51 protein-coding genes and 3 pseudogenes (2 of these 54 running past the window's edge) are annotated in these 57,671 nt (G+C 35.7%); 45 read left to right on the top strand and 9 right to left on the bottom strand.

The window, feature by feature from the left end; genetic code table 11:
* The 28 genes and pseudogenes from ACLCEG_RS06710 to ACLCEG_RS06575 form a co-directional block, all read left to right on the top strand.
* Window positions 1–1,041, top strand: the 3' portion of a protein-coding gene (locus ACLCEG_RS06710; RefSeq protein WP_410566766.1) for a ShlB/FhaC/HecB family hemolysin secretion/activation protein. 717 nt of this gene lie to the left of the window's left edge; 1,041 of the gene's 1,758 nt are visible here — the last part of the coding sequence; its start codon lies beyond the left edge, outside the window; it ends in the stop codon at window positions 1,039–1,041.
* Window positions 1,042–1,104: 63 nt separating this feature from the next.
* The gene (locus ACLCEG_RS06705; protein WP_410566764.1) at window positions 1,105–12,969 is read left to right on the top strand and encodes a hemagglutinin repeat-containing protein; all 11,865 of its coding nucleotides are present in this window, start codon (window positions 1,105–1,107) and stop codon (window positions 12,967–12,969) included.
* A gap of 11 nt (window positions 12,970–12,980) precedes the next feature.
* A complete protein-coding gene (locus tag ACLCEG_RS06700) occupies window positions 12,981–13,367 on the top strand; it encodes a hypothetical protein (RefSeq protein WP_410566762.1) in 387 nt (128 codons plus the stop codon).
* A 21-nt stretch (window positions 13,368–13,388) separates the two neighbouring features.
* A pseudogene (locus ACLCEG_RS06695) lies at window positions 13,389–13,719 on the top strand (hypothetical protein); the annotation flags it as partial.
* Window positions 13,720–14,393: 674 nt separating this feature from the next.
* Window positions 14,394–14,606: a hypothetical protein gene (locus ACLCEG_RS06690; protein WP_410566760.1), complete on the top strand. Its 213-nt coding sequence runs from the start codon at window positions 14,394–14,396 to the stop codon at window positions 14,604–14,606.
* Window positions 14,607–14,750: 144 nt separating this feature from the next.
* Window positions 14,751–15,086, top strand: coding sequence for a hypothetical protein (locus ACLCEG_RS06685; RefSeq protein WP_410566758.1), 336 nt, complete (start codon window positions 14,751–14,753; stop codon window positions 15,084–15,086).
* 248 nt (window positions 15,087–15,334) lie between these two features.
* Entirely contained in the window at window positions 15,335–15,670 is a 336-nt protein-coding gene (locus ACLCEG_RS06680; RefSeq protein WP_151750066.1) for a hypothetical protein, read from the top strand.
* A gap of 74 nt (window positions 15,671–15,744) precedes the next feature.
* Window positions 15,745–15,867, top strand: a complete 123-nt coding sequence (locus ACLCEG_RS06675; protein ID WP_410566756.1) for an HNH endonuclease — start codon at window positions 15,745–15,747, stop codon at window positions 15,865–15,867.
* Window position 15,868: 1 nt separating this feature from the next.
* The gene (locus tag ACLCEG_RS06670) at window positions 15,869–16,255 is read left to right on the top strand and encodes a hypothetical protein (protein ID WP_410566754.1); all 387 of its coding nucleotides are present in this window, start codon (window positions 15,869–15,871) and stop codon (window positions 16,253–16,255) included.
* 264 nt (window positions 16,256–16,519) lie between these two features.
* On the top strand, window positions 16,520–16,873 hold the full coding sequence (locus ACLCEG_RS06665) for a hypothetical protein (RefSeq protein WP_410566752.1): 354 nt from the start codon (window positions 16,520–16,522) through the stop codon (window positions 16,871–16,873).
* A gap of 264 nt (window positions 16,874–17,137) precedes the next feature.
* Window positions 17,138–18,514 (top strand): annotated as a pseudogene (locus tag ACLCEG_RS06660) (VENN motif pre-toxin domain-containing protein); the annotation flags it as partial.
* Window position 18,515: 1 nt separating this feature from the next.
* Window positions 18,516–18,995 (top strand): contact-dependent growth inhibition system immunity protein, encoded by a 480-nt coding sequence (locus ACLCEG_RS06655; RefSeq protein ID WP_039254793.1) that lies wholly within the window; start codon window positions 18,516–18,518, stop codon window positions 18,993–18,995.
* A gap of 211 nt (window positions 18,996–19,206) precedes the next feature.
* Complete coding sequence (locus ACLCEG_RS06650) at window positions 19,207–19,761, top strand: hypothetical protein (RefSeq protein ID WP_410566750.1); 555 nt, start codon at window positions 19,207–19,209, stop codon at window positions 19,759–19,761.
* Between the two features lie 137 nt (window positions 19,762–19,898).
* Window positions 19,899–20,222, top strand: coding sequence for a hypothetical protein (locus tag ACLCEG_RS06645; protein WP_410567283.1), 324 nt, complete (start codon window positions 19,899–19,901; stop codon window positions 20,220–20,222).
* A 251-nt stretch (window positions 20,223–20,473) separates the two neighbouring features.
* Window positions 20,474–21,382: a hypothetical protein gene (locus ACLCEG_RS06640; protein WP_410566748.1), complete on the top strand. Its 909-nt coding sequence runs from the start codon at window positions 20,474–20,476 to the stop codon at window positions 21,380–21,382.
* A 339-nt stretch (window positions 21,383–21,721) separates the two neighbouring features.
* On the top strand, window positions 21,722–22,051 hold the full coding sequence (locus tag ACLCEG_RS06635; RefSeq protein WP_191011896.1) for a hypothetical protein: 330 nt from the start codon (window positions 21,722–21,724) through the stop codon (window positions 22,049–22,051).
* A gap of 133 nt (window positions 22,052–22,184) precedes the next feature.
* Window positions 22,185–22,871 (top strand): hypothetical protein, encoded by a 687-nt coding sequence (locus ACLCEG_RS06630; protein ID WP_191107691.1) that lies wholly within the window; start codon window positions 22,185–22,187, stop codon window positions 22,869–22,871.
* A 133-nt stretch (window positions 22,872–23,004) separates the two neighbouring features.
* The gene (locus ACLCEG_RS06625) at window positions 23,005–23,526 is read left to right on the top strand and encodes a hypothetical protein (protein WP_410566746.1); all 522 of its coding nucleotides are present in this window, start codon (window positions 23,005–23,007) and stop codon (window positions 23,524–23,526) included.
* A gap of 79 nt (window positions 23,527–23,605) precedes the next feature.
* Window positions 23,606–24,376, top strand: a pseudogene (locus tag ACLCEG_RS06620) (VENN motif pre-toxin domain-containing protein); the annotation flags it as partial.
* Window positions 24,377–24,544: 168 nt separating this feature from the next.
* Window positions 24,545–24,970: a hypothetical protein gene (locus ACLCEG_RS06615; protein WP_410566744.1), complete on the top strand. Its 426-nt coding sequence runs from the start codon at window positions 24,545–24,547 to the stop codon at window positions 24,968–24,970.
* Between the two features lies 1 nt (window position 24,971).
* Entirely contained in the window at window positions 24,972–25,238 is a 267-nt protein-coding gene (locus ACLCEG_RS06610) for a hypothetical protein (RefSeq protein ID WP_100290705.1), read from the top strand.
* Between the two features lie 908 nt (window positions 25,239–26,146).
* Window positions 26,147–26,539, top strand: coding sequence for a hypothetical protein (locus tag ACLCEG_RS06605; protein ID WP_002049260.1), 393 nt, complete (start codon window positions 26,147–26,149; stop codon window positions 26,537–26,539).
* A gap of 117 nt (window positions 26,540–26,656) precedes the next feature.
* Complete coding sequence (locus ACLCEG_RS06600; protein ID WP_410566742.1) at window positions 26,657–27,079, top strand: hypothetical protein; 423 nt, start codon at window positions 26,657–26,659, stop codon at window positions 27,077–27,079.
* Between the two features lie 223 nt (window positions 27,080–27,302).
* Entirely contained in the window at window positions 27,303–27,722 is a 420-nt protein-coding gene (locus ACLCEG_RS06595) for a hypothetical protein (protein WP_410566740.1), read from the top strand.
* Window positions 27,723–27,849: 127 nt separating this feature from the next.
* Window positions 27,850–28,182: a hypothetical protein gene (locus ACLCEG_RS06590; RefSeq protein WP_410566738.1), complete on the top strand. Its 333-nt coding sequence runs from the start codon at window positions 27,850–27,852 to the stop codon at window positions 28,180–28,182.
* A gap of 121 nt (window positions 28,183–28,303) precedes the next feature.
* Window positions 28,304–28,708, top strand: a complete 405-nt coding sequence (locus ACLCEG_RS06585) for a hypothetical protein (protein ID WP_410566736.1) — start codon at window positions 28,304–28,306, stop codon at window positions 28,706–28,708.
* Between the two features lie 76 nt (window positions 28,709–28,784).
* Window positions 28,785–29,168, top strand: coding sequence for a hypothetical protein (locus ACLCEG_RS06580; RefSeq protein WP_410566734.1), 384 nt, complete (start codon window positions 28,785–28,787; stop codon window positions 29,166–29,168).
* A 776-nt stretch (window positions 29,169–29,944) separates the two neighbouring features.
* On the top strand, window positions 29,945–30,505 hold the full coding sequence (locus ACLCEG_RS06575; RefSeq protein ID WP_410566732.1) for a TetR/AcrR family transcriptional regulator: 561 nt from the start codon (window positions 29,945–29,947) through the stop codon (window positions 30,503–30,505).
* Window positions 30,506–30,560: 55 nt separating this feature from the next.
* On the opposite strand, the gene ACLCEG_RS06570 is transcribed toward ACLCEG_RS06575, so the two are convergent.
* Both ACLCEG_RS06570 and ACLCEG_RS06565 read right to left on the bottom strand, forming a co-directional pair.
* Window positions 30,561–31,682: a hypothetical protein gene (locus ACLCEG_RS06570; protein ID WP_151762359.1), complete on the bottom strand. Its 1,122-nt coding sequence runs from the start codon at window positions 31,680–31,682 to the stop codon at window positions 30,561–30,563.
* A 245-nt stretch (window positions 31,683–31,927) separates the two neighbouring features.
* A complete protein-coding gene (locus tag ACLCEG_RS06565) occupies window positions 31,928–32,845 on the bottom strand; it encodes a LysR family transcriptional regulator (protein ID WP_191017042.1) in 918 nt (305 codons plus the stop codon).
* 97 nt (window positions 32,846–32,942) lie between these two features.
* On the opposite strand from ACLCEG_RS06565, the gene ACLCEG_RS06560 reads away from it, so the two are divergent.
* The 3 genes from ACLCEG_RS06560 to ACLCEG_RS06550 all read left to right on the top strand — a co-directional run bounded on the left by ACLCEG_RS06560 (window position 32,943) and on the right by ACLCEG_RS06550 (window position 37,502).
* Window positions 32,943–34,325 carry an aspartate aminotransferase family protein gene (locus ACLCEG_RS06560; protein WP_410566730.1) on the top strand — a complete coding sequence of 461 codons (1,383 nt, stop codon included), beginning with the start codon at window positions 32,943–32,945 and terminating at the stop codon, window positions 34,323–34,325.
* 108 nt (window positions 34,326–34,433) lie between these two features.
* Window positions 34,434–36,002 (top strand): CoA-acylating methylmalonate-semialdehyde dehydrogenase, encoded by a 1,569-nt coding sequence (locus ACLCEG_RS06555; protein ID WP_240061474.1) that lies wholly within the window; start codon window positions 34,434–34,436, stop codon window positions 36,000–36,002.
* A 102-nt stretch (window positions 36,003–36,104) separates the two neighbouring features.
* Window positions 36,105–37,502 (top strand): amino acid permease, encoded by a 1,398-nt coding sequence (locus tag ACLCEG_RS06550; protein WP_410566727.1) that lies wholly within the window; start codon window positions 36,105–36,107, stop codon window positions 37,500–37,502.
* A 146-nt stretch (window positions 37,503–37,648) separates the two neighbouring features.
* On the opposite strand, the gene ACLCEG_RS06545 is transcribed toward ACLCEG_RS06550, so the two are convergent.
* Window positions 37,649–37,882: a DUF2171 domain-containing protein gene (locus ACLCEG_RS06545; protein WP_049066400.1), complete on the bottom strand. Its 234-nt coding sequence runs from the start codon at window positions 37,880–37,882 to the stop codon at window positions 37,649–37,651.
* 299 nt (window positions 37,883–38,181) lie between these two features.
* On the opposite strand from ACLCEG_RS06545, the gene ACLCEG_RS06540 reads away from it, so the two are divergent.
* From ACLCEG_RS06540 to ACLCEG_RS06520, 5 genes are all read left to right on the top strand, one after another.
* Entirely contained in the window at window positions 38,182–39,156 is a 975-nt protein-coding gene (locus ACLCEG_RS06540; protein ID WP_410566725.1) for an acyl-CoA dehydrogenase, read from the top strand.
* Window positions 39,144–39,938: a PIG-L deacetylase family protein gene (locus tag ACLCEG_RS06535; protein ID WP_410566724.1), complete on the top strand. Its 795-nt coding sequence runs from the start codon at window positions 39,144–39,146 to the stop codon at window positions 39,936–39,938. The genes ACLCEG_RS06540 and ACLCEG_RS06535 overlap by 13 nt, the downstream gene beginning before the upstream one ends.
* Window positions 39,913–40,512, top strand: a complete 600-nt coding sequence (locus tag ACLCEG_RS06530; protein ID WP_086497440.1) for a class I SAM-dependent methyltransferase — start codon at window positions 39,913–39,915, stop codon at window positions 40,510–40,512. Before ACLCEG_RS06535 ends, ACLCEG_RS06530 begins: the two co-directional genes overlap by 26 nt.
* Window positions 40,509–41,153, top strand: a complete 645-nt coding sequence (locus ACLCEG_RS06525) for a glycosyltransferase (RefSeq protein WP_410566723.1) — start codon at window positions 40,509–40,511, stop codon at window positions 41,151–41,153. Before ACLCEG_RS06530 ends, ACLCEG_RS06525 begins: the two co-directional genes overlap by 4 nt.
* 390 nt (window positions 41,154–41,543) lie before the next feature.
* On the top strand, window positions 41,544–42,014 hold the full coding sequence (locus ACLCEG_RS06520) for an AnBLUF65 family BLUF photoreceptors (protein ID WP_004700647.1): 471 nt from the start codon (window positions 41,544–41,546) through the stop codon (window positions 42,012–42,014).
* Here the strand turns inward: ACLCEG_RS06520 and ACLCEG_RS06515 are convergent.
* Together ACLCEG_RS06515 and ACLCEG_RS06510 are read right to left on the bottom strand one after the other, a co-directional pair.
* Window positions 42,011–42,337, bottom strand: coding sequence for a hypothetical protein (locus tag ACLCEG_RS06515; protein WP_004700649.1), 327 nt, complete (start codon window positions 42,335–42,337; stop codon window positions 42,011–42,013). The two genes, ACLCEG_RS06520 and ACLCEG_RS06515, sit on opposite strands and share 4 nt — an antisense overlap.
* Window positions 42,338–43,053: 716 nt before the next feature.
* Window positions 43,054–44,205 (bottom strand): alpha/beta fold hydrolase, encoded by a 1,152-nt coding sequence (locus tag ACLCEG_RS06510; RefSeq protein ID WP_004700651.1) that lies wholly within the window; start codon window positions 44,203–44,205, stop codon window positions 43,054–43,056.
* 360 nt (window positions 44,206–44,565) lie between these two features.
* Here ACLCEG_RS06510 and gltS point away from each other — a divergent pair, with 360 nt between their 5' ends.
* Together gltS and ACLCEG_RS06500 are read left to right on the top strand one after the other, a co-directional pair.
* Entirely contained in the window at window positions 44,566–45,801 is a 1,236-nt protein-coding gene (gltS, locus tag ACLCEG_RS06505) for a sodium/glutamate symporter (RefSeq protein WP_077165294.1), read from the top strand.
* Between the two features lie 115 nt (window positions 45,802–45,916).
* Window positions 45,917–47,752, top strand: coding sequence for a monovalent cation:proton antiporter-2 (CPA2) family protein (locus ACLCEG_RS06500; protein ID WP_049065650.1), 1,836 nt, complete (start codon window positions 45,917–45,919; stop codon window positions 47,750–47,752).
* A gap of 144 nt (window positions 47,753–47,896) precedes the next feature.
* Here the strand turns inward: ACLCEG_RS06500 and ACLCEG_RS06495 are convergent, their stop codons facing one another.
* The 3 genes from ACLCEG_RS06495 to ACLCEG_RS06485 form a co-directional block, all read right to left on the bottom strand.
* Window positions 47,897–48,730: an SDR family NAD(P)-dependent oxidoreductase gene (locus ACLCEG_RS06495; protein ID WP_410566722.1), complete on the bottom strand. Its 834-nt coding sequence runs from the start codon at window positions 48,728–48,730 to the stop codon at window positions 47,897–47,899.
* Window positions 48,731–48,765: 35 nt separating this feature from the next.
* Window positions 48,766–49,167: a DoxX-like family protein gene (locus ACLCEG_RS06490; protein WP_086497523.1), complete on the bottom strand. Its 402-nt coding sequence runs from the start codon at window positions 49,165–49,167 to the stop codon at window positions 48,766–48,768.
* Window positions 49,168–49,373: 206 nt separating this feature from the next.
* Window positions 49,374–50,012, bottom strand: coding sequence for a TetR/AcrR family transcriptional regulator (locus ACLCEG_RS06485; RefSeq protein ID WP_004700660.1), 639 nt, complete (start codon window positions 50,010–50,012; stop codon window positions 49,374–49,376).
* A 584-nt stretch (window positions 50,013–50,596) separates the two neighbouring features.
* On the opposite strand from ACLCEG_RS06485, the gene csuAB reads away from it, so the two are divergent.
* The 6 genes from csuAB to csuE all read left to right on the top strand — a co-directional run bounded on the left by csuAB (window position 50,597) and on the right by csuE (window position 56,614).
* Window positions 50,597–51,133, top strand: coding sequence for a Csu fimbrial major subunit CsuAB (gene csuAB / locus ACLCEG_RS06480; protein WP_004700661.1), 537 nt, complete (start codon window positions 50,597–50,599; stop codon window positions 51,131–51,133).
* 74 nt (window positions 51,134–51,207) lie between these two features.
* Window positions 51,208–51,756, top strand: coding sequence for a spore coat protein U domain-containing protein (locus ACLCEG_RS06475; protein WP_004700663.1), 549 nt, complete (start codon window positions 51,208–51,210; stop codon window positions 51,754–51,756).
* Between the two features lie 4 nt (window positions 51,757–51,760).
* Window positions 51,761–52,276, top strand: a complete 516-nt coding sequence (locus ACLCEG_RS06470) for a spore coat U domain-containing protein (RefSeq protein ID WP_004700666.1) — start codon at window positions 51,761–51,763, stop codon at window positions 52,274–52,276.
* A complete protein-coding gene (gene csuC, locus ACLCEG_RS06465) occupies window positions 52,270–53,103 on the top strand; it encodes a Csu fimbrial biogenesis chaperone CsuC (RefSeq protein ID WP_410566719.1) in 834 nt (277 codons plus the stop codon). Before ACLCEG_RS06470 ends, csuC begins: the two co-directional genes overlap by 7 nt.
* Window positions 53,100–55,598 carry a Csu fimbrial usher CsuD gene (csuD, locus tag ACLCEG_RS06460; protein ID WP_410566717.1) on the top strand — a complete coding sequence of 833 codons (2,499 nt, stop codon included), beginning with the start codon at window positions 53,100–53,102 and terminating at the stop codon, window positions 55,596–55,598. Before csuC ends, csuD begins: the two co-directional genes overlap by 4 nt.
* Window positions 55,595–56,614 (top strand): Csu fimbrial tip adhesin CsuE, encoded by a 1,020-nt coding sequence (gene csuE / locus ACLCEG_RS06455; protein ID WP_019458407.1) that lies wholly within the window; start codon window positions 55,595–55,597, stop codon window positions 56,612–56,614. Before csuD ends, csuE begins: the two co-directional genes overlap by 4 nt.
* 76 nt (window positions 56,615–56,690) lie before the next feature.
* Here the strand turns inward: csuE and ACLCEG_RS06450 are convergent, their stop codons facing one another.
* Window positions 56,691–56,924 (bottom strand): hypothetical protein, encoded by a 234-nt coding sequence (locus tag ACLCEG_RS06450; RefSeq protein ID WP_025469101.1) that lies wholly within the window; start codon window positions 56,922–56,924, stop codon window positions 56,691–56,693.
* Window positions 56,925–57,374: 450 nt separating this feature from the next.
* Here ACLCEG_RS06450 and ACLCEG_RS06445 point away from each other — a divergent pair, with 450 nt between their 5' ends.
* Window positions 57,375–57,671, top strand: partial view of a hypothetical protein gene (locus ACLCEG_RS06445; RefSeq protein ID WP_151685474.1) — the 5' portion only. Its footprint extends 159 nt past the window's final position; 297 of the gene's 456 nt are visible here — the first part of the coding sequence; the start codon lies at window positions 57,375–57,377; the stop codon falls past the right edge of the window.

Genomic DNA, 57,671 nt, shown 5'->3' with positions numbered 1-57,671 from the left:
GCTAAACCTTATCGTTTACACCTCGGAATTGATGATTCAGGGAGTGAGGCGACTGGAAAATATCAAGGCACAGCAACTTTATCGCTTGATCATCTGCTGACCTTAAATGATCTATTTTATATCAGCTATAACCATGATTTAGGCGGTGGAAACTCTGGTAAACATGGGACAGATGGTTTTTATGCAAGTTATACCATTCCATTTGATTACTGGTTATTTTCAACTAGTTATAGTCGCTCTAATTACCTGCAAACAGTGGCTGGAAGTAGTGAAACTTATCAATATAGCGGTGAAAGCGAACTCATTAATGCAGATTTATCTCGAGTGATTTATCGAGATGCACATCGTAAAACAGCCTTAGGTTTTGGTGGGTGGTACCGTGAATCACAAAACTATATTAATGATATAGAAATTGAAGTACAGCGCCGTAAAACTGCAGGTTGGAAAGCCACTTTTGATCATACTGAATATTTTTCTAATGCCACTTTAAGCGGCAATGTGACTTACAAACGAGGTACAGGCTGGTTGAATGCAATGAGAGCGCCAGAAGAAGACTTTGGCGAGGCTTATACGCATGTCGGGATTCTACAAGCCAATGCCAGTTTACAAGTTCCTTTTAAAGTGGGTCAGCAAAATCTGCAATATTTAGCTGAATGGCGTACTCAACACAGCAATCAACCTTTAACTCCTCAAGACAGATTTTCAATTGGAAACCGTTATACCGTAAGAGGTTTTGATGGTGAGCAAACTTTATTAGCTGATAATGGTTTTTTAGTTCGCAATGAACTAAGTGGCTCAATCATGAATAAACCATACTCTTGGTATGCAGGTATTGATTACGGAGAGGTTGGTGGAAAAACTGCACATTATCCGAATCCTTTACCAGGCACGAGTTTATTAGGTGCAGTTATTGGGTTGCGTGGACAAATTGCTCCCTTACGTTTGAATTATGACGCTTTTGTGGGTGCACCTTTGAAAAAGCCAGATCACTTTGAAACAGATGATTACACGACTGGATTTAGCGTGAATTGGACCTATTAATTCAAGTTTAAAGGTCCAGAACTTAATCAACTTTATTAAAAAAAGATTTAGTGAGATTTTAGAATGAATAAGAACCGTTATCGTATTATTTTTAGCCATGCTCGCGGTATGTTTATTGCTGTTGCTGAAATTGTAAAAAGTAAAACCAAACAAGCAGGGCAAAGTCAGGGGCAAATCGGAACAGATTCGACCATAGATTCGGTTCTACCTATTCATTATAAAAAACTAAATCCACTTAATTTTGCTGTAATTGGTTGTTTGGGCGCATTGGTGATTAGCTTGCCAATGAGCAGTGTGGCTGAAACTCAGATTATTGCCGATAAAGGTGCACCTACATCGCAGCAACCGACCATTTTAAATAGTGCAAATGGAACAACTCAGGTCAATATTCAGACACCAAGTGCGGGTGGTGTGTCACGGAATACTTATACTCAGTTTGATGTTGGGCAAGAAGGTGCTATTTTAAATAACTCTCGTAATAACACCCAAACCCAATTAGGGGGCTGGGTACAAGGTAACCCATGGCTGGCAAAAGGCGAAGCCAAAGTTATTTTGAATGAAGTGAATAGTAATAATCCAAGTCAACTCAAAGGCTATATTGAGGTTGCCGGAAAACAAGCACAAGTTGTTATTGCGAATCCATCTGGTTTGATCTGTGATGGCTGTGGTGTGATTAACGCAGACCGTTTTACTTTAACTACAGGTCAAGCGGTGATGAATCAAGGTTATCTTGAATCATTCCGCGTCCGCGAGGGGCAGGTCACGATTGAAGGTAAAGGTTTAAATGGAAGTTTAACCCCTTATACAGATATTTATGCGCGTGCTTTAAAAGTGAATGCAGGCTTATATGCAAATGAGCTTAATATGGTACTTGGACAAAATGATATTCAAGTCAAAGACCAAGTAGCTCCTCAAATCACGGCAACGACAGCAGCTACTACCACACCTTCGCCAAACTTTGCTTTAGATGTAGGCCAACTGGGCGGCATGTATGCTGGAAAAATCTTTTTGGTGGGAACAGAGCAAGGGCTAGGTGTACGTAACGCAGGTACGATAAATAGTAACCAAAGTACGCTTACACTGAATGCAAATGGTGATTTGGTCAATAATGGTAACTTGATTGCGAACAAAGATCAGGTACAGCTAAAAGCTCAAAATATTCAAAATACGGGTAATGTCAGTAGCGCAACTTCACAAATTTTAGTTGAGAGTCAAAGTCTAGATAACTCTGGTTTAATCAGTAGTGCAGATGAGTTACATCTTAATCAACAGAATAGTTTAAGTAATAGTGGCACATTGAATGCAGCTCGTGTTGTTATTGATGCGGGAAGTTTAAAAAATAGTGGCTCTATCGAACAAACAGGTTTGCAAGGGTTGGATTTAAAGTCAGGTTCAATGACAAACCTTGGTGGTAAAATCGGAATTGCCAAAAGTACTACAGGTGGTGGTACAGGTGGGTCGACAGGTGGCAGTGTTCCGACAGTTCCAACTGATCCATCAAAAGATGGCGGAAGTTTAGAAGTTGCCACTCCAATAGATACCACTCCAAAAACTTATGACCAAGGTTATATCCATGTTAAGGAACAACTGAATAATGACCAAGGGTCAATCATTGCCAATGGTGGTGTAGATTTAGACAGCCAAAATGGGTTAGATAACCAAGGCGGTCAACTTAATTTGGGTGCTATTCATATTAAAGGGAATAGCTTTAATAACAACCAAGGTGAGCTCACGGTTAAAAGTGCTGATATCCAAACCTCAAGTTTTAGTAACCAGCAAGGATTACTGCAATCGCTCACTTCTTTAGATGTAAATAGCCAGTCGATTGATAATCAGGGCGGTAAAATTAATGCCTTAAATAATATTAGTATGATCTCGAGCGGAAACATTCTAAATCAAGCGGGGCAGATCGCGAGTTCGTCAGAACTTTATTTACAGGGATTGGGCCTAAATAACAGTGGGGGTGATCTGGAGGCTGAACAATTATTAAAACTTAATCTTTCAGGTCATTTGAATAACCAGAAAGGAAAAATAGTCACTAATAATAACTTGGATAGTTCGCTTTTTGGTTTAGATAACGAACAAGGTGAAATTTCTGCAAAAAATATTACGATTCAAAACAAAGATCAGGCTTTGAATAACGGATCTGGAACGATTTATGCTGACCAAAGTTTAAAAATTCAAACTGGATCTTTAAATAATGCAGCCAATGGTACGTTATCTAGTCATGCAAATCTGCAAATTGAAAGCCAGCAACTTGCCAATCAGGGTTATATTCGTGCTGATCAACAATTAAAAATTAATAATACAGGTGTTATGACGCAGCAAGGAGGTGTTCTTTCAGCCTACGGTAATATTGATTTAACGAGTCAGCGTCTTGTTAGTGATGAAAAAAGTGTTATTGCGGTCGGTATCAATGCTCAAGGTGAGCAAGATCAAAATACTCAAGCAGATTTAAATATTAAAACAGAACAGTCACTTGAGCATCACGGGAAATTACTGGCAAGCCGTAATATTGATTTAGATGGGGCAAATGTAGATTTATCACAAGGAACTGCAGCAGCTCAAAATATAAATATTACAGCTCGTGATGGAGATATAAATAATCAGTTTGGTACGTTGCAGGCTGACACTATCCAATTAAATGCTGTACAAAACCAGCAAAGTCTGATTAATCAGAGTGGTCAAATTCTTGCGAAAAAATTGAATCTGAATATTGGGAAAGATATTAATAACCAACAAGGTTTGATTCAGCACACTGCGACAGATGATCTGAATTTAACTGTTCAGGGTGTCATTAATAACCAGCAAGGCCGTATTCTCACCAATGCAAATCAACTAAATATTCAAGCACAGGGACTCAATAGTGACTCTGGTGTGATCTTGCATTCGGGCCAAGCTGGCTTAAATATGGATATACAAAATATTCATGCGCAAAAGGCTGAATTGAGAACTAATGGTGTACTTAACCTTACCACCAATCAAGCACTATTAGACCAATCAAAAGTGTCTGCTACTCAAGCCAATATTCAAGCCAACCAATTGACTGACCGTAATGGTGAAATGCTGTTTAGTGCCGTAAATGGACAAAGTTCAATTCGTGTAAATGGTGACTACCAACATCAAGGAAGTGTATTACAAAGTAATCATAGCTTAGACATTCAAACAGGTTCGTTGAATAACCAAAGTGGGAATATCTTAGTCACTCAAAATGATTCATCTTCACAACCTGTTCAGTTAAATATTGTCAGCCAAAACGATATTCAAAATGATCTGGGTAACATTGTGAGTGAAGGCCAACTTACATTGAAAACTGGAAAAGGAATAAGCAACCAACAAGGCAGTATAATTAGTTCTAATGCGCTTGAGCTTAAAACAGATCAGTCAATTAATAACCAGTCTGGGCAGATACAAGCTAAGGATATCAAGCTCTCTGCATCAAACTTAGACAATAGTTCAGGAGTAATTGCTGCTAAAACTGGTGATGTATCACTCAATATTAATAATCAGTTGATTAATGGTCGTGTTGAGCAGGGTAAATCGGCTGGTATTATTCAGGCAGCACAAAATATAGATGTTCAGACTGGGTTATTAGACAATAGTGGTCTGATTTATGCCGGCCAAGATCAACAACTCAAAGTTGCTCAAAATCTTAAAAATGCTGGACAGTTAGCTGCTCAAAATAACTTAAATATACAGACGGCTACACTGACCCAGACTTCTGCAGGGAGCATTATTGCAGGTTTAAAATCAGATGGTTCATTAGCAAATCAGGGTAATCTTAACATTGATGCTACAGGTGCTATAAGTGCGCAGGGGCAACTGATCGCGGGCGGTGATTTAAATAGTCAGTCAGCGAGTCATGTCTTAAACCAAAGCCTTGTTCAAGCAAAAAATATTTCGCTCAACAGTACATCTGGTCAATTGAGCGCTCAACAAAGTACGATTCAGGCCGCACAGCAACTTAATTTAACCACTCCAGATACGCTAGATACTCAACAAGCCAATTTAAAGGCGAATAAAGTTCAAATTAATGCAAAAGACTTAAATAACCAGTCAGGACATATCCAGCAAACAGGTTTAGATGACACTCAAATTTTGTTGACGGGTAATTTAAGCAATCAAAACGGGCAAATTGACAGTCTAGGCCAAAAACTACAAATAAATGCTAATAATTTAAATAACCAGAATGGTCTTATCCAATCTGGTACAGCAGACAGCCAACTTATACTCGCTATAGCTAATACCCTCAATAATAATCAGGGCAATATCAAAGCTGCTGGTAGTTTGCAAACGAATAGTTCCGAGTTAAACAATGATGCTGGAACGCTACTTAGCTTCAATGGCTTTAACATCAATACACAGCAGCTTAGCAACCAAGCGGGTCAAATTGTTGAGGCTGGAACACAAGACAATATTGTTAACCAATTAATTGTTAAAAACCTTCTAAACAATAGCAATGGCAAGATTCAGACAAATCATAATCTTGAAATTCAGTCTGGTACGTTAAAAAACAATGCGGGCAGCATTGTGACCGCAGGTACAGCAGGTCTTAATCTCAACACAGCATCACGACTCGATAACCAGTCTGGAAATATTCATTCCAGTGGTGATCTCAATGTAAATGCACAAGACATTTTGAATGATCAGGGACAAATTCTTACTGCAAAAAATGCTCAGCTTAATAGCCAAAACACCTTAAGTAACCAAGCGGGATTAATTGCAGCACAACAGCAATTAATGATTCAAAGTGCTGCTTTGAATAACCAAGCGGGTCAAATTGGGTCGGTAGATGCGGGTGTAAATATCCAGACGACTCAGCAAGCATTAAATAATCAGAGTGGTAAGATTCAAGCGAATCAAGCGATTAACCTCGATGTACAGGGTCTTGATAATAGTCTACAAGGTTTGATTAGTAGTACTAAAGGTGACCAAAGCAAAATTCAGATTGATACTCACCAGCAGAGCCTGAATAACCAAAATGGACAGATTAATAGCGGTAATACATTAGAGATTAGCACCAATAGTCTGAACAATCAGCAAGGTCTAATCACTGCACAGGGTGATCTTGGTATAAACGCCGTGCAATTAATTGATAACCGACAAACCTATCTAAATGTTACCTTGCCAGAGTTGGCCCAAGGTATTCAATCTTTAGGGCAAGTCGTTTTACAAACCTCAGAATTAAATAATGAACAAGGTCAAGTCATTGCTGGCAATGGATTAACTATTCAAGCGCCTAAGGTGAATAACAGTAATGCGGGCTTGTTAGCCAGTGGGCAAGACTTACTGATCGATAGTGTTGGACAAGCAGGTACGATTAATAATCAGAAAGGTAAAATCAGTGCTAATCAGAACATTAGTCTAAATACAGGCCTGATGAGCGGAAGCCAACTCGATAATAGTCAGCAGGGCCTCATTAGTGCTGCAAAGCAAGTCAAGATTATTAGTCAAAATATTGATAATTCAAATAATGACCAGAACCAGGGTATTCAGGCAGGGCAAATAGAAATAGCTGCTAGTACTTTAAATAATAGTGCTGGGCGAATCTCTGCTGAGCAGCAACTTAATTTAAATATTTCGGATAATTTAAACAATACTAAAGGCTTAATCAGTAGTCTTGATCAATTAACAATACAAGGTCAGCAAGACAATAATCGTCTAATCGTAAACAATCAGCAAGGGACTATTATTGCAGGTGAAGAAGGCTCATCAACTGCAGGATTAAATATTCTAGCCAAAGGTTTAACAGGCGACGGTAAGGTCTTAAGTCAGGGACAGCTAAATCTTCAGCTCAATGATGATTATGTACAAGATGCTCAAGGTCAGTTGCATGCACAGGGAAATTTAAACCTTAGCTCTAAGGGTAAAGTTACCAATCATGGTGCAATCAAAAGCAACGGACAGTTATCTATTTCAGCAAATACAATTGAAAATGCTGTAGATGGCAGTTTGGAAAGTCAGCAAACTCAACTTGAAGCTGTAGGCGTACTCAATAACTATGGACTCATTAATGGTTCAAATACATATGTTAAGGCAGGCCAACTCAATAATATTGCCGGACGTATTTATGGTGACCATATTGCAATTCAGGCGAATACTTTAAATAACCAAAGCCTAAATGGTTTAGCGCCAGTCATTGCCTCAAGAGGCGATCTGGATCTAGGCGTACAGGTTTTGAATAATCTGGAAAATAACTTAAATCATCAAAGTGGTTCGCAAATTATTGCCATGGGAGATTTGCGCATAGGAGGTTCACTTGACTCACAGTGGCATGCTCAAGGAACTGCGCAGCAAGTCAATAACAGAAGTTCTGTAATTAATGCCAATGGCAATATCGACTTGAATGCTGATATTGTTAATAACCAGAATGTCTTTTTTACAACCAAACAACAGCAGACTACAGAGCAACTAGATTACTGGAATATGTATATTTCAGATTCGCGTGCCGGATGGTATAACCCTGGCCCTCAGTCCTTAATTACTCAGGAAATCTATAGCCAGAGTCCAGATTTATTTACTAAATTAAAGCCTGCACAACAACTTGTGACTTCCTATGACAACGCAACGATGCAGGATTATTTAAGTCGTCCTGATGGTTATTTTTTCATTGTAAATAACTATGACGATAGCTCAGCCGGCAACATGTTTAAAGGCTATGTTGTTTATAACGGACAACTCTACAGTACTGACCATTATGAAAATGTGAAAAGTACTCAAACGACGACGACGACTGTAGCGGATGAGTCAGCACCTGCGGTAATCAGTGCAGGGGGTAATTTAAGTTTCACAGGCACAATTAATAATGACAAAAGCCAAATTATGGTGGGTCAAAAACTGATTGGAGATGCCGAAGCAATTCACAATGTCGATGCCAAAGGTCCTAAAATTACGCATGAAACAGGAACGGTAACACCAAGTTATGGCAGTTATGGGGGCAAAGGGCACGATAGAGTCTGGGCTTCTGCTGAACAAGCTTATAACCCAGCAGATGTTACCAAAGGGGTGGATTTATTTATTTATGAAAATCCAACCAGTGCGACGCCTGTTAAAGTGCAAGACCAAACCAAGCAAGTCAATAAAGACAATTTGACTGAACAGGCGCTTAGTCAAAACCATGACTCCAATATTGTTGGTCAGCAAAATACACAGGTTAATCAAACAGAAACTGTTCAACAAACGACAGTTCAATCTGATCGTATTGAATCAAATGAAATTAAAACAGCTCAGGCACAGCTTGAAGGCGTAGTCGGGGCAAACACTACCGATCATAAAGCCATGAGTAGTAGTGCAGTCGATCAAATTCAAAACACTGATACTAAGGCTTCAGCTGTTCAGGGGCAAACAACACAGATTGATGGTAGTGGTTTTGAGATTCGCACCAACAACGCTAACGTTAAAGTCCCAAATAATGCGTTGTATAGTAAAAACCCAGATAGCCGTGCTAACTACCTTATTGAAACAGATCCAGCATTTAGTAACTATCGCAACTGGTTATCTTCAGATTATATGTTGAATGCATTGGGACTTGACCCAGCACTTCAGCAAAAAAGATTGGGTGATGGTTACTATGAACAACGTATGGTACAAGACCAAGTTGCTCAACTGACAGGCTACCGTTTCTTACAAGGATATGGTTCCGATGAGGAACAATATAAAGCGCTCATGAACAATGGGCTGAGCTATGCAAAACAGTACAACTTACGTCCGGGTATTGCACTCACTCCAGAACAAATGGCTCAATTAAGCAGCGATATTGTTTGGTTGGTAGAAAAAGAAACTACCCTACCAGATGGTACAAAAACCAAAGCTTTAGTCCCGCAAGTTTATGTTAAAGCGCGTGTGGGTGATTTAAAAGGTGATGGAACTTTAATTAGTGCCGATAGTATTCAGCTCAATTTAAGTAAAGATTTGACCAACGCGGGAACAATTGCTGGACGACAAGTTGTTCAAATTAATAGCCAAAATTTAAACAATCTTGCTGGAAACATCCGTGGTGGTGTAGTTAGCCTGGGTACTGAAAAAGATTTAAATAATATTGGTGGTATGATTCAGGCCGATCAAGCCATGAATTTGCAGGTAAAAGGTAACCTGAATATTCAGTCAACCACACAGAGCAGTCAAAATGCATTAGGCCAGAGCAACTATAGCTGGACAGGAATAGATCGAATAGCTGGTCTTTATGTAGATTCAGCACAACAGCAAGCATTGAGTGATCAGCCAACCTTAGTGATGAATGTTGGTGGTGACACTCGTATATTGGCTGCAAATATCCAGAATAATAGCGGTGGACAAACGATTATTCGTACGGGCGGTGACCTTAAAGTCGGTAGCCTGAATACGGAAGTGACCAACAATGTGGTGGGTAGCTCAAAAGCTTATCATTTAGATACACGACAAGTCGAAGTTGGCAGTCAGATTAAGAGCCAAGGTGATTTAAGCTTACAAGGCAATAATATTCAGATTCATGGTTCACAAATTAGTAGTTCAGAAGGCTTAACTGCGTTACAGGCGAAAGAACAGTTACAGATTGAAGAGGGCCTAAACAAATTTGATCAACAAGATCAGTCAAGCTTTAGTAAGAAAGGTAAGCTGAGTAGCTCTACGACCAGTGACTTTAGCCATCGTAGTTCAGATATTGCGGTCGGTAGCATTGTTGAAGGCAAAAAAGTGCTATTGGATGCAGGAAATATCAATGTCCGTGGCAGCAATATTGTTTCTGATGAGTTGACACACATTCAAGCCAAAGACAATGCAAATATTGAGGGAGCTCAGAACCAATACAACAGTCAAACTAATAGTGTTGTTAAAAACTCTGGTCTTATGTCCACGGGTGGCATTGGTTTTAGTTTAGGTAAAAAACAAGAAACTACTTTAAAAACCGAGCAACAGCTTACTAATAGTGCTTCTCAGGTGGGCAGCTTAAACGGTAATACCAACATTGTAGCGGGTAAGACCTATCAACAAACGGGAAGTACCGTTTCATCACAGAAAGGCGATGTGAATATATTGGCGCAACAAGTCAATATTGAAGCTGCTAAAGAACAAAGCACAAGTGACTATAAGCATGAGATGCAACAGAAAGGTTTAACACTTGCAGTAAATGTTCCCGTAGTCTCGGCTGTACAAAGTGTAGCGGAGTCTGCTAAGCAGGTTGGTCAAAGCAAGAATGATCGTGTGAACGCAATGGCAGCAGCCAATGCTGGCTTTGATGCTTATAAAGCAGGGCAGTCTTTAGGGAAATTACAAGGTGCACTGTCGGATGCGAGTAAGCTTAAAGATACGGAAGTTGGTGTTAGCCTGACTTATGGTGAACAGAAAAATACTGAAACAAGCCATTCACAAAGTACCACGGCGAGTCAAAGTCAGGTCAATGCTGGCGGAACGACAACCATTGTTGCCACAGGTGCAGGAGATCAATCGAATATTAATATTGTTGGTTCAGACGTATTGGGGCAACAAGGTACACGCTTGGCTGCCGACAACAATGTCAATATTAAAGCAGCCGAACAGAACCATATTGAAGAAAGTAAAAATGAAAGTGCAGGCTGGAATGCCGGAGTTACTGTAAGTAATAAAACAGGCTTTGGTGTAACGGCTGGTGGCAACTTGGGTAAAGGTAAGGGTAATGGTACCGACACAAGTTATGTGAATGGCCATGTGGGTTCTAAAGATAGTCTAACCACGATAACAAGCGGAAAAACGACGAATATTATTGGCGGACAAGTACAAGGTAAAGGTGTACAGATTGAAGCCGATAACTTAAATGTTGAAAGCTTACAGGACAAAGCGACATATAAGAGCAAACAACAGAATATGTCAGCACAAGTGAGTGTAGGTTTTAGTGGAGGCAATGTATCTGGAAGCTTTAGCAAGTCTAATGTAGATGCCAATTATGCATCTGTAAATGAGCAGTCAGGTGTATTTGCAGGCGACGATGGTTACCAGGTTAAGGTGAATAAAAACACTGACTTGAAAGGTGCAATTATTACCTCGACTCAGACTGCGGAAAGCTTGAAGAAAAATAGTCTAGATACAGGAACTTTAACATCTTCTAATATTCAAAACGTGACTGAATATGATGCTAAGGGCATTTCTGTAGGTGGTGGTTTTAATGCCGGAAAAAGTGGTACGGCAGGTAACAAAGAACCTGGCACGGTACTTTCGACACCAAACAAAATTGATCAACATGCTTCAACTACAGTAGGTGTAAGTAAATCTGTTGGGTTTGGCCTAGACAGTGATAAAGACAGTAGTGTGACCAAGAGTGGTGTGAATACCCAAAACATTACAATTCGAGATGAACAAGGCCAGCAAGCGTTAACGGGTAAAACTGCCGGACAGATTAAATCTGAGATATTAACGTCTGTAACTACAGATACCGCACGTGAGAATAGTGGAGCACTGCAAAATAACTTTGATAAAGATAGAGTTCAAAGTGAAATTAATTTGCAAATGGACGTAACGAAGAACTTTGATGCGAACCGTCAGGAAGCAAAAGCTGAGATTAATAAGAAGATTGATGATGCGAAAAAAGAAAATCAATCTATTATAGACAAGCAAAAACAAGGTCTAGACTTAAGCAAACAAGAGCAAGACCAATTGAAGGCTTATAATAATAAAGTTGAAAATTATCAAAGACTAGGCGTATTACTAGACAGCATATCAACAGGTTTATCAGCTCCTACAAGCTCAGGTCTAGGTATAGCGACTGCAACCTTAAGTCCAGCGGCAAGTTATAAGATTGGTCTATACTTTAAAGAACAAGCGAACAATAATGCAAATGGTCAACTCACTAGTGGTCAGGAAGCAGCACATATTTTAGCTCATACCGTTCTTGGCGCAGCAGTTGCCGCGGCTGGTGGAAATGATGCGTTGACTGCGGGACTTTCAGCAGGAGGAGCAGAGGCAGCTGCACCAATATTATCGAGTTTCCTGTATGGAAAAGATGCCAAAGACCTCACAGCAGATCAGAAATCTACAATTAGTTCTATTGTAGGTTTAGCGGGTAGTGCAGTTGGGGCAACGACGGGTGATATTGGTTCTACAGTACAGAGTGGGCAAGTTGCGCAGAATGCGGTGGAGAATAATGCATTAGAAAATGTGTTATTACCACATGAAATTGATGAAATCAAAAATGATCAGACAGGTCAATATGCAAAAGATCAGTTACAGGCTATTAAAGATAGTAGTACTTATAAAATTAATGCTGATGGAGATTTTATTGTCTGTGTAAAAGTTGCAGGATCTTCATGTGCACCAAGAGAGGGTGAGCGTTACGCAACTCAACAGGAGATATTGGAAAAAGGGGGTGAAACAGTAGCAACAGCAGCAGCTTCATGGGGAGGAACAAAATTAATGGAGCCAATTGTTGTAGCTGCTAAAGAATCAGGCGTTTGGTCGAAAGTAGTTAGTACAGTAAAAGAGTGGTTTGGAAAAAAAGACGATAAAGATAGTCTTATGGATAGTTTTACTGCAGCTGGTGATACTGTTCATCATAGTCCTGTAAGTACAGCTGTTGGTGATGATGCTGCTACTATTAATAATTTTAAAAATGCAACAGATACAGGTAACGGGCATAATGTTATTGTGCATGGTAGTAAGCCTAATTATGATGAGATAGGAGGTATAACTGTCATAAATAATAAACCAACCAATATAGAGCAAGTTGCTGAAGCTGTACGCAGCAATCCAGATTATATTAAAGGAACACCTATATGTTTAGGTTCATGCTGGAGTGGGGCAAGTGGAACAGCACAAGAGTTAGCGAACTCATTGAAGGTGCCAGTACTAGCACCAACAAGGCCTACTGCGTGGGATTCAAAAGCTAAACGATGGATAATGGATACAGATGTACCTAATAGAAAGCTTGAATCTCCAGAAATTAAACCCGAATGGAAAATGTTTTATCCAAAAAAAGAGAATTGAGGAGATAAATTATGAAAAATTTAGTGTTGTATCGTGAAAGATATTATCAAGACCAACCTCTAAATAAGCCTAGCATAGAAGATAATAAATTTAAGCTATCTGAAAGTTTGGCAAATGAGATAGTGGCATATTTAGAATCTGGGAGTACTATTTTGGAGTTTGTGAGCCCAACTACTGATCCATACGATTCAGCTGATCATATTCCAAATATTATATTAACTGATGGAGTATATGTTTGGGATGCCATAATTATTAACTGGTTAAAAAAATATAGAGTTAGATTACCAAATGAATTTTTAATTCACTATGAAAATATGAAAAATAAGAATATAGGAAGTATTTTTCTTCCGGATGATATATTAGAGCAATTGAAAGATGCTGAAGATGTATTTTTATAACTAGAGTGTCTTTTATGGCAAATTGGTGAGAAGTTTGGGTATGAGGAAGAGCAGAATAAAGCTGCTCAAATGGCGAGTCATGTAATTCTTGGCGCACCCTGGCTTACTTAATGGAGGTAACCCTGCAGCGGGTGGTAGTGCAGCGGTTGCAAGTGAGGCATCAGCATATTACTTTGCGAATCAATACAATGACGGCAAGACAGCAATTAACCCTGAAACAGGTAAGTTTGATGCAAATTTATTACCACAATGTGCTAAATCAAGTATTCGAGACCTAACGCCAGCGATTGGAGCTGTTGTTAGAAGTACAGTCGGAGATTTGGCATTAAATGCACAGTTAGCAGATGTGATTGAATAGAATATATTGACTCACCGACTGATTGTAGAGAGCCAAAGCTAATGCTACAAGCTATATAATTCAGCATGTGCATCAGCTGATTCTGCGGTATGTGATGTATATATAAGAAAAACTACATCACAAATAGGATGAGCGAAATGATTAAAAATATATTGCTGAATTATATTATGGGAAAATATAGAAAGATAATCGTTATAATTTTTACATGTATTGGTATTTTAATTATTGGGCATCTAATTGTTTTTAATAATTTTATATTTGGTGAGGAGTTTTTTGCCTTAGTTTTATCCTATTTTGCATTTATTGTTGCAATATATAATGGATCACCAGTTGGATTTCCTTCAGTAAATACAGATTCTAATGATTTTGATATTAGTATGCGAGCCTTATTCATAATAATGACTTTATCAATATTCTTGTATATATCATATTCGATTTTTTAAGGAGGTAACCGAAGCAGTTGCAAGTGAAGCAGTAGCGGTGACATGGCTGTTAGAAGATGCACTGAAAGGTAAATAAATCATGATAAATACAGAAGATTTTTTGACAGTATTCTTAGTGAAATACCTAAACTTAGAGATTTTTATCAGAATGAGTTAAGTTACTGGGCTCCTAAAAAACCACCTTTAACTTTATTAATGAGTAATTTTGCTAGGGAGTTTTTGGAATTGGATATTAATCATGGGCTATTAATAAAAGTATTAAACTTGGTTGAGATTGCTATTAATTCAAGTAATGATAATTTAAGTAATGCTGTAGCTACAGGTTTTTTAGAAACTTTATATTTTAATTACCCTAAAGAGGATAAAGATTTTTTTCATTCATTATTGGGAGAAAAAACAAAAGAACATATTGATAGATTGGCTAATTTTTATAACTAGTGATTAATTTTTGCTCAGAATCAAGCATTGATTTTACGAGCAAAAGGTAGAGTTCTAACTCCTGAGAATCAGATTATATTCAATGATTTTATAAAAAGCCTTCCTTCTTATCAAAGAGAAAAGATTTTAATAGTGAGATAGAATATGAGTATGACTTATATTATTGGTAAAGAAAAAAAACTTTCTGATGAAATATTATTAACTATTAATGTTAACTCTACTGTTGATGCGTATATATCAAGTTTAATTTCATATCTTTTTGAGAAAAATTATCCAGATATATATGAACAAATTGTCGAACAAATTATTTTTATGCGTTTTGATGAGTTAAGCAAACAAGATTTTCATTTTGTTATTGATCAGGTTAATAGGTTGTCGAATAGCTTGGATCAATTACCAAGTGATGTAAAAAATGGTATATATTGGTGGGGTAAATTAATAAAACCCCTTGTAGATAGAGATTATAGGGTTGTTTTATGATTTAGTATGCAATACTCATAGACTTTAAGAAATATCATTAAGATGGACTAGATTATAGTTTTTTAAGTTTAAGTGATGGTTTTATTGATTATGATGATGGTACCAGTATAATGGTAGTTAATCATGTTGCAGATAGTTTTGATGATTTTTTAAATATGCTACAAGAGTAATATTGAGAATAAACTTAGCCATCATTTGATGGCTTTTTTATAGTTATAAATGACATTATATTTAGAGATGGGTTCTAAGTGGATAAGCAGTTAGAGTTATTGAATAAAATCGCTCAAGAAATACATAAACAACGTATTTTTGATTACGATGCTTATAGGTTTGAATATAAATTTAATCCGGAAGAAGGGTGGTCTCAATATGGCGCATATTTTTGTAAAAATAATGTTGAAACTTTAGCTCCGAATTTTAATTATGATGGTATTAATGATTTGTGCCAACAATTGCATGATGAAATGCAAGCTCATACTGGTGGGGATTGGAGAAAGTTTATTTTGACGCTTGATGAAACAGGTCAAGCTAAAACACAGTTTATATATGAAATACAATCTTGTATGGATCAATTTAATGATTAATGTTAAAAACCTCTAAAACATTAGAGGTTTTTTTAGAGTAAATTTATTTCTAAACAGTTAAAAGCTTTAGAAGAGTGAGAGTACAAGGCTATACTTGGCATCATCATCAATATAAAGGTAGGATGCAATTGGTTCCAACGTGGGAACATTCTAAAACTGGACATATTGGCGGTAATGCTATGAAAGATAGTAAATAACATGGCTTTTAAAATATATAAAAATGATAGTGAAGATTTCAATTTTGTACTTGGGTGTTTATATTCTCAAGCTATAGATTTGGCAGAGTTTAGAATCTGGATTGAGCGAATAATTGAAACTACACCTGTAGAAGGTATTCCTTTTTATATATTCGATTTAGTTGATTTTGATGGTTATTTATATGAAATATCTAAAATAATAGGATTTGTTCCAGATGACTATTTATCTAATGATGAGAAAAATTCACTATATGGTATTGCATTTTTAAGAGGTGCAGATATATATGATCCATCTGTAACAAGAGATGAAGCTTTAAAAGCTGTGGAAAGGAATCCTAATATTTTAGAAAGATTTAAAAGCTTATTTCCATTCATAAACCTTGATTAGTTAATGTTTGAAAATATTTTTAATATCTAAATTTAGAGAGCTGTTGCTAAGCAATAGCTCTTTTTTATAAGTATAAATCTAAAGTTCTAAGACATTTGTTACCAAGAGAGATACATGATGCTGTTAAATACATTGGTAAAGCAAATTTAAATGGTGGGAAATAAATGAAAGATTTAATAGAAATCTTTTGCAATCTGGCCAAAGAAGACCAGCATTACAAGCAGAAATTGATAGAATAAAGTCTTTTGTTAAATAGGTGTCAAAATGGAAAAATATGATGAAGAAGAATATTATCCAGCTTTAGAGGCTTGTTATAGTCTTCTAACAGATGAAAGTTATTTAAATGCTATGAAATTTTTGTTCAATCAACCAGAAAATAAATGGCTAAATGTAAAAAAAGAGTGGCTTGATGTACAGGAACCAGAATTTTATAAATTATTTGAAAATGAATTATCTGTTTATAATATTACATTGGAAGAATTTGAAGACTTTTCAGTAATGTGGTCTATTCCGCCTAATAAAGAACATGGTGGAATATATTTAATTATTTTTTTCAATGCTATAAACTTTAATATAACTTCTGGTTTATATAATTATGAGTTTTTGATGCAAAGATAGTCAATCACTTGCCATGATTATTGTTGCAGCCTCATCGCATAAAATAAATGACTTAAAACACAGGATAGCTCAGGTTTCATTAATAGAGGTATGAGTGAAAAGTTGCCTGAGCTATTGTAAGTGATGTAATGAAGTTAAGATTTACAGGTGTAGAGCTATCAACTCAATTTTTAGATAGGATTTTTATAACGCTACAAAATTTTTTATAATTAGATGAGCTTAACACTATTCGAAATACTAAAGATGTAAGTTAAGAACAACAAACTAGACAGTATATCGACAGGTTTGTCAGCTCCAACAAGTTCAGGTCTAGGTATAGCGACTGCAACCTTAAGTCCAGCGGCAAGTTATAAGATTGGTCAATACTTTAAAGAACAAGCGAGTAATAATGCAAATGGTCAACTCACTAGTGGTCAGGAAGCAGCACATATTTTAGCTCATACCGTCCTTGGCGCAGCAGTTGCGGCGGCTGGTGGTAATAATGCGTTGACTGCGGGACTTTCAGCAGGAGGAGCAGAGGCAGCGGCACCAATATTATCGAGTTTCTTGTATGGAAAAGCTGCTAAAGACCTCACAGCAGATCAGAAATCTACAATTAGTTCTATTGTAGGTTTGGCGGGTAGTGCAGTTGGAGCAACGACGGGTGATATTAGTTCTACAGTACAGAGTGGGCAAGTTGCGCAGAATGCTGTGGAGAATAATATATTTGGAGTTAAAGGACAGCCTCAAAAGAATAATGAATATTTCCAAAGAGAATTTACATGTAAAGGTAATGTACAGTGTTTAAAAACTGTACTAACTGAAAATGCATTGGATGCCATGAAATATGCGCAAAAAGAACTCATATTAAATGGTAAAAATTATAAACCAGGAGATATCATATCTAACCCTGACCCTAAATCTGATGGATCGGGCCTTAAGTATATTGTGGTAAACAAAAATGGCGTGCTTAAAGCAGAAATTTTACCTGCCGCTGATCAAGTTTATTACTATGTAACGCATAAACAGGAGCTTTCAAAGTCAATTGAAGATATGTCTTTCTTTAGTCCTGGGGCAAACTCGGTATTAGGGATTTATGGAGCAGCAACAGGACAAACGTTATTAAGTGGTACTCAACTATCCACTGGTCAAAGGGTATTATCAGCGGTTGATGGGGTAAGCAGTGTTTTACCGGGAGTGGTATTCTTAAAGGATACTAAAGTCCTTAGTTCAGATGCTATGGGTATGACGTGGGGGAAGGGTATTAATGAACAGGGGAAACCGTGGGAAAATTATATTCAATCTACCTCACCTGCAACAACAATTGATTTAAATTCGATTAAGTCAAATTTTAAGGCATTTGATCACTGGGATCCTGCAACAGGTTTGGCTACAAGTGATAAAACTTTAAATACAGCGGCCAAGACTTATCAAGACCCTAAAAAAATTACGTCTCAGATTAATAAGTATGTTGACCAGATGGCTAATTTTACTAGAGATACAAAAGGGCCATTCAGATTGACAGATGATATGATCACATCTAAGGAGATGCAGTTGGCAATCCCGGCTAATACGAGTAAAAATCAGTTAGACGCAGTCCAAAAGTCGATAGATTATGCTAATACGAAAGGCATTACAATTAAAGTTACTAAGGTGAAATAAAATGAAGATGGCAGCAGTAAATTTTAATGATCAATATCTTGAAGTTGAATCATGGCATCAAGGAAGTGGGCTTTTAAATTTAGATTTTGAACGTGTAATATTGTCCTTAGATGTGTCTAATAAGGTATTGGGTCAGTCAATTATAATTGCTTTAAATGCGGGAAAAAGTATTCCGCCCGAAGATGTTAAAGGTATTTTATTCTCTCCAGAGTTAGATAAACTAATGAAAGAAAGAGATAAAAAATTAATGGCAGATTTTGGATACAAATCAAAAAAAGCATTATTCAAACATATGAGAAATGTTGGCATAACATATATCAATGATACCTATAAAATTTCACCCTCACATCAAGATGGGTTAGATTATAGTTTCACAGGTTTAACCAAAGATGATGAAATTATTCTTCCATGTAATGCAACGGATGAAGAACTAGGACAAGCGGTACGCTTAGCCTATGAGAAGTGTACAAGTATTTATTAATTTATAGATTACTTTGGTTACTATTTTCGAGAGATGTGGACAAGCTTGGGGTTGTCCACTTTTTCGGTGATTATGATGTGGACAATCATGATCTTATGGTTTTTAGTTTTAATTTATATTTTTATTAAAATGATGGGGTGGTGGTAATAGTAAAAGATAAAATCTGAAGAAATCTAAAAAACTAGGCAAAATAATAAAGAAGGAAAGAGGAATGAATGAGTTAGATTATTCTGTGCCCTCATATATTCATAAAGATTCTGACAGAATTGGAGTATTTTTAGCTTCAGTAATTGGTTTTGTAGGTTTGTTTTTTGTTTTAAGAAAAATCTATCTAACAGGTTTTTCTGATATAATCATTGATTTTAATTTTGAAACAATTTTTTTATTAATGGTTTTGGTTGGATGGTTCTTTATGATGCTTTCAGGGCTGTCCTCAATATTTCCTATTTATATTGATGGGAGTGGTGGGCATTATAGAACATTGTTTTTAAGAAAAAGAAACCTTAAATGGGAAGATGTAAATAATATTGCTATATTAAAAGGAAAGAAAGGTAATAAATTTAAATATAATACCATCGTGTGTAGTCGAGATCCTAGCAAATTAGTATGGTCTATTTCTGTTTCAGAAGATGATATTTATGAGGAACTATATAAAGTTATTGACTATTACGTTCATAAATATGAAATTGAAGTTACATTAGAAAGTACCTTAGACGGTTCTGTTCAAAGACTTGATGGAATGCCAAAGAAGTTGGATTTTTCATAAAATAGTAAGAGTTATAAAGGAAATATTACTTTATAAAATATGCCTATCAATTTTTAGATAGGCATATTTTATAATCTATTAATGCCTATGAGTATATGATTGATTATTAACTGGAGGATATATAAGCAGTGAATAAAATGTTTAGTAATGTACTGAACGAGTTAGAAGAGGTGGTTTCCAAATACGTTAATGATGAAGCTGACTTTTATTATTTTAAAGGATTTATAACTGAGAAAAGTAATGCCTTAAATGATTTTATTAATTTTAGACATGATCTAGTCATGATAATAGAAAATTGGTTTGAGTATGTGGAGTTTTGCTATTTAGGAGAAAACTGGAAAAAATATGCTTTAGAGTTAGGGCTTTTCTTGATTGATGGAATTAAAAATTATCCTAATGAGGTCCATCTACCATTAGAATCAATTATCGTGAAAGAGCAATTTTCTCGCTATTTATCCTGATTTTTAAATTGAGATGAAAAAATTCTAAATAAATTTTTCCACAGATAAAAAACTAAGTAGGGCTGTCTAATCAGTTTTGAGTAGATTTTATATTTAACAGTCATCATTTTCGATATATTTCTTTAATATCATAAAATATACTACTCGGTATAAGCAACTCGATTGATTTTCTCAGTCGTGAATGCTTATTTTTGGAACTTTAAAATATCTAGATTTATATACTTCAAAAGTGAATACAAAGGCAAAACAAAATGACTTTAGTTAATAAAACATTGGTCTCTATTGCAATGGGATTGGCATTAACTGCTTGTGGTGGTTCTGGTAGTGATGGTGGAACTTGGAGTGCCCCTCAAACACCTAATACGGGGTCAAATAGCCAAGAGCAAACTGACAGAATTAATAGCTCAGGTACTGTGACTGCAGCATTTGTTCCAACAGCAACAGCAAGCATGATGCTCATACCTTTTAATGGTTTCACATTAGGTAAAATGGATGCAAATAGAGCAGTACAAAATACTGATGGAAGCTATACCAAGTTTGAGAACTATGAATTAACTGGAGATAAAATAGCAGTTAAAGATATTGCGGGTAATCAAAATTTTGCGTTAGGGCGTTGGTCATACGGAACGGCCAATCAATATAAGTCTGATGGAACGCTTTCAAGCCAAGACGTTTTACAGAAATCGCAAAACTTATATTGGACATATGCTGTTTATAACGCATATACCCAAGGCGCGACTTCTGTGGGTAAAAAGACCTGTGAGGTTAGCGCATTTACTAAACCTTATCTGACGAATTGGGGCGACGGTTCATCATCGACTTTACCAAATTTAGCAACCTCTACTGCTGGTACAGCAGAGTTTGAACTTTTAGCGGATGGAAAAGCTACTTTTAAAATCAGTATTACAACAACGAATGGCAGAAGTACAAACACTGCAACGTATAGTCCAGGCCAAAAAGCTGACTTTGCTACAAATTCAGGCATTATTACTGGCGCAACAACGATTGATCCTACGTCAAGTATAAATTCAAATGGCCAATTTCTTGTGCAAGTGGGCCAAGGCTTAAATAAAGAAGTTCTACTTATCGCAAGCTATACAAATCAGCTTTCTGCAAAAGGCGAACGTTATTCAGGTCAAGCAATATTTACCTGTAAATAAATGCATAAAAAATAGGAGGGATTGGCCTCCTATTTTTATAAGGGAAATTATATTAATTCATGTAAGTAACTAATTTTATTATTATTTTTAAATGGGTAGTTAAACCTCAAATGATCAACTATTTAATGATGAATCAGCGTGGATGATTAGATAAAGCTAAAGCTAAGTTAGAATAAACAAATAAAGAAGTTTTTGATAATACTTATAAAAACTCAGGAAATTCGATTAATGATGAGAATAATACATCTTTAGGGAAGTCAATAAATGATTTAGATTTTAAAGTTAAATCAGTCGAAAATACTAGTAGTATGCCTAAAGTTATATTTGAAAGGAAATAAAGTGCTTAAAAATTTTGTTCTTAAAATGATTGAATTAAAGCGATTTGATGATTTATTGAATCTTTTAAGTGAAGATTCAGATTATTCATCTGATTCAATGAATAATATACCTCAAATAAAAGATGAAATTGAGCAATATATTCTTTCAGTACATCATATTCGTTTTTTAAAAAAGTTTGGTGCTACTGATCAGGTGGTAGTTGATAAGGATGGAAGTGTGTATAAATGGTATATAGATTATTTTAATAAATGGCTTGAAAATGGTGTTAAAGGATTAGAGATGATCGAAGTAGAAAATTATTTGAAAGATCACCCTTTTCCAACGATTTGAAGCATTTAAAATAGATGAGAGTTAGGACAATCAAAAACAATAGTTAATGATTTCGGAAAATGCTTTAGAGATTTATATGAGTAGTTGTATTTAGCTTGATTATTCAGTAATGACTGGACTCTAAAAAACACTAATGGCTTTGAAATTGAAGGGAGATACTCAATCACTACAAGCTGTTGCAACAGGTGCCCAGGGTTATCAAACCTATAATGATATAAAAGGTGCAACATGTAGGTTGCAGATTCCAGGAAAAGGTGAGAAAAGTGTAGTGGGGCATATTTTGTTAGGTGATATTTCTCTAATCGATCTAAAGAAAAAGTTCGATAAACAATTTTTAAAGAGTGATTTATCTATGTTAAAAGGTGAAGATTTTTTTATTGAAGATTTTTTTGAGGTAGCTGAGGAATTAAACATTTTTTATAGAGAGCTAGATATTAGTAAAAGTGAGAATTTTTATGTTCAAATTTTTGAAAAATATTTTAGGAAACCGCCTACTTTAAATAATTATGAACTATGGCAGGAATTAAAAAAAGAGACAGAGGGTGCACATTTACCTATGGGAGCTTCTCAAATGGAACGGCTTTTTGAGTTTTGTAATCCAAAAAAACAAGATTTATATATTTTTTTTGATTTTTATTACTGTAAAAAAATATTTAATTTTAAAAATTTTGATGATTTGTCAAGAATTTTTGAAAATACATATAATTTTAATTTCTATATTGTTGGTGAAGATTTTTTATTTGCTTGGTGTAAAGAGGAAACGGTTTTTGGAGCCGGTGCAGCTAAAAAATGGGTAAAATGCTTGCAGGAAAATTGGTAGCTTATTTGATTTAACTATATGCAATTAACATGCAAATGAAAAAGTTTTAGCAAGATCGTAAACTGATAGAAGGAACGAAATAATTTTTTAGTAAGGCATGTAAAAACAAAAACATATCGAATGGTAAATAATTATGTATTTAAGTCAAATAGATGAAATGTTGATAGGTGATTTAGATTTGCAGTTTGTTATGCCTTGGGAGTTTGAAGATCTTAACCCAGAAGCTTTTAGGGAATTTAATAGGAAATTATATGCTCATAGATTTGATCTTGATTATGAAAGTTATAGTGTAGATAACGATATTGACTTACATTTGAGTTATTATTATTCAAGTTGTGAAACTAATAAGTTAATTCCATCCAATTGTTTCTTCAAACTCGTTGAATATATGTTAGTAGTACTTGAATCTAGGAGCTTTACATCTTTATTTTCTAATTGTGTAGAATTTTATAATACTCAAAATAGCAATGAATATTTAACCTTTTTTTTAAATTTATTTAGCACATCTAAAAGTGAAGTGGCGAGGGATAATTTGAGAATGTATATCACAGAAATTTTTGATGATAAGCGTTACTGGGCAAATAATGAACTTTTTGATGATAGTCTACTTTTCGAAGAAAATTTACAGCAATTACAAATAATAAGGGCAATGTAAATATTCTCCTGAGTGTCAGTGCGGTTGTATTGAGCCGCACAGAAAGCGAAGTGAATTAAATAAAAGTAAGATAAGTAGGGTAACTGCCGGACAGATCAAATCTGAGATATTAACGTCTGTAACTACAGATACCGCACGTGAGAATAGTGGAGCACTGAAAAACAACTTTGATAAAGATAGAGTTCAAAGTGAAATTAATTTGCAGATGGATGTGACTAAGAATTTTGATGCCAACCGTCAGGAAGCAAAAGCTGAGATTAATAAGAAGCTTGATGATGCGAAAAAAGAAAATCAATCTATTATAGACAAGCAAAAACAAGGTCTAGACTTAAGCAAACAAGAGCAAGACCAATTGAAGGCTTATAATGACAAAGTTGAAAATTATCAAAGACTAGGCGTATTACTAGACAGTATATCAACAGGTTTGTCAGCTCCGACAAGCTCAGGTCTAGGTATAGCGACCGCAACCTTAAGTCCAGCGGCAAGTTATAAGATCGGTCAATACTTCAAAGAACAAGCGAGTAATAATGCAAATGGTCAACTCACGAGTGGTCAAGAAGCGGCCCATATTTTAGCTCATACAGTCCTTGGCGCAGCAGTTGCGGCGGCTGGTGGAAATGATGCGTTGACTGCGGGACTTTCAGCAGGAGGAGCAGAGGCAGCGGCACCAATATTATCCAAATTCCTGTATGGAAAAGCTGCCAAAGACCTCACAGCAGATCAGAAATCTACAATTAGTTCTATTGTAGGTTTAGCGGGTAGTGCAGTTGGGGCAACGACGGGTGATATTGGTTCTACCGTACAGAGTGGGCAGGTTGCTCAGAATGCGGTGGAGAATAATGAAATGGGTTTTCCAGCAATTGTTAATTCCGATTGGGCAAGTGGAGCAGAATCTCTTACAAAATTCGCTAAAGATAAGAATTTAAGCCAGAAAGAAACTCAGAAATTATTATCGGAATATACAAAGGGGAAAGTACCAGCAGGATAAGATCCTGTAAAATACTATATCTATCTTTCAATGGGGCTGCCTGCTGTAGCATTTGCTCCTGAATCTATTGGAATTGCATCATTAGGAGGCGCGGTAATTGGGGCAGGTTCTGACGTCATAGTACAATCTGCTAATAACAATCCTTATGATTGGAGAAATACCGCTATTGCTTTTGGTGTTGGAGCTATAACACAAGGTAAAGGACTAGGGTTTAATATCGCTGCTAATGTTTATTCAGAAGGAGCAAAAGCATATTTAAATAATGAAAGTATGGAGAGTGCAGGAGTCAAAGCGACAGCAACCACTATAGTAAGTACGGCAATGGAAAAGGTGATTAATAAAAAACTTCCTACGAGTAATTCTGTTGTAAAAGAAGTTCTAACACCAGCTTTCAGTTCAACTGCTGTAGGGGTTGCATCTGATAAGCTAGAAGAAAAAATGAAGGAGAAAAAGTGATATGTTTAAATATTTAAAAGATGGACTTTTATTAACACTGGTTTATTCTTTGGCTTTTTATTTATTGTTAGTTTTATTTGTTTCTATATATATATATATATATGGAGTGATATATCAAAAGGGTTATATTTTTATTGATTTGTTAGTTGAATATGGTTTTGATTTTGTAAAATATTTAATAGTTGGAGCATTTATTGGGTTTGTAAAACATAATCTAAATTATTTTGGAGATAAATTAGGGTGGAGTAGTAAAAAAGACGATGAGTGATTAATTGTAGTAGGTAGTGCTAATGCACTAGAAGGCCAAATAGATATTCAATTGCTGCCAATGCGCTATACCTTATGTGACAAATGTGATTGGCACAGTTGGAGATTAGGCATCGAATGCACAGTTAGCAGGTGTGATTGGGCAGAATACGGTAGAGAATATATTGACTCACTGGCTGATCGCAGAGATGAAAAAGCTAATGCCAACCAGCTACATAATTCAGGATGTGTATCAGCTGGTTCTGTGGTATGTGATGTATATATAAGAAAAACTACATCATAAATAGGATGTACGAAATGATAAAAAATATTTTATTAAATTATGTAATGGGAAAATATAGAAAGATAATCGTTATAATTTGTACATGTATTGGTATTTTAATTGTTGGGCATCTAATTGTTTTTAATAATTTTATATTTGGTGAGGAGTTTTTTGCCTTAGTTTTATCCTATTTTGCATTTATTGTTGCAATATATAATGGATCACCAGTTGGATTTCTTTCAGTAAATATAAATTCTAATGATTTTGATATTAGTATGCGAGCCTTATTCATAATAATGACATTGTCAATATTCTTGTATATATCATATTCTATATTTTAAGGAGGTAACCTAGTAGAGGGTGGTAGTGTAGCAGTTACAATCTGTGACTACGTTATAAAGTTTATTGCTTAAATATTTTACTAGTACTTTTTAGATAAATGTCATTGGTTCACAATTTAGACATGTACTTATGCAAATTCTTAGGAATGAGAGTTTGCATTCTTTTTTTGATTTTTAGCTAAAAGATAAGTGATCAGGCCTAGATAAATTATGTATCAATTTAAATAGAGAGTTATTTTAAATATATTTATAGAATTCTAAAATCTTAATCAGAAAAATATTATAGTGACGTAAATAATGAGTAGAATGATATTTGTTGGTTTTGATCATAGCAAATCTGAGGGAGGAAAAAGTCTTTCTGAATCTATTGCTAGTACATATTGGGATGCATTTGGTGATTTATTGGATGAAGTTTTTTTGCCAAGCTATCCACAATTACATGAAAGCATAAAATCGGAAGAGGGTAAGTATTTAAAATTCTATACTTTTGAAGAATTGGACAGAGTTCACTTTAATTTATCTATTAAATTGATTAGACAATATGTTAAGCATATGAAAATAGAGGATTGGGGTAAAAGAGATTATATAACAGATATGGCTAAATGGCAGAATATGGCTCTTCAAGTATGGGAAGATATTGTAGAGCCCTATGTTGTACGAGATAGTCGATATGATACTAGACTAGCAAGTATTGATTAATGGTAAATACAAAGAGTATTTAAGATTATACAGTGAAAGCATCATTGGTTAGTGTGGGTCCATCTGGTGGTGTAATTAGAAAATTGTTAAGATATTTCTAGTAATTGGTTTAATAATATGATTTCTTTTTCGGTTCCATGTAAGGTTAATAAACCGCCCATTGAAGTTTTAGAGAAAATTTCTAATTTTATATCTGATAATAAAATAAGTGGATTAACTCTAAATATTGAAGATGACTTATTGTTTGTTGACTCTTTGAAAGCTAGAGTTTGGATTGATATTTTAAATGTTGAAACAACAAAACAGGATTTAAGTTGTTTTAATAGTTTGAATTTTGAAATTAGTAAAGATTCTGGAGAAGTTTTGTTTAAATATTTATATGATATAAGCGCAAAAAGAAGAGATTCTGAAACATTAAGTATCATGGTGAAGCTGGCTTATATTTTATCAAAAATAGAGGGAAGTTTTATTTATAATGATAATGGACTATTGGGTGGGAAGGAAGTATATTTATCAAATGAATTTGAAAAATTTATTTAATATAGTAAAGATCGGGATAATTTAGCTGATTAGGAATTTGTGGACTATTAATGATAAAATTATTTAGGAAAATAAGTGTAGAAATTTTCGATTTTATTTTATAAAAGAGTTATTGTGAATTAATGGTTCTTTTATATTTTTTAAGGTTTTGATTTTATTATTAAAATGGAAAAATAGGGTTATTTTTATCTTTCCGATGAAGATAAAGTAATGAGAAGTAATTATGAATAATTTAAAAACATTATTATTGTATAGAGAAGTTTTTGATAGCAATCGTCCTTTAGATAAACCTACTATTGAGGATAATAAATACTTTCTTTCAGAAAATAATGCTGATGAAATTGTAAAATATTTTGAGTCTGGATTGGTTTTATTAGAATTTGTAAGTCCAATAGAAGATCCTTATAATCACCAAGATATTTTACCAAATATCATTTATTCTGATGGTGTATATGTTTGGGATGCAATTATAATTAATTGGGTCAGAAAATATAGAGTTAGATTACCTGCTGAATTTATTGATTATTTTAAAGGTTTGAGTAATATTGTTGTTGATAAAAAAAAGTTAGATCAGGGAAAGTTATTGGATTTATATAAAACATCTGAATTGATATTTTGTGATTTTGATAAAAATATTGTATAAAGGAAAATTATTCTTAGCGGACGCATATTAAACAATTGTGGTAGCAATGAGGGTTTCCAGTCAGAATTATTTTGGAGAAATTTTTATAATGTATATTAGGTTGACTTTTAATGTGTCTGGAGACTTTTTGGATGCTATTCAAGCTTTAAAAAATATATCTAGTGATAAGATTTATTTTGCTTTTGATGAAGAATACCCCAATTATATTCAGTTTAACTCTAATAAAGATTTTTCTAATGAATATTATGATGAAGAATATGAGTCTATATTTTATGAGTTCATTTCTAAAAATATTGAAAATTTTATAAAAAATGGAGCTGATGGTTTTAGTTTATTTATGGAGGTATATATTTCAGAAGATGAGCAATGTAATTTTGAGGTTTTAAATGCTGAATTCTTATCTTTAATCGGGAAATATAAAATTTCTATACCATTGAGTGTTTATAAAGTCACGGACTAAATGAGAGCGACGGAGGAAGTCGAGTTTTCCTGTATTGATACATAAGCATTTGACTTGTACAATTTAAAAGTTTGAGATAGTAGGTAAGATCTATAAAAATTTGTGTTTTATGGGAGGTTAAATGGTTGATGAATTAAAGAATATTATCAAAAATTTAAAAAAATATACTAATGAGGAAAGATGCTTTTGGTTGTTGAATAACTATCCTTTAAATAGTGAGGATTATTATTTGGCATTCCAGTTAATCCCTCATTTTTCATGGGGAAAAAAGGAAAGAAAAATATTAATGAATTATTATTTACATAAGTTACCATTTTCATCAGAAAGGCCATATTTAGTATTTTTGAAGATTTCACCGTTGTCAGAGTTTATGAAAATTTTGGAAGAAATTGTAACTGATAAAAATAATGAAGATTTAACTCTATTGAGTTATCATCTGAATAGAATATTTCAATATGAAATAAAGAAAGATGTATATAATAAACATAAGGTTGATATAGGAAGGCTTTTAAATAAATTGAAGTAGAAATTCTACTATCACTAATTAATTTTCATCCCTTCCGAGAATGCACCAATTTCAAATCAATAGATATGGATAAAACATGAATTCAATAAATCGCAGTAGTAAGTTCTTTCTTGCAGTTTTTCTGATGATGAGTCTTTCAAATACATATGCAGCAAAGACACAGGTTGAAGAGGTTGATGCAATGGAAGCTGCTGGAGCAGAAGTGGCAGAAGCGGGTGGAGCTGATGTTAGTGGAGTAGATGTTGAATGTGGTGCTGATGGAGCTTGTTATGGTGTAACTTCTGTAGCTCCTGTTTCTGAGGATGAAATGTACGGTGGTATTGAACAGGAATATGTTGTAAAAGGCTGTAAAGTAACGGTCTACAATGATGGGCCAGTGAAAATGGTCGATGTAAAGACGGATCAACCATGTGATGCTCCACTTCCTAAAGGTCACAAATTCTCTAAAAAGAACCATTAATTATTTTGTGTAGCATCTTTAAACAGGTGCTATTGAAATGAATTTACCAAGCCTCAAGCCAACTACGAGTAAGAGGCTTATTTTTCATATTCATTTTAATTAGGTACTGCATAAATTAGCTCTATCTGTTTATTGCTGAACTCAATTATTTTAAAAAACCAATAGAAATAACAATGTCTGATTTTACCTGTAGATTTTGTAGTTCATCTTAAAACCCACTGATTTATCAAATACTTTGTCTGATTTATTTTAAAACAGTTGTCACTTTTTGTGCTTGACGATAAATAGAGTGACTATTATTCTTTGCGTGCTGGCCTACATTGCCAGTCGGTTGTCGCAGACCGTACTTCAAGAGCATTAAAAGATTCTTCTTTTAGTGTGTATACCCTCGCGCCCCCTCTATGGTGGAACGGAGGGGGACACCTTCGGGTGTGCTGGGTCTTGAAGCCAGTCTGCGAACCCCCTTCGTTCTGCCACCATAATTTTAATGTCTGGCAGAACTCCCAATAAAAAGGAGTCGGCTTTGCACATCCATTATTTCTTGGCAGCCTTTGCCAAAAGCTATAACAACACAACTTAGTTTGTTAACAAGTTTGATCGCCATTAGGTTTATCAAGCTTTAAATCATCACGACCAAAACTTAGCAACTATAAAACTCGAGATGTGCCAAGCACAGTCTTCATGGGTTTTGCTGTGCCTTTTTTTCTCCCAGAAAGGGCACAGATTTTTTTAACTCATTTATATACAACAAAAATTTATTTTATAACGGTAAAACTATGCCAAATTTAACATTCCCACCACGTGCTTTAAATGTTGTAAAAAAAGGGATTCATCTTTTCCATCACGGTGGATTCCACACTGTTGGTGTCGACAAAATTGTGAGGGAAACCGAAGTAACAAAAATGACGTTTTATAACTATTTTCACTCTAAAGAGCGCTTCATTGAAATCTGTTTAATCGTGCAAAAAGAACGTCTTCAAGAACAAGTGATTGAAATGGTCGAATATGACCACGCTACAAGTACACTAGATAAACTTAAGAAGCTGTACTTTTTACATAGCGATATAGAAGGGCCATATTACATATTATTTAACGCCATTTTTGAAACAAAAATTAGCTATCCAAACGCTTTTCAGACCGCAGTGAGATATAGAATGTGGCTTATCAATGAAATTTATAGCCATCTCAGACAGTTAAAAACCGATGCAACATTTAATGAGGCCAGACTCTTTTTATATGTGATTGAAGGCACGATTATTCAATTGTTAGATAACTGCAATGTGGCTGAAACAGAGAAGGTACTGGATTACTTTTTACTAAAGCTTGGTGTGGTTTAGATAAATATCCCAAAGTACATGGGCAAGGTACTTTGGGATATACAGGTTTTAAATTTTACTTATAGTAAGATTGGATTTGGCCAACAAGAAAGTCATAACTCGCTTTATTGTATAAAGCAAACTCTCCTTTTGGTTCATAGTTAGTGGTCCACATAGTTGCTGGTTCACCGTATGTCTCAGATGTGACATTACCTTTAACTTGCCATTCGGCATCATAAATTTTGCCATTCATTTCAACGGCTGGGTCTTTTCCGCCAGAATAAATTTGGTTTCCTGCACTGTCTACAGAGTAAGTCACATTGTAGCCAGCAACAGTATCAAATTTATATTTGGCCTTTGGATAAAGGGCTTGTTGCCATTCAGCTACAGTTTTGAACTCAGTGCTATTGTTGTCAGAGAAATAAAATTCTGTATTGTTATAAATAACAGACTTCGGTACATAAATAAAAGAACCACTTGGGAAGGTTTCATTACTATTTAATAAGTTTGTAAAAGCCGTTTGATTATTTTTAAGTATTAGAGTTAATCGATCACTCATATATAAGTAGTCTATATTTTCTGGTCGACTTGTTAAAATATTTGATGGGAAAATGTCAGATATTTTTTTACCCGAAACATCAATTTTTTCGTAGTCGTAACTAATATTATATGAATTTAAACTACAACTATCATTAAATTGAGCAGTGGTAATTTGTGAGCCTTGCGAAGCAACGACATAACCTAAAGGCCAACCATTATTTTGCTTTTGATAAGTCTTTTTAGTGAAAAGACCAAAAGAGTTAAGGTCGTAACTTTGGACTATATCTTCAGCCAAACTACTTTCAATTTCATCAGCAGTTATATTGTAAAGTGCTTTTGGATAAGCATATAACATTTGATCATTTCTTTTAATTTCATATGCATAAAGTTGTGGAATTGAAGTTGGAGGATTTCCTGAAGAAATTTCCTTAAATCTATAATTTAAAGAATATAGCGTTTCATCAAAAATTGTATTGGTTGAAAGGCTAGAGTTTAAGAGAATACCTCTATCACACTTTAGACTATTTACATTTTGACTAGATTGTCCTTGAGCTTGCGATGATACATTTTCAGTATTATTAGAGCTTGAACTGCCTCCACCGCACCCCGTTAACATAATAAATGAAATAGAAACTGCTAAAGTTGAAATTTTTTTCATGAATAAACCTTAAGTATTTATGTTTACTTTGCGGGCGTGATTATATATTTTTTATTTATTAAAAACAGATCGTTAAGTGATATTTATTAAATATTAAATATATTTAAATATACTCGATAGTCATTTTTATCTAAAAAGCCACTATGAAGCTTAAATTTTGTAAATTTCTATTATTAAGTTTTTTTAAATAAAAGGACTTGTTATTTATATATTATCTATATTCTTACATCTATATATAAATATTTTTAACTACTGCTGATTCTTTTCTCAAGCATATCTACAAATGTTTTTAAAATATTATTGTGGTTCTTACCCTTATGAGTAATTAAGCATATAGGGGTAGTGTAGTGCATTTTGTCTTTTAAAACAGGTTGCATCACACCGTCTTCAACCCATTTTTTTGCATAATGGTCGGGTAAAAAACCTAAAAATTTGCCAGTTAAAATCAGAAAGGCAATCCCTTCACGGTCACTTGCTGTCGCTTTACAGTCTAAAAGCTGATGTAGCTTTGCGGCTTCTGAGGTAATCGCATAATTAGGAAGAATGGCTTGCCATCTTTTTAATTCATTTAAATTGATGCTACTACATTGGTTAAATAAAGGATGGTTTTTGCCGCAATATAAAAATGAACTTTCACTATATAAATCGAAATAGTCTAAACCAGACAAAGGCATCACAAGGGGAATAACGCCTGCATGCAAACGGTTATCGAGCACACGGCACTCAATATCTGACAAAGTACTCATACTAATATTAATAATAACTTCGGCATGCTCTTCGGCAAGTTGAGTCAAGGTGTTGGTGATATAGCCTTTAGGCATAGTCACAAGGTTGTTAATAATCCCGATATTAAACTCACCCTTGAGGCGGTTATGCATTTGGTTGACTTTAGAGCGGAAGTCTTCAATCGCTGCTGTGAGTACTTCAATATATTCTAAAATTTCCCGTCCTTCATCGGTGAGGGCAAATCCAGCACGGCCTCGCTGACATAGTCGAATCCCCAGACGATTTTCTAAATCACTCATATGCAAACTAATTGCAGAGCGGCTAATACCTAAAATACTTTCGGCAGATGTAAAGCTGTGACAGTCGCAAACCGTTTTAAATATTTTGAGAAGTTTTATATCAAAATCAGTGACTTGATTTAATTTTTTAGGTTTCATTTAGTTTTGTTTTTTTAAATCTAAACTCAAGATAATTTGAATTTATCAAACTTATGTCGCTATGTACACTCAAACCATAATTTGAAAATAAACAGGAATGGTTATGTTTGATACGGATAAATTTAGCGACTCAGAGCATACTTTGGATGCTGTTCAACCTAATAATAATATGCATATAAATTATCAGGCACACTGGATGCCTTTCTCTGCAAATCGAAACTTTGCTAAAGACCCGCGCATGATTGTCGGCGCAAAAGGGTCATACCTAATTGATGATTCGGGCCGTGAAATATTCGATTCACTTTCAGGCTTATGGACGTGTGGTGCAGGCCATACCTTGCCTGAAATTCAACAAGCGGTAAGTGCTCAGTTAGGTCAGCTCGATTACTCACCAGCTTTTCAGTTCGGTCATCCGTTGTCTTTTAAGCTGGCAGATAAAATTGTTCAGCATATGCCTGAAAAACTACAACACGTTTTCTTTACCAACTCAGGTTCAGAGTCGGCAGATACGTCTATCAAAATGGCACGTGCATATTGGCGCATTAAAGGTAAACCAAGCAAGACTAAATTGATTGGTCGTGCCCGTGGCTATCATGGGGTAAATGTTGCGGGGACAAGCCTAGGTGGGATTGGCGGCAACCGTAAAATGTTTGGGCAGCTTATGGATGTAGACCATTTACCGCATACCTTGCAGCCAAATTTAACTTTTACCAAAGACTGTGCAGAAACAGGTGGGGTAGAGCTTGCCAATGAAATGCTTAAGTTAATTGAGCTACACGATGCTTCAAATATTGCAGCCGTCATTGTAGAGCCTATTTCCGGTTCGGCAGGTTGTATTGTGCCACCAACGGGTTATTTACAGCGTTTAAGAGAGATCTGTGATCAGCATGACATCTTGTTAATTTTTGATGAGGTGATTACAGGTTTCGGCCGTTTAGGAACATGGACGGGGGCCGAATATTTTGGGGTCACACCAGATATTTTGAACTTTGCGAAACAAGTCACCAATGGTGCCATTCCTTTAGGTGGTGTGGTGGCAAGCCATGAAATTTACTCTGCGTTTATGCAGCAAGACTTACCAGAACATGCCATTGAATTTACCCACGGCTATACCTATTCGGCACATCCGGTCGCTTGTGCTGCCGCTTTAGCTGCGCTTGAAGTTTTAGAGAAGAAAAACCTGTTAGCTCAATCGGCGGCGTTGGCACCAAGTTTTGAAAAAATGCTGCATGGTTTAAAAGGCGCACCGCACATTTTAGATATTCGCAACTGTGGCTTGATTGGTGCTTTGCAGTTAGCTCCGCGTGATGGCGATGCCACCATTCGAGGCTTTGAACTTGGTATGAAACTCTGGAAAGAAGGTTTCTATGTCCGTTTTGGAGGCGACACACTTCAGTTCGGTCCAATGTTTAACAGCACGGAAGCAGATATTGATCGCTTAATGAATGCTGTGGGCGATGCGCTTTATCAAGTGAAATAAGGCTTAGAGACATTTCATGGGCATCTATAACGGTAATAGATGCTCTTAAAAAAACTAAATGAAAATACAGTTTGATCTGAAAATTAATTGTAGTAAGGAGTAACAACAATGACAAATGGCCTAGAAGATTTTAGCTATGAAGAAGTTTCAACTGAAAATAGTACGCATAGTGAACAAGCCAAAAAAGTGCTAGGGCATTTCATTCAAGGAAGAATTGTATCTAAAACGGCAAGAAAACAGCCAGTTTACAATCCTGCGACGGGTGAAATTAGTAAAGAAGTCGAAATTGCAGATGCTCAAACGGTAAATGAAGCAGTTCAGGTAGCCGAACAAGCATTTCCTGCATGGCGTGATACACCAGTTATTAAACGTGCACGTGTCATGTTCAACTTCAAACAATTATTAGAACAAAATGCCGAAAAGATTTGCGCTTTGATTGGGCAAGAACACGGTAAGATTTCTCATGATGCTCAAGGTGAATTACAACGCGGTATTGAAAATGTTGAATATGCTTGCGGCGCACCAGAGCTTTTAAAAGGGGAGTTTTCAAAAAATGTCGGTCCAGATATCGATTCATGGAGCGAGTTCCAGCCGTTAGGTGTTGTCGCTGGTATTACACCGTTTAACTTCCCAGCTATGGTCGCTTTATGGATGTTTCCAATGGCACTGGTTTGCGGTAACTGCTTTATTTTAAAACCTTCTGAAAAAGCGCCTTCAGTGGTTTTATACCTTGCAGAATTATTAAAACAAGCAGGTTTACCTGACGGCGTATTTAACGTGGTAAATGGTGACAAAGAGGCGGTAGATGCCTTATTAAATCATCCACGTATTCAGGCAGTCAGCTTTGTAGGTTCGACCCCAATTGCTGAATATATTTACCGTACAGCGACTTCAACAGGTAAACGTTGCCAAGCATTAGGCGGTGCAAAAAACCACGCGATTATTATGCCGGATGCCGATATTGATAACGTGGTGACTTCATTGTTAGGTGCTGCTTTTGGTTCTTCGGGCGAGCGCTGTATGGCACTTTCGGTTGCGGTTGCTATTGGCGATGAAGTTGCCGATGTCGTAATTGATAAGCTGACTCAAGAAATGAAAAAATTGAAGTTTGGCAACTATGCAGATGCAAGCAATGACTTTGGGCCACTGATTACCCAAGCACATAAAGACAAAGTGCAGGCTTATATACAGAGTGCAGAGCAGCAAGGCGCAAAAATTGTGGTCGATGGTCGTGATGCAAAACCTGCAGGCTATGAAAAAGGTTTCTTTGTTGGGCCAACTTTAATTGACCAAGTCACACCAAACATGACCAGTTACCAGCAAGAGATTTTTGGTCCTGTGTTGCAAGTTATGCGTGTGAATAGCATGCAAGAAGCGATGCAGCTGATTAATGACCACGAATATGGCAACGGTACTTGTATCTATACCCGTGACGGTGAGGCAGCGCGCTATTTTAGCAGTCACATTCAAGTGGGTATGGTGGGTATTAATGTACCTTTACCAGTACCTGTGGCTTACCACAGCTTTGGTGGCTGGAAACGTTCGTTGTTTGGTGATTTACATGCGTATGGTCCAGATGGTGTCCGTTTCTACACACGCCGTAAAACCATTACACAACGTTGGCCATCGACTCAAGTCCGTGAAGCAAAACAGTTCTCAATGCCAACTTTAAATTAATTTTTACTATCCGGGAAAACAGCAGTTTTCCCTTTTTTCATAACTGTAGGATTTTGACATGTAATAGATTGTTTTTATGGATATATTTTTAAGGAATGAAATATGAATAATGATACAACAAAAAAATTAGGCGAAGGACTTTCAAATCGCCATATCACAATGATTAGTATTGGCGGTGTTATTGGCGCAGGTTTATTTGTTGGTTCATCTTCGGCAATTGCCAAAGCAGGCCCTGCGGTCATTCTTGCATACTTGATTACCAGCATTATGGTATTTCTGGTAATGCGCATGTTAGGTGAAATGGCCGTTTTAGAGCCAGACACTGGTTCATTTTCTACCTATGCCCGTAAAGCAATTGGCCCGTGGGCAGGGTTTACGATTGGTTGGTTATATTGGTGGTTTTGGGTGCTTGCGATTCCGGTAGAAGCCATTGCAGGTGCTGAAATTTTACATTCGTGGTTTCCGGGCGTTTCAGTTTCTATTTATGCATTTTGCTTTATTGTGTTCTTAAGCTTAGCCAACTTTTTTAGTACCAAAAGTTTTGGCGAATTTGAGTTCTGGTTTTCATTAGTCAAAGTCGTTGCCATTATTGGCTTCATTATTATTGGTATTTTGGCAATTTCAGGTGTTTGGCCTTTAGCTAAAAATGTTAGTGGCGTTGCTAATTTATATAACAACGCTGGTTTTATGCCGCACGGTATGGGAGGTATTTTATCTGCCATTTTAATTACGGCATTTTCATTTTTTGGGGTAGAAATTGTCTCGATTGCCGCGGCAGAGTCATCCAACCCTAAACAGAAAATTAGACGTGCCACCAATTTGGTGCTGTACCGTATTATTCTTTTCTTTGTGGTCTCAATGTTTATTGCCGTTTCACTTGTCGATTGGCGTTCATCAGACTTACAGAAGTACGGGACATTCCAATACGTTTTAATGAGCTTAAACGTACCGGGTACTAAACTTATTATTGATACGGTTGTGTTTATCGCCGTGGCAAGCTGTATGAATGCCGCAATTTATACGTCTTCTCGTATGTTATTCCGCTTAGGAACACGCAATGAAGCGCCGCAGGCAGTTACTAAAGTGAATTATGCGGGTGTACCAGCAATTGCGGTGTTTTCCTCAACATTTATTGGTTTAGTGTGCTGTGTTATTAACTATGTATTTCCAGGAAAAGTATTTAGCTTATTGCTCTCAAGTACAGGGTCAATTGCGTTGCTGGTGTACTTGGTTATTGCGTTCTCACAATTGCGTTTAAGACATAAGCTAGAAGCAGCTGGAGCGGAAATTCCATTTAAAATGTGGTTATTTCCATGGCTGACTTGGTTTGTGATTATCATTATTTTAAGTGTGCTCGCTTATATGTTCTTATCACCTGCATATAGTTATGAAACAACTTTATCTTTAGGTGTGACTTTGGCTGTGGTGGTTTGCGGATTGGTAGTGACCCGAAAGCGTAAAGAAACCCGTTCGGTTGCTATAAATCAGAGTAATTCATAAAAATATTAAATAAAATTTTAATGATATAAATAAAAAGCTCCTTAATGAAAAAGGAGCTTTTTATTTTTTAAGTCTGATATTTTTATTTTAGTTGCTATTTATATTTTAAATAGGCGGCAGAGTTATAAAATAACTCTGCCAAAGACTTAAATCGCTTGCCAGTTTTCTTTAACTTCTTGTGAATTTTTATTTAAAATCACTTGATCATCTTTTACCTCACCAATCCAAGATGTTGGAATAAGGTGGTGTTGATCGTTTTCATCACGAGTAAGTTTTAACTGGTTTTCACCTTCAAGGTGATCGACAGTTCCTACTTTTGTGCCACAAGAAGCAATAACGTCGGCATGTTTTTTAATATCATTAATATTTAAAGTATTCATTTTTGACCTCTTCTTTGGAAATAGAAAAACTGTAGAAACTAAATTACTGGATAAAATCGGAGAAATCTTTGTTTTTTAATAAACCTTACATGATTATTTTATAATTTCACTTAAGCAATATATTTAAATAACAATGAAATAAAAAGAAATATTCATTTAATAAAGATTGTATAAAATATCTTTTTATTACATTTTTTATCTTTAAATAAACAGAATTATTTCGATATGTTTAAGTGAATACTTTTGAATAATTATTTGTAATGAATATTAAAATATCTATAAATATGAAAATCTTGAGTATGTTGAATGAGTTTGAAGATACTCATGCTGAAAACAAAAGTCAGCTACGCCAAGATTTACTCTACAAATTGGTAGATTTGGCTAAAAATTTACCCTATCCCGCATCAGGTCAAACCTATCAGCGGTGGCAAATGTTTGCTCAAATTGCAGGGTACGACTTAAGTCTTGCTAAATTATTTGAGTCGCATTGTGATGCTTTAAGTATTTTAAATGAACTGGGTTATCAAGCTGAAATAGACGATCAGACTTGGGCCGTATGGGCCGCAGAGGGTGGGCCTGCACCTTTGCAAGTACAGCATAATCAGTGTAGTGGTATAAAAACGTGGTGCTCAGGTGCTGAGTTTATTCAAAAAGCCTTAATGAGCTATAAGGACAAGCAAGGCCAAGCACAGCTTTGTATTGTTGAATTAGCTGATCCTTCGGTTCAGGTTGACCTCAGCCACTGGCAAGCAGTTGGCATGCAAGGAACCCAAACTGCACAAGTCAGTTTTGACAATACACCTGTGATTTCGATAGGTGACCCAAATTGCTATTTAGAGCGCCCAGGTTTCTGGCATGGTGCCGCTGGTGTCGCGGCTTGTTGGTATGGTGCGACGGTACGCTTAGTTGGCTTTCTACATGAAAGCTGCAAACTTAATCCAAACGCATTTAAAAAAATGTATTTAGGAGAGCTAGCTCAACAGCTTTCTGTAACCAAACAGTATTTTCAATATATTGCCAAGCTTATAGATGACGAGCCTATGCTCAGCCATGAGCGTGAAATCGGTATATTACGTGCCCAAACAGAACAATGCTGCCAGAGTGTTATTCAACTCGTTGGCAAAGCTTTAGGCGCAAAGCCTTATTGTGAAGAAGCTATATTTTCTCAGCTCATTGCTGATTTGCCCGTCTTTATTCGACAGAGCCATGCAGCTTTTGACTATGAGTCTATTGCAGAACTCTGTTTGTCGGAGAAAAGCTTATGGGAACTGTAAAGCATCCCTTGGTCGAGGACCGCGTGATTTCAGGCGAGGGTACATCGAAGTTCAGATGGCTAGAGGCATTTAAAAAGCAGCCTTTAGATGGGCTGAATTTACAGTTATTTCAATCTAAAAGAGTGGTGATTGTTGCGCCGCATCCTGATGACGAAGTGCTGGGTTGTGGTGGTTTAATGCAACAGCTAGTCAAAGAAAACTGCCACATTATTATTGTGGCGGTCAGTAATGGCACGCAAAGCCATCCGCACTCAACAAAATACAGCCCCGACCAATTAAACGATTTACGACCAAAAGAAACTTTAGCTGCTTTGGACAGTCTAGGTGTGTCAGATCATTCTGAACGAATAGCTTTAAATCTTATGGATGGTCAGATTCATTTGCAGACTCATCAGTTGAATCAAGCGCTCAGCAGAATCGTTCAGCCCGAAGATATTTTAGTTTGTAGCTATGAATTTGATGGTCATCCCGACCACGAAGCCGTCGGAAAAACGGTACAGGCCTTTGCAAAAGCTCATCAGTTACTCTGTCTACATGTATTGATTTGGGCATGGCATTGGGCAGAGCCTTTAGACTCACGGATTGATTGGTCTAAAGCAAAAGCTTATGCCCTAACGGAAAATCAGTTAATTAAAAAACATCAAGCACTTATGCAATTTAAAACCCAAATTGAAGCCGATGAAAGCACAGGAAATTCCGCCGTTTTATCTTCAAGTACAATTAGCCGGCTTTTAATGCCTTATGAGGTATATCTGAGTGACTCATTCTCGTATGTATTTTGAGGAGTTGTATCGTACTAATAATGATCCGTGGGGCTATGATTATCACTGGTATGAAGCCCGTAAAAGACAAATCTGTCTTGCATTATTAACACGACCACACTATCAAAATGTTTTGGAAATTGGCTGTTCAAATGGGCATTTAAGTGTTCATTTGGCAAAACGTGCGGCTCATCTTTTATGTATTGATGTGTCTGAACACGCCGTTCATTTAGCGACTCAGCGCTTACAATCATTTGAACATGTAACTGTAGAAAATAGAAAAATCCCTGAAGAGTTGTACGAACAAAAATTTGACCTGATCGTGATTAGTGAAGTGGCGTATTACCTCACATGTGATGAGTTAGATGAGTTTATTAAAAAATTAAAGCATGCACTAAAGCCAGAAGGGGAAATTTTGTGTTGCCATTGGCGACACGATATTCAAGATTTTGAATTGAATGCCCAGCAAGTTCACCAAAGCTTTCAGCAATATTTTCCATTTCATCACTATTTAAGCCTAAACGATCCAGATTTTATGGTTGATGTTTGGACGGTTAGCACATCATCCATAGCTCAGCGAGAACAATTACGATGAAAATAGGTGTGGTAGTTCCAGCGCATAACGAAGAGCAATATTTGTCTGCCTGTTTACATTCGATTCAGGTTGCAATCGAAAGAGTTCCACATGAACAAATCGAGGTCATGGTTGTACTAGATAGCTGTACAGATATGTCGCGTTTAGTTGTACAGCGTTACGCAGTAAATTGGATTGAATGTGATTATAAATGCGTTGGCAAGGCTCGGGATTTGGGTATTCGCCAACTTATTCAAAATGGAGCAAGCTGGATTGCCTGTACAGATGCCGACACTATAGTTAGTTCAGACTGGTTAAGTTGTCAAATTCGGCATCAACCTACCGATGCAATTTGCGGTATTGTCACTTTAGATGATTTGAGTCATTTATCGGCTCAAAAACAAAAAAAGTATTTGTCACATTATCAAGATTGTATGGATCATCATCATATTCATGGTGCAAATTTAAGTTTTAGTGCTGCTGCTTATATGCAAGTGGGTGGTTTTGAGTCGATTCCATGTCATGAGGATGTTTCACTGATTGAGAAACTGTCCAGACATTGCTGCAATATTACTTGGAGTAATTTAGTGCGTGTAACAACCAGCAGTCGCTTGGAAGGCAGAGCACCTCAAGGTTTATCAATTTTTTTAGAAAATCTTTAATTATGATAATTTTGTTAAGTTTATTTTAATAATTGCTTTTTATTCTTAATATATATCCTCTGTTATACCGATTGTTTTAGTGTTTATTGCGTTACATCTTTTGCCACATCACCCGATGTGGTTTTTTTATTAAAAAATAACCAAACTGCGACTTATAATGTTCAAACAACTCAACAACCGTACTCTATATTTAGCAAGATAAAACAAAAAATCTAGTACTAGGGATTTAATACATTTTTTAGTCTTGGGAGTTTGAGCGAAATTTGGGCTTTTCATGAAAATACCTAAAGTTATGATTTTTATAAGAAAGAAATATAAAGTAATTCTAAGAAAGGTGTGTTAATTTGAAAATTCAATTAGTAATGAAATTTTATATTTCACGGAAGTCTTATGAACGTTCGACTGTGTTATGCCAGCCAACGAAACGAAAAAAATGAAGATTTGCTACAAGATTTGCGTGATATCCTGACTGAAGCTCGTGATTTCAATGATTTAAACGAGATTTGTGGGGTACTTTATTATGCCGATAATGCATTTTTTCAATGTTTAGAAGGCGAACAAGAGGTGGTAGAGCAATTATTTGAAAAGATCCAAAAAGATGAAAGACACTACAATGTTAAATGGTTATGCACATATTCCATCGACCAAAACGCTTTTCAACGTTGGTCAATGAAATATGTACAACGTAATACAAATATTGAGGCTTTCTTTCTTAAGATGGGAGAAAATACCTTTAACCCAATTTCGCTAGACCAACAAAATCTCAAAAACTTTTTAAATGAATTGTTAGTTGCAGAGCAAACTAAGGTTAATACAGATAAGAAAGTTGGAATGGTCAATCGGGGAGTAAACCCATTTTAACTATTAGATGCGATACCGATATGAATGTTCTTGAGCTTAGGTACTAGTTTCGTCATTACGAGATAAACAATAACCGAAGTCGCGAGCATCCATATCACTTCTAAACTTTGACTAATCACAAACATTGCCCAATAGAAAAAACTAAATAGAGCAATACATAGACCGCTACCTTTGTAATACCACGTAATAAATATTCCAAACAGAGCCGAAGAAATGAGTAGGTTTAAGGTTTCATTCATTCCGAGATAGTTAAAGAGAATAATCATTAAGCATAAAGCCAACATTGATAGTAAATATACAAATATATTTTTTGCGATAAACATTTTCTATATCCTATCTGAAGAATTAAAAGGTATCTTTCCTCTGTTTCCAGAGGAAAGATAGTACATATTAATTTTTGAGATTCTTTTTCTATTATTGAGAGTTTTTATATTAATAAAGATGACTTTATCATTTTCTCCAGATCTCTTTATTAATATTCAGCTTTCTATTTAATAGTAAAGAGTGCTTATATGTACTGAAATTAATTATAGGAAAAACAAACGCTTGTGTTGTAATCTTTAGCCTACATGTTTGTGAGACATTGCCTACATTTGTTTAAATAATGATCAAATTTTACAAAGCTTAATTTTTTAAAATAGTTTTTTTTCAAATATTTATTGCAAAATTTTATTGATGTAAGCTTTACAAAAATAACAAAAAGTAACATCCCCTTTAAGAAGGTAATCATTCTGAAAGAAAAGCATTAACTTGCTGTGTGGTTTTTTTATTAATTATTTTTTAACGTTTGATAAAATATTTTATTTTTAAAATAAACTTTTTATAAATAAATTTTATGATTTTTGTGTTTGTGATAATTTTTTGACACTAAGTAATGTTATCTTGTTGTAGATTTATATATTTAAAATATAAAGGTGGTTTAAAATTTTGGAATAAAATATATTGAAATATAAATGTGATTAAAAAGAATAATTTTGCAAAATTTGATATTCACCAGTGTAGGTTTGATTGGCTACACTGGTGTTGATGTACGGGTAAATTAACTTGAACGTGTAGCTAACCAGCTATTTATTTCTGGCCAAACAGAAATAGGTGCTTGGCTGCCGGAAACTATACCCATATGACCACCTGAGACAACTTTAAACGTTTTATCTTGGCTGCTAATTAAATCCATAAGTGGCTTCACAGCATCACTGGTCACAATAATATCGGTACTACCACCCACAGCTAACACAGAGCATTCAATATCTTTAAGATTGGCAGTGAGTTCACCAAATTTAACTACGCCCGTTGAAAGTTCGTTATCTATCCAGAAACGAAGAATAATGTCTCGCATAACGCCGCCTGGATAAGCCAGCATGTTATCTATAAATGAACTAGAGGTGGCGTGGTCTACTATAAATTCTCGGTTATCTAAATTTTTAAAAAGTTGCCAATAAGTTTTTAAGTTGCCAATCGGGTCAGTTAATTTAAAACCTAGAGTGTTTTGCCAGCCATGTATATGGAACACTTTACTTGGTACATGTTGGCGAATACGAAAAGGTGTGTGTTTGCGAACCCATTCGGCAGGTTTGGTTAGGCTTCCATAGAGTTTGCCCATATAGCCTGCTTTGTGAGTATCGATCGGTGAAGCAAGAATAATCAGATTTTTAATATCTTTATCTTTAAATAACGCGGTATAGCAGAGTGAAAGTGCACCGCCCAAACTCCAGCCATGTAATGAAAGCTGCTGTTGTCCACTATGTGCACGGACTTGCTTTAAAAGTTCAGGCATAAAAACTTTTACATAAGTACCGAAATTATATTTTGCCTGATGTAGTGTTGGTACGCCCCAGTCTATTAAATAAACATCAAATCCTTGAGCTAAAAAGTAACGTATAAGGCTGCGTGTAGGGAATAAATCGTAAATGAGCATGTTGACTGCCAATGGCGGAACAATCACTAAGGGTACGCGGTGTTTATGCGTAGGAACTTCAGCCTCATTTCTATAGTGACGTAAGCTCATAATTTCATGCTTATAAATCACATCAAAAGGCGTTTTTCCTGACAAAGCAATTTGCTGACCTCTAAAAAACAGATCTGATGCATTGGCTAGCATGTGCGGTAGTTTCTGACCAGCATGTTTTTTAAGAGATGTTTTAAGCGATTGCACCTGCGGCACATTTTGACGAACTTTAAGCAATAAACTCATTGAATATAAAACCTGTAAAGATGTTGCCCAGAGCAATAACGAGCTGGTTTTGAGGCATATTAACGATAAAAATAGGGGAGTTCAGTGACTTAAAAGACAGTATTTTTTGCTTAAGATATCAAGTCACTAATACTATAAAAATATGAATTTTTTAATATAAGTTTTTGATATTAATAAATTAATAATAATTTTCAGATAAATTTTTATAAATTATTAAAAATTTTAAGCTATTTTTAAGAATAGTGAAAAACACATTGCTAGGGTAATTTTGTAAAGTTTATTTGTGTTTTTTTTACATATGAAAAAATAAAATATAATTATTTTACAATCGATTAGAAATGTAATTAGAAAGTAGTATATATGGAATTTGTTTTTAATGGTTTTTATACACTAATTTCGGCGGTCATCGTTCTACTGTTGGGCCGCTTTCTTGTCAATCGGATTGATTTTTTAAAACGTTACAATATCCCCGAACCTGTAGCTGGTGGTTTGGTTGCTGCTGTAGTGTCTTTACTTGTCCACACATTGTGGGGATATAGCGTTGTTTTTAGCAGTGAGTTGCAAACCAGCTTTATGCTCGTGTTCTTTGCTTCAATTGGTTTAAGTGCCAATTTTATGAAGCTTAAAGAGGGCGGTACTGCTTTAGTTATCTTCTTAATATGTGTCGCTTCATTTATTGTTGTGCAAGATGCGGTTGGTATGAGCCTCGCCACCTTGTTGGGTTTAGACCCACTTATTGGTTTGATTGCAGGTTCAATTACTTTAACGGGTGGTCATGGTACAGCAGGTGCATGGGGTGAAATTTTAGAAACTCAGCATGGTATACAAGGTGCATTAGCGCTAGGTATGGCGAGCGCTACTTTTGGTTTGATCATTGGTGGTGTGATTGGTGGTCCATTAGCTAAATTGCTGATTAATCGTTATGGCTTAGCTCAAGCAAAAACCAATGCGGAAATTCAAAACCGTGATACGCATGTTGAACAAAATTCGGATGATCTCGCGCCGTTTGAAAATCCGCATCAAGTTCGTTTAATTACAGCCGATAATGCAATTACTACATTGGGTATGTTTGCAGCCTGTTTAGCGTTTGCTGAATTTATGACAGGCTTTAGTAAGGGAACATGGTTTGAGTTGCCAACCTTCGTTTGGGCACTTGGTGGCGGCGTAATTTTAAGAAACATTTTAGAAAGCGTGTTGAAAATTGATATTTTCGACCGTGCGATTGATGTTTTTGGTAATGCTTCTCTATCCCTTTATTTAGCAATGGCATTGCTTTCATTAAAGCTTTGGCAACTTGCTGACTTAGCTGGTCCGCTTGTGGTTATTTTAGGTGCACAAACACTGACCATGGCTTTATATGCAGCTTTCGTGACTTTCCGAGTAATGGGTAAAAACTATGATGCGGCAGTTTTAGCAGCAGGCCATTGTGGTTTTGGTATGGGTGCAACGCCAACTGCTGTTGCAAACATGCAAGCTATTACTAACATGTATGGTCCTTCGCATAAGGCATTTTTGATTGTTCCACTATGTGGTGCTTTCTTTGTCGACTTAATTAATGCAACAGTGATTCAGCTTATGTTGAAATTTATTGCTTAATTAGAAAAAGCCCGTAAGGGCTTTTTTTTATGGGTACGTTTTCTCATCACTAAGCATCGCCCCTAAACCTCTTTTTCACATAGAATGAATTGCAAATAAATAAAATGAGAAATGTATGAGCGAAGAAGCACATTCAATGAGTCTGGTTGCCCCAGTGGTTTTATTGGCAGCGGCTGTAATCGCAGTCCCTATTTTCAAACGTATTGGTTTGGGTTCGGTATTAGGTTATTTAATTGCGGGCTTAATTATTGGTCCATTTGGTTTTGCTTTTTTTCAAGATTCCACTGCAATTCTTCATATTGCCGAGTTAGGAATTGTGATGTACCTCTTTGTGATTGGCTTGGAAATGCAGCCATCACATTTGTGGAGCTTAAGGCGCGAAATTTTTGGTCTTGGTACACTACAGATCATCATTTGTGCACTGGCTTTGACTGGGGTAGGACTATTATTTGGTTTTACATGGCAAGTGGCATTTATTGGTGCAGCAGGGTTTGTATTAACGTCGACCGCCATAGTCATGCAGTTACTAGGCGATCGAGGTGACTTGACGCAACCCCGCGGTCAAAAAATTGTAGCCATATTATTATTTGAAGATTTATTGATTGTGCCATTGCTGGCTATTGTTGCTTTTATGGCACCAAATCATGTGGTCGAAAGTACATCGGCACGTTTAGAAAACATTGGAATTGGTTTGCTAGCAATTGCGGGGCTTATTGCGGCAGGTTATTGGTTACTTAATCCATTATTTAGACTCTTGGCTGCTGCAAAAGCCCGAGAAGTCATGACAGCCGCTGCATTATTGGTTGTGTTGGGTGCCGCATTACTCATGCAAGTCAGTGGTTTGACAATGGCAATGGGCGCTTTCTTAGCAGGTGTGCTTCTATCTGAATCTACATTTAGACATCAAATTGAAGCCGATATTGAACCATTCCGAGGAATTTTACTGGGTCTGTTTTTCCTTGGGGTTGGTATGTCACTGGACTTATCAGTAGTTGCTCAAAACTGGCAATTAATTGTGAGTGGTGTAATTGCCCTGATGTTTGCCAAAGCACTCATGATTTATATAGTGGCTCGATTAACGAAAAGCCCTCATACTGAAGCCTTAGATCGCGCTTTACTTATGGCACAAGGTGGCGAGTTTGCTTTTGTACTTTTCTCTGCTGCATTAAGTGCTCAAGTTATTGATAGTACCGTTAAATCTAACCTTACTGCTATTGTTGTACTTTCAATGGTATTGACTCCAATAGTGGGTATTATTTTTAAACGGTTTACTCAAGCTAAAGAAAAAGTTTCATTGGAAAACATTAATATTGCGGATGGGCTAAGTGGTAGTGTTTTAATGATTGGTTTCGGGCGCTTTGGGCAGGTAACTAGTCAATTACTGTTGGCAAGAGGCGTAGATGTCACCATTATTGATAATAATACTGACATGATTCGAAACGCCGAAAAGTTTGGTTTTAAAATTTATTATGGCGATGGTTGCCGCCTCGATATTTTACATGCTTCTGGCGCTGCAACTGCACAAGCGATAGTGGTTTGTGTAGATAGTAAGGACACAACTAATAGAATCGTAGAACTCGTGACCCACGAATTTCCTTTGGCGAAATTATTAGTACGCTCATATGACCGTGAGCATTCATTGCATTTAGTCAAACAAAAAGTGGATTTTATGATCCGTGAAACGTTCGAGTCTGCAATTAAGTTTGGTGGCGTTATTTTGCAAGAGCTTGGTGTAGATGAAGACGAAGTAGAAAGAATTACCGAAGAAATTCGAGATTTGGATAATGAGCGTTTTGAAACTGAAATTGCAGCAGATGACGTAAATGCGGGGGTGGGCATGCAATACACCCATACTCATCACCCTAGACCAACTGCACCATTGATTCGACCAAAACGAGAAGGACAGATTTTAAATAAAGATAATGTCTCAGAGAATGAGAGTATTGATTAATTATAAGCCTCAGTAATAAGTCTTCTTAGAAGTACTTTTACTGAGGTTTTTCTATAGGTAGGAGTAGCTAACTGCTAAATTCTCTGGGTTTACCAATCAAACCGTCATTTAATGAAGTGAGTTGGTAAATCATATTAAACCCACCTATAGATGCTCTAACGCCGTGCCTTTAACCGGGTTTCTGCGCCAGTAATACGGCTGTAAAAATCTAAGGAAAAGCTTCCAAGGCGTCATCCATGCGATGCGTCGGTTGTTTTTTTTGTTTTGAAGAATTTGTTTTGCTAAATACGCACAAACCACCTCAGGTGGGTCAATCACAAAGAAAAATAAGCGTTTCATCTTTTTCCAGTTTTGTACGTTGCCATTTGTCCAAGACGAAACTAACAAGTCGGTTGCCACCATGCCTGGGCTGAGAGTACCAGTTAAAATAGAGGTTGACTTAGTCTCTTTATAAAGTGCTTTACTAAAATAACTTACCGCTCTTTTAGTTGTAGCGTAGGCAGTCATACCAGCACTCCATTCGCCGTTGCTTCCCCAACCTTCCATATTGAAGATTTGACCATGACCTTGTTTGAGCATGCCTTTTAAAGCGACTTGAGAACCAAGCATTGTGCCTAAAATATTTGTAGAAATGGCTGCGTTTAATTCATCGGATTGAAGGTCAACAAAGTCCTTGGTAGGGTGGCAGCTTCCTGCATTATTAATCCATACATTTACCTGAGCAAAATGCTGTATGGCAACATCCCATAGGTTTTGTAGGTCAGATATTTGTGTGACATCACAGCATAGGCCAGTGAACTTTTCTTTATTGAAATGAGTTTTTAAATAACTAAGTGCATGGTTAAGAGACTCTAAGTTGCGGCCAGCGATCACAACCGAACATCCAAGCTCTAAAAACGAGTGAGCGAGTGCTAAACCAATACCCTTAGTGCCTCCGGTAATCACCACACATCCAACTTCACGGTTTGATAAACTCATTGAAATCTCTATATAATTTTAAAAAATTTAGGCCGTTATTGAGCAGTTTTATGCAAATAAGTCTTTTGCTCTTTTAATAAAAGCAGATAGATGACTGATAAACTTATCATCGAAATATTCATGACGATAGGGTTGTAAGGTGAGATCAGTGTTGAAGGTATGAGAAAACCAATTAAAAGCAATAGACCCAACAACCCCAAAATACTTAAATAGTGAATATATTTTTGGTTTATAAATACAAACAATAAACCAAAAATAATTTCACCTAAACCACTTGCACGGCCTGCAAGTTTTGCATATTCAAAAGAAAGACCTATTGATTGCCACACAAAAATTTCATCAGCATTAATAAAAATTATTTTAGGGACAAGTCCCTGATATATCCACATGAAGGCTAACACAAAGTTTATAAGTTTTAATGCTTTAGCATTATTCATTAAAGTTCTCTAAAATTTTAAAAAGTTAAATTTTCATTACTAAAGTTATTATCTTTCTATTTAATTTATTGTTCAACTAAAAATAATTCTAGTCTGTTTTTTAATCATTTTTATTGTTTTTTTTAAGTAAAGTAGCAAGTGATCGAAATATTATATTCTGATTTTATATTAAAAACATAGGAGAAATGACTCCTATGTTTTTAATCTTATGGTTCACTCACTAATCTTGATATATTTTTTAAAACTATATTTCTTAGAAATTCTTTATAACATTCATCTGTATTCTTGTTCGAATGCTGAACTAAATATCCATTGAGCTGTGTAATTATAATAATGGCTCTTTCTTTATATTCTTCTGATGATATTTCATTATGAATAGGTAAAATAATCTTATATATAAGTTCAAGATTATACTTTTGTATAGTTGACAATGATTCATATACATAAGGTAAGTGATCTGAAATTGAAAAAAACTCCTTAAATGTATTGGTAATAATCGGTTGTTCTATTTCATATATTATGTTGGTAATAATATTCATAAACCGATGTAAAGGTGGTTCATTCGCATTTAAGTTGATTAAAATTTCAATTCTTTGTATGTAGTCACAAGTGAGTTTATTGAGTAAAGCCTGTAATAAAATATCTTTATTTGGAAAATAATGTTGCAAGGTACTTAAACTAATATTTGATTGTGTAGCAACTCCTCTCATACTAAAGCCAGAATAACCTTTGGTTAGAAAAACTATTTCAGCATTTTTTAAGATTTGCTTTATTCTTTCTTGTCCTTTTAGTGTGGTAAAGGACTTCTTAATTTGTATAGTATCAAAGGTATCAATTTTGATCATTATCCAGCCTGTAAGTACTATTTAAAAAAAGGCATTCTAAACCATGAAATTAGAAAAATATAAATAAAATATTTAAATTCTATTAAACTAAAATTAGGTCATATGACCTATTGTTTTTTTAATATAGGTCAATTGACTTAATTAAAACCAAAAAAATAGGTCAGGTGACTTATTTTATTTTGTTTAGTTCTGGTTTAAATAGGTCAGATGACCTATTTAAATGGTTGGAGATAAATGTGGAATTTGGATGAATTATAAATAATTGTATTTGAATGCATATTGACTAATTTTTATATGATTTTTGATATTAATTTTTTATATATTTTCCTTGATTTTATAAAGTAGGGGTGGGTATTTAATTGGCTATTTTTACAGACAATAAAAAATGTGGTTTAAATAAATCAACATAGTCTTTTTGTAATATGTGTATACAAGTTAAATAATTGTTATTAAATTGTGAAAAGAATCACACAATAGTAAAGAGTAGTTTGTTTTATATGTAAAACAAATTGTTCGCATTTTATTTATCGAGTTTGATTCATTTTGTTCTACAAAACTAATCATTATATATGTAGGTTATGAATATGAAAAACATTCAGAAATCACTTCTTGCAGCATTAATAGTTGCTGGTTATGCAGTAAATACTCAAGCGGCTGTTACTGGACAAGTTGATGTTAAATTAAATATCTCAACAGGCTGTACTGTAGGTGGTAGTCAAACTGAAGGGAATATGAACAAGTTTGGTACTTTAGATTTTGGTAAAACTTCTGGCACTTGGAACAACGTATTAACAGCTGAAGTTGCTTCAGCAGCAACAGGTGGCAACATTTCTGTGACTTGTGATGGCACAGATCCTGTTGATTTTACAGTTGCAATTGATGGTGGTGAGCGTACTGATCGTACTTTGAAAAATACAGCTTCTGCTGATGTAGTTGCATATAACGTTTACCGTGATGCTGCACGTACTAACCTTTATGTTGTGAATCAACCACAACAATTTAGCACTGTAAGCGGTCAAGCAACAGCCGTTCCAATTTTCGGTGCAATTGCTCCAAATACTGGCACAGCAAAAGCGCAAGGTGATTATAAAGATACTCTATTAGTCACAGTAAATTTCTAAAAATAAAAAAGAAATAATTAATTGAGTAGCAGGTTTACTTCAATATAAGTAAACCTGTTTAAGATGGAGGGGAAATGATATTTAATCGTAGTTCAGTATTTATAATTTTATACTCATTATTTACTTCAGTAAATGCTGGACAAATTGGAGCAAAACTAACAACGCAAATTGAACTTTTACCTTCTTGTTCTATTAATAATAAAATTGTTGAAAATAATTCTACAAACTTAGACTTAGGAACTATTGATTTTGGAGATGCTACGACCGGTTTTAATGGAATATTAGAGTCAAGCTTAATTAATAATGGAAACTCAGGTCTACAGATTGAATGCTCTGGTATTTCAACTTTAAAAATAACTTTTGGAGCTGGAAATAATGACAGTCAAGTTCCCACTAATTTTTCACAAAATTATTATCATGCTCTAAGTAATGGTAGAGATTTTATTGCTTATAACTTGCTCTATGGTTTAAACAAACAAGTTGTTAGAGCAAACGATGTTTTTATTCTTAATGATTTGAATACTAAGAAAAATATCGATATTTATGGCCAAGCCACCCATGATGGTAGTCGTATATCTAAGGGTGAATATACAGATATAGTGCCGATTACGATTGAGTTTTAAGAAAATGAAATACTTTTGTTTGAAAGCAATATTATTGCTGTCAGTTAGTCAGTGTATCTACGCAGCAGATCCTCAATTAAGTTCAAGCTTCAAAGTTCAAGCTAAAATTGAAAATGGATGTTCAATAGATAATATTGAGCAAAGTATTAATTTTGGTCAATACTCAGCTTTATCTAAAGATAAAGTAGTTTCAAATATTATAAATAGTAAAGACTCATGGAATATACGTTGTACTGAAAATTTACCGGTGAGTATTTCTATTGATGGTGGTGAAAATCTTGATAATAATATTAGACGTATGAAAAACTCATCATCTAATTATTTATCTTATAAGTTGTATAACTCAAGTAATTTAACAACTGAATATATTGTGGGTAATAAATATTTATTACCTACAACTACTCCAACAAACCGTCTTGTAAATTTTGAAATATATGGTGTGGTTGATTTAGGAAATAATAATGAATCACATGCCGCCGGAATTTATAAAGATACTGTTTCAATAATGATTACATGGTGATTTGTATGAACAACTCTGCATTTATTAAAAATAGCATTTTAAAATCTTTTTTATTTGCAAGTACATTATCACTTGTGACACCTGTGATGGCGCAAGCGACTTTTTTAATTTGGCCCATTTATCCAAAAATAGAAGCCAATGAAAAAGCGACCGCAGTTTGGCTTCAAAACACAGGCAAGACCGATGCGATGGTGCAAATTCGGGTATTCAAATGGAATCAAGATGGCTTAAAAGATAATTATAGTGAGCAATCAGACATTATACCCAGCCCGCCTGTAGCTAAAATTAAAGCAGGCGAGAAGCATATGCTTCGTTTAACTAAAAGCATTAATTTGCCAGATGGCAAAGAACAGTCATATCGTTTGATTGTAGATGAGTTACCGATTCGCCTTTCTGATGGAAACGAGCAAGACGCTTCTAAAGTGAGTTTCCAAATGCGTTACTCAATTCCATTATTTGCCTATGGAAAGGGTATTGGTAGTGGTTTAACTGAAGAAAGCCAAAAAGCCAATGCAAAAAATCCTTTGGCCAAACCCGTTTTACAGTGGTCAGTCCGCAACAATAACCAAGGCCAGTCTGAGCTATATCTGAAAAACAATGGCCAAAAATTTGCACGTCTTTCGGCGCTTAAAACTTCAAAAACTGGCAATGATATTTCTTTAGGGAAAGCTGCTTTTGGCTATGTTTTATCGAATAGTACCGTAAAGTTTGCTATCGATAAGCCAACTGCAAATGAGTTATTAAAAACATCTAAAATTTATGGTGTTGATAGCTCAGGCATAAAACAAGAGTTGATCGAAATCACTAAAATGGAGGATCCAACATGATCCTTCGGCATAATAATTTATGCAAAAGTATTTTACTAATTTTGTTGTCGGGTGGATGCTTAAATATTCCAAATATTGCTTTGGCTGGCGATTTACCCCCACCACCAAAAGATATTAACGAAATTAATCAACTGTTTAAGCTGTATCTAGATTTGGTGGTAAACCAATATTCAGTTCAGCAAGTTGTGCCCGTTATTGTTAAAAATGATGAATACTTTATACAAAAAAACAAGCTAATAAATGATTTGGAAATTCAAATTCCTCAAGAACTATTAACCAACAACGAGACTACTTTAACCAATCAAGATGTTTTAACTTTGGGGTTTAGTGGCGATGCGAGTGACTGGATATCTTTAGATAAGTTGAAAGATGTAAGCTACGAATATCAGTCATCAAAACAATATTTTAAGCTTAACTTTCCAGCCGCTTGGATGCCGACTCAAGTTTTGGGTAAAGACTCATGGTATAAACCTGTCGTTGCTCAGTCGGGTATAGGGCTGCTCAATAACTATGATTTTTATACTTATAGACCGCATCAGGGTGGCTCAACTAGCAGTTTATTTACAGAACAGCGCTTTTTCTCTCCGTTAGGAGTGATTAAAAACTCTGGTGTGTATGTCAAAAACCAATATAAAAATGAAGGTAATGCCGAGTCTTTAGACAATGACGGTTACCGTCGTTATGACACGTCTTGGCAATTTGATAACCAGAATAACGCCACGTCTTTTGTGCTAGGTGACATTATTACGGGTAGCAAAACGACTTGGGGAAGTTCAGTTCGTCTGGGCGGTTTTCAGGTACAAAGAAACTATTCAACTCGACCAGATTTAATTACCTATCCTTTACCGCAGTTTATTGGACAAGCTGCTTTACCAAGCACAGTCGATTTAATTATTAATGGACAAAAGACCAGCTCAACTGAAGTACAGTCTGGCCCATTCATATTAAACAACGTTCCCTTTATTAATGGTAAAGGTGAAGCCGTTGTCGTCACAACCGATGCAGTCGGGCGACAGGTCGCAACAGCCGTTCCTTTTTATATTTCCAATACATTGTTAAAACCCGGCTTATTTGACTACTCATTGTCTTTAGGGAAAATTCGTGAAGACTACGGACTGAAGAATTTTTCCTATGGAAAGTTTGCAAGTGCAGCCGATGCCAGCTATGGCGTAAATGACTGGTTTACCTTAGAAGGGCGTACTGAGCTTTCTTCAGACCTACAGTTATTCGGTGCTGGGTCTGTACTCAAGCTTGCAAACTTAGGTGTGCTGAGTGCCTCTTTTAGCCAGAGTAAAGCCGATAAGTCTATGTCTGAAGATCGAGCCAAAGACTTTGAGGGCAAGCAATATACAGTCGGGTACAGCTATAACCGTAATCGCTTTGGTTTTAGCATTAACCATAACCAGCGTGATGATGAATATACCGATCTTTCACGTCTGCAATATAGCAATTTAATTTCGGTCAATAGTAATAAAAGCTTAACGGCCAATACTTACTTTGCCACCAAAAACTCGGGAACCTTTGGGGTAGGTTATATCAACACCAAAGCAAATGACTTTAAAAACCGCTTTTTAAACCTGTCATGGGCACCTGTTTTACCGACTTATATGAATGGCGTAACCGTTTCACTAAGTGCCAACCGTGATTTTATCGAAAAAGAGTGGAGTGCTGCATTTCAGCTTTCGATACCACTGTTCCAACGAAACGCGACTGTAAACTCGGGTTATGCATTTAATAAACAGGGCGATACGGGCTATGTTAATTTCAACCGTTCTGTACCTTCTGAAGGTGGTTTCGGTGTCGATTTAACCCGACGCTATAATGAAAATAGTGAAGATTTAAATCAGGCACGCGTCAATTACCGTAACGGTTATATCAATACCGACTTTGGTATGTCTGGAAACCATGACTATAACTACTGGTTTGGTCTATCAGGTTCACTTATTTATATGGCGGGTGAAGTATTTGCTTCAAACCGTTTAGGTGATTCGTTTGCCTTGATTGATACCAACCAAGTACCAGATGTGTTGGTCAGATACGAAAACAGTTTAATTGGTCGTAGTAATAAAAAAGGCCATATTTTTGTGCCATCGGTGACGCCTTATTATTCGGGTAAATACAGCGTCGACCCAATCGACTTACCTTCAAACTTCACCATCACACAAGTTGAACAACGCATTGCTGCTAAACGCGGCTCGGGTGTTGTGATTAAGTTCCCAGTTCATCAGTCTATTGCTGCCAACGTTTATTTAACTCAAGCGGATGGCAAACCTATGCCTGTTGGTTCTGTGGTGCATAGAGCTGACCAAGAGTCTTCTTATGTGGGAATGGATGGCATTGTCTATTTAGAAAACTTAAAACCGAACAACACCGTGACGGTTCAACGTTCGGATCAAAGCATTTGTAAAGCAGACTTTTCTGTAGATGTAGAACAAGCCAAGCAACAGATTGTGGTGGTTAAGCCTGTTACGTGTCATGAGGTATCTTTACCATGAATATAAAAACAAAAAAATTACTTCGCCATTTAGGCATGTTTTCTGGACTGATGCTGGCTGGAAATTTGACTCATGCTGCTTGTAGCGTGAGTGCTTCGGGTTCATCCTCTATTTCGGTTCCATCAATCTATTTAACAGAAAACGGTGAAAACTCTTCACAGTTTAATTCAGGTTTGTCATGTACGGGTTTTAGCTTGGCTTTGGCGAACATGACTTATTTAAAATATCGGGTTGAGCAAATGTCGAATTCATTTACCAATGCTCAAACTGGAGAAAAACTCAATGCTGTTATTTTAGATAGTAATAATGAAATCATTAGCTTAGGCCAAGAAAAAGACATGAGTAGCTTTACGCTGGTCAATCTTTTTAGTGGGCCAGATGGCAATTTGCCTTTTTATATCCGCCTTCCGGCTGGGCAAAGTGTGTCTCCGGGTGTGTATCAGGCTGACTCACCATTGAAAGTAAAATGGTTCTATTCTGTACCCGCAGTTGCAATTATTGGAATTGGGGTCTTCTTTGAAAGCCCTGGGTTTAGACGGGGTGCATTAGGAATTGGCTTTAACTGGGGAAGTGGAGCGGACTCGCTTGGTTCACTTTCCATTACCGTGCTTCCAGACTGCCGAATTTTAACGCAAGACGTAAACTTTGGAACGGCAGCTTTTGCTTCTAAGCTTGAGCCTGTGCAGTCATCTATGGGAATACGTTGCTCTGTAAATACACCATATTATGTGAGTTTAAATAATGGACTTTCCCCGCAAAACGGTAACCAGCGTGCTATGAAGTCACAAACGGGAAATACGTATTTAAAATACGATATTTTCAAAAATTCATCGAATGACCGATGGGGTAGTGGTAACGAGCGTTGGTCGAGTTTAAATGCGACCCTTAACCCCGGTGTACATAACGGGGTGACGCAGCAGAGCTATGTGTTTACCACAAAAATTGTCGATGAAAATGCAGACACCACACCAGCGGGAACTTATCAAGATACGGTTACGGTACAAGTCGAATTTTAAAAGCTGTTTTGTATAAAAGATAAAAGCTCAGTTCATGGGCTTTTGTCTTTAAATGAAGTCATTATTTTTTAAAAATTTACTCAAGCTCTAATTGGTCATCATCTTTGGTAATTTTAATCTTTATCTTTTTATATTTACGTTTGTTTGGATCTAGTGCCGAGTTCATTACTTCATCCGCAAAGGGCGGGCACTGCATGAGTTTTGCATATGCTCTATAGCCGATGCGTATTCGCGTAGGTGGGCAATCGGTTCTTTTTGAATAGTATTCAATGAGAGAATTCAGTTCTTGTAATAAAGTTTGCTGTTCCATCATACATATTTAACAATTCGTTAATTCAAGCATAATAGACTTATAGGCTTAGTGGAATATGTACTCAAAATACTAATTTGTTTGAAGTGTGATGTAGTTTTCACTTTAAATAAAATATATGATTTTTTTCATTTTTTAGATAGAATGTTTGAGTTTCAGTTTTGCTTTAATAAGACCAAAAAACTATTAAAAGTTATATTTTTTTTGAATCATTTATATTTACATTTAAATAATTAAATTAAAAAAATAAAATTTAACTAATTGATTTTATTGATATAAAATAATTTTAATAAATATAATGTCAGAAATAATAATTTATTTGAAATATATATTAACTCAAAATAAACAATACTTACGTGATGTTTCATATAATTACAAGTTGTTACACAACTTAAAGCATACTTACCTAAAAAGCGCTCCAAATACCACTTAGTAAATAAGGATACTTTAATGCCTCAATATCTGATGATTGCAGAAAGTGTGTATAGGAAAGTTAAAGACAGTGAGCTCTTCACAGAAGATACCATTGAAAATCTTAATCATCTGATGACATTTATCCGCAAAGAAATCGTTGGCACTGTATTTAAACTTAAGTACAACTATATTGATTTTAATGAACTATTTAGCAAACCACTTAACGAGTGTAATGTAAAAATAGATGTAAGCCTAATTCCGCATTTCAAGCATGAAAATGAGTATGTTTTATGGTTGGCGGGATTTATTGAAAAAATTACTGAAGGCGGACCT

Origin of the sequence: Acinetobacter sp. H1(2024), from assembly GCF_046557555.1 — a bacterium.
GTDB classification, from domain to species: Bacteria; Pseudomonadota; Gammaproteobacteria; order Pseudomonadales; family Moraxellaceae; genus Acinetobacter; species Acinetobacter seifertii.
Note: the sequence above shows the minus strand (reverse complement) of the source record. Positions and strands in the feature narration are given on the sequence as shown.

Bases quoted from the DNA above. Each gene is read 5' to 3' on its own strand.
- ACLCEG_RS06705 (WP_410566764.1), top strand. From the start codon at position 1,105: ATGAATAAGAACCGTTATCGTATTATTTTTAGCCATGCTCGCGGTATG.
- ACLCEG_RS06700 (WP_410566762.1), top strand. From the start codon at position 12,981: ATGAAAAATTTAGTGTTGTATCGTGAAAGATATTATCAAGACCAACCT.
- ACLCEG_RS06685 (WP_410566758.1), top strand. From the start codon at position 14,751: ATGAGTATGACTTATATTATTGGTAAAGAAAAAAAACTTTCTGATGAA.
- ACLCEG_RS06670 (WP_410566754.1), top strand. From the start codon at position 15,869: ATGGCTTTTAAAATATATAAAAATGATAGTGAAGATTTCAATTTTGTA.
- ACLCEG_RS06665 (WP_410566752.1), top strand. From the start codon at position 16,520: ATGGAAAAATATGATGAAGAAGAATATTATCCAGCTTTAGAGGCTTGT.
- ACLCEG_RS06655 (WP_039254793.1), top strand. From the start codon at position 18,516: ATGAAGATGGCAGCAGTAAATTTTAATGATCAATATCTTGAAGTTGAA.
- ACLCEG_RS06650 (WP_410566750.1), top strand. From the start codon at position 19,207: ATGAATGAGTTAGATTATTCTGTGCCCTCATATATTCATAAAGATTCT.
- ACLCEG_RS06645 (WP_410567283.1), top strand. From the start codon at position 19,899: ATGTTTAGTAATGTACTGAACGAGTTAGAAGAGGTGGTTTCCAAATAC.
- ACLCEG_RS06640 (WP_410566748.1), top strand. From the start codon at position 20,474: ATGACTTTAGTTAATAAAACATTGGTCTCTATTGCAATGGGATTGGCA.
- ACLCEG_RS06630 (WP_191107691.1), top strand. From the start codon at position 22,185: ATGGCTTTGAAATTGAAGGGAGATACTCAATCACTACAAGCTGTTGCA.
- ACLCEG_RS06625 (WP_410566746.1), top strand. From the start codon at position 23,005: ATGTATTTAAGTCAAATAGATGAAATGTTGATAGGTGATTTAGATTTG.
- ACLCEG_RS06615 (WP_410566744.1), top strand. From the start codon at position 24,545: ATGGGGCTGCCTGCTGTAGCATTTGCTCCTGAATCTATTGGAATTGCA.
- ACLCEG_RS06610 (WP_100290705.1), top strand. From the start codon at position 24,972: ATGTTTAAATATTTAAAAGATGGACTTTTATTAACACTGGTTTATTCT.
- ACLCEG_RS06605 (WP_002049260.1), top strand. From the start codon at position 26,147: ATGATATTTGTTGGTTTTGATCATAGCAAATCTGAGGGAGGAAAAAGT.
- ACLCEG_RS06600 (WP_410566742.1), top strand. From the start codon at position 26,657: ATGATTTCTTTTTCGGTTCCATGTAAGGTTAATAAACCGCCCATTGAA.
- ACLCEG_RS06595 (WP_410566740.1), top strand. From the start codon at position 27,303: ATGAATAATTTAAAAACATTATTATTGTATAGAGAAGTTTTTGATAGC.
- ACLCEG_RS06585 (WP_410566736.1), top strand. From the start codon at position 28,304: ATGGTTGATGAATTAAAGAATATTATCAAAAATTTAAAAAAATATACT.
- ACLCEG_RS06580 (WP_410566734.1), top strand. From the start codon at position 28,785: ATGAATTCAATAAATCGCAGTAGTAAGTTCTTTCTTGCAGTTTTTCTG.
- ACLCEG_RS06575 (WP_410566732.1), top strand. From the start codon at position 29,945: ATGCCAAATTTAACATTCCCACCACGTGCTTTAAATGTTGTAAAAAAA.
- ACLCEG_RS06570 (WP_151762359.1), bottom strand. From the start codon at position 31,682: ATGAAAAAAATTTCAACTTTAGCAGTTTCTATTTCATTTATTATGTTA.
- ACLCEG_RS06565 (WP_191017042.1), bottom strand. From the start codon at position 32,845: ATGAAACCTAAAAAATTAAATCAAGTCACTGATTTTGATATAAAACTT.
- ACLCEG_RS06560 (WP_410566730.1), top strand. From the start codon at position 32,943: ATGGTTATGTTTGATACGGATAAATTTAGCGACTCAGAGCATACTTTG.
- ACLCEG_RS06555 (WP_240061474.1), top strand. From the start codon at position 34,434: ATGACAAATGGCCTAGAAGATTTTAGCTATGAAGAAGTTTCAACTGAA.
- ACLCEG_RS06550 (WP_410566727.1), top strand. From the start codon at position 36,105: ATGAATAATGATACAACAAAAAAATTAGGCGAAGGACTTTCAAATCGC.
- ACLCEG_RS06545 (WP_049066400.1), bottom strand. From the start codon at position 37,882: ATGAATACTTTAAATATTAATGATATTAAAAAACATGCCGACGTTATT.
- ACLCEG_RS06540 (WP_410566725.1), top strand. From the start codon at position 38,182: ATGTTGAATGAGTTTGAAGATACTCATGCTGAAAACAAAAGTCAGCTA.
- ACLCEG_RS06535 (WP_410566724.1), top strand. From the start codon at position 39,144: ATGGGAACTGTAAAGCATCCCTTGGTCGAGGACCGCGTGATTTCAGGC.
- ACLCEG_RS06525 (WP_410566723.1), top strand. From the start codon at position 40,509: ATGAAAATAGGTGTGGTAGTTCCAGCGCATAACGAAGAGCAATATTTG.
- ACLCEG_RS06520 (WP_004700647.1), top strand. From the start codon at position 41,544: ATGAACGTTCGACTGTGTTATGCCAGCCAACGAAACGAAAAAAATGAA.
- ACLCEG_RS06515 (WP_004700649.1), bottom strand. From the start codon at position 42,337: ATGTTTATCGCAAAAAATATATTTGTATATTTACTATCAATGTTGGCT.
- ACLCEG_RS06510 (WP_004700651.1), bottom strand. From the start codon at position 44,205: ATGAGTTTATTGCTTAAAGTTCGTCAAAATGTGCCGCAGGTGCAATCG.
- gltS (WP_077165294.1), top strand. From the start codon at position 44,566: ATGGAATTTGTTTTTAATGGTTTTTATACACTAATTTCGGCGGTCATC.
- ACLCEG_RS06500 (WP_049065650.1), top strand. From the start codon at position 45,917: ATGAGCGAAGAAGCACATTCAATGAGTCTGGTTGCCCCAGTGGTTTTA.
- ACLCEG_RS06495 (WP_410566722.1), bottom strand. From the start codon at position 48,730: ATGAGTTTATCAAACCGTGAAGTTGGATGTGTGGTGATTACCGGAGGC.
- ACLCEG_RS06490 (WP_086497523.1), bottom strand. From the start codon at position 49,167: ATGAATAATGCTAAAGCATTAAAACTTATAAACTTTGTGTTAGCCTTC.
- ACLCEG_RS06485 (WP_004700660.1), bottom strand. From the start codon at position 50,012: ATGATCAAAATTGATACCTTTGATACTATACAAATTAAGAAGTCCTTT.
- csuAB (WP_004700661.1), top strand. From the start codon at position 50,597: ATGAAAAACATTCAGAAATCACTTCTTGCAGCATTAATAGTTGCTGGT.
- ACLCEG_RS06475 (WP_004700663.1), top strand. From the start codon at position 51,208: ATGATATTTAATCGTAGTTCAGTATTTATAATTTTATACTCATTATTT.
- ACLCEG_RS06470 (WP_004700666.1), top strand. From the start codon at position 51,761: ATGAAATACTTTTGTTTGAAAGCAATATTATTGCTGTCAGTTAGTCAG.
- csuC (WP_410566719.1), top strand. From the start codon at position 52,270: ATGGTGATTTGTATGAACAACTCTGCATTTATTAAAAATAGCATTTTA.
- csuD (WP_410566717.1), top strand. From the start codon at position 53,100: ATGATCCTTCGGCATAATAATTTATGCAAAAGTATTTTACTAATTTTG.
- csuE (WP_019458407.1), top strand. From the start codon at position 55,595: ATGAATATAAAAACAAAAAAATTACTTCGCCATTTAGGCATGTTTTCT.
- ACLCEG_RS06450 (WP_025469101.1), bottom strand. From the start codon at position 56,924: ATGGAACAGCAAACTTTATTACAAGAACTGAATTCTCTCATTGAATAC.